General features: G+C 70.4%; 51 protein-coding genes and 1 riboswitch (2 of these 52 cut by a window edge). Of the genes, 25 read left to right on the forward strand and 26 right to left on the reverse strand.

The window, feature by feature from the left end; all coding sequences use genetic code 11:
* The 7 genes in view from GWK16_RS20075 to GWK16_RS20105 are tightly spaced (at most 53 nt apart) and all read left to right on the forward strand, a layout consistent with a single transcriptional unit that may run on beyond the window.
* Window positions 1–859, forward strand: the 3' portion of a protein-coding gene (locus GWK16_RS20075) for an MBL fold metallo-hydrolase (protein ID WP_170055740.1). It extends 14 nt beyond the left edge of the window; only the last 859 of its 873 coding nucleotides appear in the window; the start codon falls outside the window, past its left edge; the stop codon is at window positions 857–859.
* Window positions 860–901: 42 nt separating this feature from the next.
* Window positions 902–3,043 carry an acetate--CoA ligase family protein gene (locus tag GWK16_RS20080; protein ID WP_170055741.1) on the forward strand — a complete coding sequence of 714 codons (2,142 nt, stop codon included), beginning with the start codon at window positions 902–904 and terminating at the stop codon, window positions 3,041–3,043.
* Window positions 3,040–4,002, forward strand: a complete 963-nt coding sequence (locus tag GWK16_RS20085) for a Bug family tripartite tricarboxylate transporter substrate binding protein (protein WP_170055742.1) — start codon at window positions 3,040–3,042, stop codon at window positions 4,000–4,002. The genes GWK16_RS20080 and GWK16_RS20085 overlap by 4 nt, the downstream gene beginning before the upstream one ends.
* A 1-nt stretch (window position 4,003) precedes the next feature.
* Entirely contained in the window at window positions 4,004–4,744 is a 741-nt protein-coding gene (locus GWK16_RS20090; protein ID WP_170055743.1) for an enoyl-CoA hydratase-related protein, read from the forward strand.
* Between the two features lie 3 nt (window positions 4,745–4,747).
* Window positions 4,748–5,866 carry a CaiB/BaiF CoA transferase family protein gene (locus tag GWK16_RS20095; RefSeq protein ID WP_170055744.1) on the forward strand — a complete coding sequence of 373 codons (1,119 nt, stop codon included), beginning with the start codon at window positions 4,748–4,750 and terminating at the stop codon, window positions 5,864–5,866.
* Window positions 5,867–5,919: 53 nt separating this feature from the next.
* A complete protein-coding gene (locus tag GWK16_RS20100) occupies window positions 5,920–7,080 on the forward strand; it encodes an acyl-CoA dehydrogenase family protein (protein WP_170055745.1) in 1,161 nt (386 codons plus the stop codon).
* Between the two features lie 36 nt (window positions 7,081–7,116).
* Window positions 7,117–8,082 (forward strand): Bug family tripartite tricarboxylate transporter substrate binding protein, encoded by a 966-nt coding sequence (locus GWK16_RS20105; RefSeq protein WP_170055746.1) that lies wholly within the window; start codon window positions 7,117–7,119, stop codon window positions 8,080–8,082.
* Here GWK16_RS20105 and GWK16_RS20110 read toward each other — a convergent pair.
* On the reverse strand, window positions 8,069–9,619 hold the full coding sequence (locus tag GWK16_RS20110) for an AMP-binding protein (protein WP_211187592.1): 1,551 nt from the start codon (window positions 9,617–9,619) through the stop codon (window positions 8,069–8,071). The two genes, GWK16_RS20105 and GWK16_RS20110, sit on opposite strands and share 14 nt — an antisense overlap.
* Window positions 9,620–9,701: 82 nt before the next feature.
* Here GWK16_RS20110 and GWK16_RS20115 point away from each other — a divergent pair, with 82 nt between their 5' ends.
* On the forward strand, window positions 9,702–10,409 hold the full coding sequence (locus GWK16_RS20115) for an NUDIX hydrolase (RefSeq protein ID WP_170055747.1): 708 nt from the start codon (window positions 9,702–9,704) through the stop codon (window positions 10,407–10,409).
* A 44-nt stretch (window positions 10,410–10,453) separates the two neighbouring features.
* The gene (locus tag GWK16_RS20120) at window positions 10,454–11,662 is read left to right on the forward strand and encodes an LLM class flavin-dependent oxidoreductase (protein ID WP_211187594.1); all 1,209 of its coding nucleotides are present in this window, start codon (window positions 10,454–10,456) and stop codon (window positions 11,660–11,662) included.
* A gap of 26 nt (window positions 11,663–11,688) precedes the next feature.
* On the opposite strand, the gene GWK16_RS20125 is transcribed toward GWK16_RS20120, so the two are convergent.
* From GWK16_RS20125 to GWK16_RS20135, 3 genes are all read right to left on the reverse strand, one after another.
* Window positions 11,689–12,660, reverse strand: coding sequence for a tripartite tricarboxylate transporter substrate binding protein (locus GWK16_RS20125; protein WP_170055748.1), 972 nt, complete (start codon window positions 12,658–12,660; stop codon window positions 11,689–11,691).
* A 70-nt stretch (window positions 12,661–12,730) separates the two neighbouring features.
* Complete coding sequence (locus tag GWK16_RS20130; RefSeq protein ID WP_209442246.1) at window positions 12,731–13,882, reverse strand: thiolase C-terminal domain-containing protein; 1,152 nt, start codon at window positions 13,880–13,882, stop codon at window positions 12,731–12,733.
* 4 nt (window positions 13,883–13,886) lie between these two features.
* Window positions 13,887–14,303: a Zn-ribbon domain-containing OB-fold protein gene (locus GWK16_RS20135; RefSeq protein ID WP_170055749.1), complete on the reverse strand. Its 417-nt coding sequence runs from the start codon at window positions 14,301–14,303 to the stop codon at window positions 13,887–13,889.
* Window positions 14,304–14,412: 109 nt separating this feature from the next.
* Window positions 14,413–14,522: riboswitch (TPP riboswitch) on the forward strand.
* A 68-nt stretch (window positions 14,523–14,590) separates the two neighbouring features.
* Here GWK16_RS20135 and thiC point away from each other — a divergent pair.
* Complete coding sequence (gene thiC, locus GWK16_RS20140; RefSeq protein WP_170055750.1) at window positions 14,591–16,405, forward strand: phosphomethylpyrimidine synthase ThiC; 1,815 nt, start codon at window positions 14,591–14,593, stop codon at window positions 16,403–16,405.
* Window positions 16,406–16,534: 129 nt separating this feature from the next.
* On the opposite strand, the gene GWK16_RS20145 is transcribed toward thiC, so the two are convergent.
* Genes GWK16_RS20145 through GWK16_RS20170 form a run of 6 tightly spaced genes read right to left on the reverse strand, consistent with a single transcriptional unit; the run spans window position 16,535 to window position 22,597 of the window.
* A complete protein-coding gene (locus tag GWK16_RS20145; RefSeq protein ID WP_170055751.1) occupies window positions 16,535–17,404 on the reverse strand; it encodes a glycosyltransferase family 2 protein in 870 nt (289 codons plus the stop codon).
* Window positions 17,404–18,279 carry a glycosyltransferase family 2 protein gene (locus GWK16_RS20150; RefSeq protein ID WP_170055752.1) on the reverse strand — a complete coding sequence of 292 codons (876 nt, stop codon included), beginning with the start codon at window positions 18,277–18,279 and terminating at the stop codon, window positions 17,404–17,406. The genes GWK16_RS20145 and GWK16_RS20150 overlap by 1 nt, the downstream gene beginning before the upstream one ends.
* Complete coding sequence (locus GWK16_RS20155; protein WP_170055753.1) at window positions 18,276–19,400, reverse strand: glycosyltransferase; 1,125 nt, start codon at window positions 19,398–19,400, stop codon at window positions 18,276–18,278. Before GWK16_RS20155 ends, GWK16_RS20150 begins: the two co-directional genes overlap by 4 nt.
* Window positions 19,397–20,473, reverse strand: a complete 1,077-nt coding sequence (locus GWK16_RS20160; RefSeq protein WP_170055754.1) for a glycosyltransferase family 4 protein — start codon at window positions 20,471–20,473, stop codon at window positions 19,397–19,399. Before GWK16_RS20160 ends, GWK16_RS20155 begins: the two co-directional genes overlap by 4 nt.
* A complete protein-coding gene (locus tag GWK16_RS20165; protein WP_170055755.1) occupies window positions 20,470–21,981 on the reverse strand; it encodes a flippase in 1,512 nt (503 codons plus the stop codon). The genes GWK16_RS20160 and GWK16_RS20165 overlap by 4 nt, the downstream gene beginning before the upstream one ends.
* Before the next feature lie 28 nt (window positions 21,982–22,009).
* Complete coding sequence (locus GWK16_RS20170; RefSeq protein WP_248291511.1) at window positions 22,010–22,597, reverse strand: sugar transferase; 588 nt, start codon at window positions 22,595–22,597, stop codon at window positions 22,010–22,012.
* A gap of 386 nt (window positions 22,598–22,983) precedes the next feature.
* On the opposite strand from GWK16_RS20170, the gene GWK16_RS20175 reads away from it, so the two are divergent.
* The gene (locus tag GWK16_RS20175; protein WP_170055757.1) at window positions 22,984–24,600 is read left to right on the forward strand and encodes a DUF6311 domain-containing protein; all 1,617 of its coding nucleotides are present in this window, start codon (window positions 22,984–22,986) and stop codon (window positions 24,598–24,600) included.
* Between the two features lie 66 nt (window positions 24,601–24,666).
* Here the strand turns inward: GWK16_RS20175 and GWK16_RS20180 are convergent, their stop codons facing one another.
* Together GWK16_RS20180 and GWK16_RS20185 are read right to left on the reverse strand one after the other, a co-directional pair.
* Entirely contained in the window at window positions 24,667–25,629 is a 963-nt protein-coding gene (locus tag GWK16_RS20180) for a glycosyltransferase family 2 protein (protein WP_170055758.1), read from the reverse strand.
* 65 nt (window positions 25,630–25,694) lie between these two features.
* Window positions 25,695–26,660 carry a Bug family tripartite tricarboxylate transporter substrate binding protein gene (locus tag GWK16_RS20185; protein WP_170055759.1) on the reverse strand — a complete coding sequence of 322 codons (966 nt, stop codon included), beginning with the start codon at window positions 26,658–26,660 and terminating at the stop codon, window positions 25,695–25,697.
* A 144-nt stretch (window positions 26,661–26,804) separates the two neighbouring features.
* Here GWK16_RS20185 and GWK16_RS20190 point away from each other — a divergent pair, with 144 nt between their 5' ends.
* The 4 genes from GWK16_RS20190 to GWK16_RS20205 are packed head-to-tail and all read left to right on the forward strand — an operon-like array spanning window position 26,805 to window position 30,241.
* Window positions 26,805–27,002 carry a DUF4089 domain-containing protein gene (locus tag GWK16_RS20190; protein ID WP_170055760.1) on the forward strand — a complete coding sequence of 66 codons (198 nt, stop codon included), beginning with the start codon at window positions 26,805–26,807 and terminating at the stop codon, window positions 27,000–27,002.
* Window positions 26,999–28,408: an AtzE family amidohydrolase gene (locus tag GWK16_RS20195; RefSeq protein WP_170055761.1), complete on the forward strand. Its 1,410-nt coding sequence runs from the start codon at window positions 26,999–27,001 to the stop codon at window positions 28,406–28,408. The genes GWK16_RS20190 and GWK16_RS20195 overlap by 4 nt, the downstream gene beginning before the upstream one ends.
* Window positions 28,409–28,411: 3 nt before the next feature.
* Entirely contained in the window at window positions 28,412–28,792 is a 381-nt protein-coding gene (gene hpxZ / locus GWK16_RS20200; protein WP_170055762.1) for an oxalurate catabolism protein HpxZ, read from the forward strand.
* A gap of 18 nt (window positions 28,793–28,810) precedes the next feature.
* The gene (locus tag GWK16_RS20205; RefSeq protein ID WP_170055763.1) at window positions 28,811–30,241 is read left to right on the forward strand and encodes an NAD(P)-binding domain-containing protein; all 1,431 of its coding nucleotides are present in this window, start codon (window positions 28,811–28,813) and stop codon (window positions 30,239–30,241) included.
* Window positions 30,242–30,391: 150 nt separating this feature from the next.
* On the opposite strand, the gene GWK16_RS20210 is transcribed toward GWK16_RS20205, so the two are convergent.
* From GWK16_RS20210 to GWK16_RS20245, 8 genes are all read right to left on the reverse strand, one after another.
* On the reverse strand, window positions 30,392–31,135 hold the full coding sequence (locus tag GWK16_RS20210) for a TorF family putative porin (RefSeq protein ID WP_170055764.1): 744 nt from the start codon (window positions 31,133–31,135) through the stop codon (window positions 30,392–30,394).
* Between the two features lie 232 nt (window positions 31,136–31,367).
* Window positions 31,368–33,044: a thiamine pyrophosphate-binding protein gene (locus GWK16_RS20215; RefSeq protein WP_170055765.1), complete on the reverse strand. Its 1,677-nt coding sequence runs from the start codon at window positions 33,042–33,044 to the stop codon at window positions 31,368–31,370.
* A gap of 28 nt (window positions 33,045–33,072) precedes the next feature.
* Window positions 33,073–34,041: a Bug family tripartite tricarboxylate transporter substrate binding protein gene (locus GWK16_RS20220; RefSeq protein ID WP_170055766.1), complete on the reverse strand. Its 969-nt coding sequence runs from the start codon at window positions 34,039–34,041 to the stop codon at window positions 33,073–33,075.
* A 66-nt stretch (window positions 34,042–34,107) separates the two neighbouring features.
* A complete protein-coding gene (locus tag GWK16_RS20225; protein WP_170055767.1) occupies window positions 34,108–35,085 on the reverse strand; it encodes a Bug family tripartite tricarboxylate transporter substrate binding protein in 978 nt (325 codons plus the stop codon).
* Window positions 35,086–35,179: 94 nt separating this feature from the next.
* Window positions 35,180–36,496, reverse strand: a complete 1,317-nt coding sequence (locus GWK16_RS20230; RefSeq protein ID WP_170055768.1) for an NTP/NDP exchange transporter — start codon at window positions 36,494–36,496, stop codon at window positions 35,180–35,182.
* Complete coding sequence (locus GWK16_RS20235; RefSeq protein WP_170055769.1) at window positions 36,486–37,391, reverse strand: aldo/keto reductase; 906 nt, start codon at window positions 37,389–37,391, stop codon at window positions 36,486–36,488. The genes GWK16_RS20230 and GWK16_RS20235 overlap by 11 nt, the downstream gene beginning before the upstream one ends.
* Before the next feature lie 125 nt (window positions 37,392–37,516).
* Window positions 37,517–38,149 (reverse strand): flavin reductase family protein, encoded by a 633-nt coding sequence (locus GWK16_RS20240; protein WP_170055770.1) that lies wholly within the window; start codon window positions 38,147–38,149, stop codon window positions 37,517–37,519.
* A gap of 23 nt (window positions 38,150–38,172) precedes the next feature.
* Window positions 38,173–39,150, reverse strand: a complete 978-nt coding sequence (locus GWK16_RS20245; RefSeq protein ID WP_170055771.1) for a 2-hydroxyacid dehydrogenase — start codon at window positions 39,148–39,150, stop codon at window positions 38,173–38,175.
* 126 nt (window positions 39,151–39,276) lie between these two features.
* On the opposite strand from GWK16_RS20245, the gene GWK16_RS20250 reads away from it, so the two are divergent.
* The 8 genes from GWK16_RS20250 (at window position 39,277) to GWK16_RS25625 (ending at window position 48,072) form a co-directional block, all read left to right on the forward strand.
* A complete protein-coding gene (locus GWK16_RS20250) occupies window positions 39,277–40,068 on the forward strand; it encodes an SDR family oxidoreductase (RefSeq protein WP_170055772.1) in 792 nt (263 codons plus the stop codon).
* 7 nt (window positions 40,069–40,075) lie between these two features.
* Complete coding sequence (locus GWK16_RS20255; protein ID WP_248291512.1) at window positions 40,076–41,347, forward strand: Zn-dependent hydrolase; 1,272 nt, start codon at window positions 40,076–40,078, stop codon at window positions 41,345–41,347.
* Window positions 41,348–41,354: 7 nt separating this feature from the next.
* Complete coding sequence (locus GWK16_RS20260; RefSeq protein ID WP_170055773.1) at window positions 41,355–42,242, forward strand: LysR family transcriptional regulator; 888 nt, start codon at window positions 41,355–41,357, stop codon at window positions 42,240–42,242.
* An 85-nt stretch (window positions 42,243–42,327) separates the two neighbouring features.
* The gene (locus tag GWK16_RS20265) at window positions 42,328–43,125 is read left to right on the forward strand and encodes a putative hydro-lyase (protein WP_170055774.1); all 798 of its coding nucleotides are present in this window, start codon (window positions 42,328–42,330) and stop codon (window positions 43,123–43,125) included.
* Window positions 43,126–43,189: 64 nt separating this feature from the next.
* Window positions 43,190–45,265: a hydantoinase/oxoprolinase family protein gene (locus GWK16_RS20270; RefSeq protein ID WP_211187596.1), complete on the forward strand. Its 2,076-nt coding sequence runs from the start codon at window positions 43,190–43,192 to the stop codon at window positions 45,263–45,265.
* Window positions 45,265–46,938: a hydantoinase B/oxoprolinase family protein gene (locus GWK16_RS20275; RefSeq protein WP_170055776.1), complete on the forward strand. Its 1,674-nt coding sequence runs from the start codon at window positions 45,265–45,267 to the stop codon at window positions 46,936–46,938. The genes GWK16_RS20270 and GWK16_RS20275 overlap by 1 nt, the downstream gene beginning before the upstream one ends.
* 102 nt (window positions 46,939–47,040) lie before the next feature.
* Window positions 47,041–47,790, forward strand: a complete 750-nt coding sequence (locus tag GWK16_RS20280) for a bestrophin-like domain (protein ID WP_170055777.1) — start codon at window positions 47,041–47,043, stop codon at window positions 47,788–47,790.
* 159 nt (window positions 47,791–47,949) lie between these two features.
* The gene (locus tag GWK16_RS25625) at window positions 47,950–48,072 is read left to right on the forward strand and encodes a hypothetical protein (RefSeq protein WP_277613658.1); all 123 of its coding nucleotides are present in this window, start codon (window positions 47,950–47,952) and stop codon (window positions 48,070–48,072) included.
* A 19-nt stretch (window positions 48,073–48,091) separates the two neighbouring features.
* On the opposite strand, the gene motA is transcribed toward GWK16_RS25625, so the two are convergent.
* Window positions 48,092–48,958: a flagellar motor stator protein MotA gene (motA, locus tag GWK16_RS20285; protein WP_170055778.1), complete on the reverse strand. Its 867-nt coding sequence runs from the start codon at window positions 48,956–48,958 to the stop codon at window positions 48,092–48,094.
* Window positions 48,955–49,998 (reverse strand): flagellar motor protein MotB, encoded by a 1,044-nt coding sequence (locus GWK16_RS20290; protein ID WP_170055779.1) that lies wholly within the window; start codon window positions 49,996–49,998, stop codon window positions 48,955–48,957. The genes motA and GWK16_RS20290 overlap by 4 nt, the downstream gene beginning before the upstream one ends.
* A gap of 88 nt (window positions 49,999–50,086) precedes the next feature.
* On the opposite strand from GWK16_RS20290, the gene GWK16_RS20295 reads away from it, so the two are divergent.
* Both GWK16_RS20295 and GWK16_RS20300 read left to right on the forward strand, forming a co-directional pair.
* Window positions 50,087–50,965 carry an N-formylglutamate amidohydrolase gene (locus GWK16_RS20295; protein ID WP_170055780.1) on the forward strand — a complete coding sequence of 293 codons (879 nt, stop codon included), beginning with the start codon at window positions 50,087–50,089 and terminating at the stop codon, window positions 50,963–50,965.
* A gap of 259 nt (window positions 50,966–51,224) precedes the next feature.
* Window positions 51,225–52,010 carry a lytic transglycosylase domain-containing protein gene (locus tag GWK16_RS20300; protein ID WP_170055781.1) on the forward strand — a complete coding sequence of 262 codons (786 nt, stop codon included), beginning with the start codon at window positions 51,225–51,227 and terminating at the stop codon, window positions 52,008–52,010.
* A 6-nt stretch (window positions 52,011–52,016) separates the two neighbouring features.
* Here the strand turns inward: GWK16_RS20300 and GWK16_RS20305 are convergent, their stop codons facing one another.
* The 4 genes in view from GWK16_RS20305 to GWK16_RS20320 are tightly spaced (at most 56 nt apart) and all read right to left on the reverse strand, a layout consistent with a single transcriptional unit that may run on beyond the window.
* Complete coding sequence (locus GWK16_RS20305) at window positions 52,017–53,147, reverse strand: CaiB/BaiF CoA transferase family protein (protein WP_170055782.1); 1,131 nt, start codon at window positions 53,145–53,147, stop codon at window positions 52,017–52,019.
* Window positions 53,144–53,992 carry an HAD family hydrolase gene (locus GWK16_RS20310; protein ID WP_170055783.1) on the reverse strand — a complete coding sequence of 283 codons (849 nt, stop codon included), beginning with the start codon at window positions 53,990–53,992 and terminating at the stop codon, window positions 53,144–53,146. The genes GWK16_RS20305 and GWK16_RS20310 overlap by 4 nt, the downstream gene beginning before the upstream one ends.
* A 2-nt stretch (window positions 53,993–53,994) precedes the next feature.
* Window positions 53,995–55,161, reverse strand: coding sequence for an acyl-CoA dehydrogenase family protein (locus GWK16_RS20315; protein ID WP_170055784.1), 1,167 nt, complete (start codon window positions 55,159–55,161; stop codon window positions 53,995–53,997).
* Between the two features lie 56 nt (window positions 55,162–55,217).
* Window positions 55,218–55,282, reverse strand: partial view of a thiamine pyrophosphate-dependent enzyme gene (locus GWK16_RS20320; protein WP_248291513.1) — the 3' portion only. It continues 508 nt past the right edge of the window; only the last 65 of its 573 coding nucleotides appear in the window; its start codon lies off the right edge, out of view; it ends in the stop codon at window positions 55,218–55,220.

The following is a 55,282-nucleotide window of genomic DNA, read 5'->3' on the forward strand; positions in this document are numbered from 1 at the left end:
CGCGCTCGGCGACGTGACCATCCAGCGCATCGTCGAGGGGGAAAGCCCTCTCTTCGATCCACTCACCTTCTTCCCGACCCTGACGAAGGACCTGCTGGACGAGAACCGCGCCTGGCTCGAGCCCTTCGCGCTCGACCCCGCCACCGGCAAGCTGATCCTCTGCATCCAGTCCTGGGTGGTGCGCACCAGGCATCACACGATCCTGGTCGACACCTGTGTCGGCAACGACAAGGACCGCCCGAACCATCCCTTCTGGAACCGGATGCGCAGCGACGCCTACATGCGCGGCCTCGCGGCGCTGGGCCTGACGGTGGACGACATCGACATCGTCATGTGCACGCACATGCATGTGGATCATGTCGGCTGGAACACCCGGCTGGAGAACGGGCGCTGGGTGCCGACCTTCCCCAGGGCGCGCTACGTCTTCTCGGCGCAGGAATTCGCGTACTGGAGCGGCGAGAACGCCAAGACGCCCGTGCTGCCCTTCGCCGATTCCGTCCTGCCCATCGTCGAGGCCGGGCGCGCTGAGATGGTGACGGACGATCACGTGCTGGCCGACGACATCCGGCTCGAGCCCACGCCCGGGCATACGCCGCACCATGTCGCGCTCCGCGTCGGCAAGGGCGACACCGAGGCGCTGTTCACCGGCGACCTGATCCATTCCCCGCTGCAGGCACGCTATCCCCAGATCTCGATGCGCGCGGACTGGGATCCGGTGCTGGCCGCCAAGACCCGTCGCCGCGTGCTGGAAGCCTGCTGCGAGGCACGCACGCTGATGTGCTTCGCGCATTTCCCCTCGCCGTCACGGGCGCATGTCGTGCGCTGGGGCGAAGGCTTCCGCGCCGAACCGGTGGGCTGACGCGCCCGCCATCCTGTCCTAGCCTTCCCCCGGACCCCGCATATGGAGACGGGCGTGGAGGAAGCGGAAGCCAGCCGGCCCTTGCCGATCGCGCGCATCGTCGCGCCGCGGTCGGTTGCGGTCGTCGGCGCCTCGGACGATGTCGGCAAGTTCGGCGGCCGCGTCATCCACTATCTGCTCAAGCACGGTTTCCCGGGCCTGATCCTGCCGATCAACCCGAACCGCGCGACGATCCGCGGGCTGCCGGCCTATCCGCGTGTCTCCGCCGCCCCGGCGCCGCCGGATGTCGCCATCCTCGCCGTGCCGGCCGCCTCGCTCGAGGCGCAGATCGCCGATTGCGCCGCGGCCGGCGTCGGCGCCTGCATCGTCATCACGGGCAAGTTGGCCGAGGCCGGGCCCGCGGGCGCCGCGCTGCAGGACCGCGTGCTTGCCATCGCGCGCGATGCGGGCATGCGCCTGGTCGGCCCGAACTGCCTCGGCATCTTCAACCCGGTCGACCGCGCCATGCTCTCCTCCAGTCTCGCGCTGGAGGAAGAAGGTTACGCGCCCGGCGGCATCGGCATGGTGAGCCAGTCCGGGGCGCTGATGGGCACGCTGCTGTCCTTCGGGCGGCATCACGGGGCGCGCTTCTCGCGCTGCGTCTCGGTGGGCAACCAGGCCGATCTGACGCTGGAGGATTTCCTCGCCTTCCTCGTCGACGACCCCGCGACGCGCGCGATCGGCCTCTACATCGAGGGGCTGAAGGACCCGCAGCGCTTCCGTGCGCTGCTGCAGGCCGCCCGCGCCGCTGGCAAGCCTGTCTTCATCGTCAAGGCCGGGCGCAGCGAGGCCGGCGCCCAGGCCGCGCGGTCGCACACCGCGAGCCTCGCCGGCGCCTTCCCCGCCTTCGCGGCGGTATGCCGCGACGCCGGCGCGGTGGTGATGGAGGATCCGCAGGCGATGGTGCTCGCCTGCGACGCCGCGATCCGCCTGCCGCCTTGGCCCGCGCCAGGGCTTGGCCTCGCGCCCATCGCGTCCTCCGGCGGCAGCACGGTGACATTCGCGGACATGATGCCGGGCGCGGGGCTGCGGCTCGCGCAGATGTCTGACGCCACGCGCGCCGTCCTGGCGCGCTGGATGCCAGAAACGCACGTCGCGCTGCCGGTCGATACGGGTTCTTTCCACGAAGGCACCAGCGGCGACGGCCTGTCCGATTGCATCCGCGCCTTCATGGCCGATCCGGATGTCGGGGCCGTGGTGGTGCCGATGACGACGCAGCCCGACATGGCCGGGCGCACGACGCTGTTCCCACCGCTGGCGCGGGAGGGTGGCAAGCCGCTGCTCTACCTGATGACGGCGGGGGCGGTGGGCGATGCGTCGCGCGATGTCATGCGCGCGGCGGATTTCCCCTTCTTCGACCGCATGTCGGATGCGCTCGCCGTGGCGCGGGCGCTCGACGTCGCCGCGGCGGGTCGCGCGGCGGGGGATGTCGCGGCTCGCCCTGAGGGTGCCGGCCCCCCACCGGCGCTGCCGCGTGGTTCGCTCACCGAAGGCGAGGCGAAGCGCCTGCTCGCCGCCTACGGCATGCCCGTCACGCGCGAAGCATCCGCCGCCACTGCCGACGAGGCCGTCGCCGCCGCGCGCCGCATCGGCTTCCCGGTGGTGCTGAAGGGCGTCAGCCGCGCGGTGGTGCACAAGAGCGACCTCGGCCTGGTGCGGCTGAACCTGCGCGACGAGGCCGCACTCCGCACCGCCTTTGCAGAGGTCACCGCCGCACTGGAACGCGCCGCGCCAGGTGCCTCGGAAGGCTGCGTGGTGCAGGAGATGGCACGCGGCGAAGCGGAGCTCTTCCTCGGCGCGACGCAGGATCCGCAGTTCGGCCCCATGGTGCTCGCCGGTGCGGGCGGCGTTCTGGTCGAATTCCTGCAGGACGTCACAATGGCGCCCGCGCCGCTCACGCTGTCCGAAGCGCGCGCGATGATCGAGGGCCTGCGCGTCGCCCCGCTGCTGCGCGGCCTGCGTGGCCGTCCGCCCGCCGACATCGACGCGGCGGCCGATGCGCTCATGCGCCTGTCCTGGCTCGCGGCCGATCTCGGGCCGCGGCTTGCCGAACTCGACGTCAATCCGCTGATCCTGCGCGCGGCAGGGCAGGGGACGATCGCGGTCGATGCCCGCGCGACGCTGACGGAGGAGGTGACGACATGACGGCAAGCCTCTCGCGCCGGGCACTCGGCGCTGCGGTGCTCGCGCCGGCAATCGCCCGCGCCCAAGGCGCCTGGCCGCAGCGGACCGTGACGCTTGTGGTCCCGTATCCGCCAGGCGGTAGCACCGACACGGTGGCGCGACCGCTGGCGCAGGAATGGGGGCGCGTGCTCGGCCAGCCGGTGGTGATCGAGAATCGCGGCGGCGCCGGCGGGTCGATCGGCGCGGACGGCGTCGCGCGTGCCCGGCCGGACGGCTACACGTTGCTGCTGTTCCCCACAGCGATCTTCACCATCAGCCCGCACATGATGCGGCTGCCCTACGACGTCGACCGCGACTTCGTGCCCATCGCGCGCGTCGCGGCCTCCGACGCGATGGTCGCGATGCATCCGTCCGTCCCGGTGCGCACGATGCGGGACTTCGTCGCCTATGCGAAGGCGCGGCCCGGCGAGATCCGCTTCGGATCCGCCGGCAACGGCACCATCACCCAGATGCAGTGCGAGGTCTTCGGCGAGGCTGCCGGCCTGCGGCTGGAGCACGTGCCCTATCGCGGCTCCGGCCCATCCTTCACCGACCTCCTCGCCGGGCGCGTGCAGATCATCTGCGATCCCGTCGCGCTGCCGGCACTCCGCGACGGGCGCCTGATCCCGCTCGCCACCTTCGGCGAGAACCGCCATCCGGAATTCCCCGACGTACCGACGCTGATGGAACTCGGCCTCGCGGAGCGCGGCGCCATGTCATGGTTCGGCATCGCCGCGCCGGCCGGCACGCCGCCCGAGATCGTGCGCCGCGTCGCGGCGACGCTCGAGGAGGCGCTGAAGCCCGAGCCCGTCGCGCGGGCCATGGCCGTGGGCGGGCTCTGGCCCGCCTTCGAGACCGGCGAGCCATTCGCCGACCGTATCCGGCGGGACCGGGAGATCTTCGGCGCGATCGTGCGCCGCACTGGAGCAGGGGTGAACTGACGTGGAACTGGTGACTGTCACGGATGAGGGTCCGATCCGCATCGTCGCGCTGAACAATCCGGCGAAGGGCAACGCCATCAGCAAGCCGATGGCCGAGCAGCTGCAGCGCGTGATGCAGGACTTCGAGCAGCGCGCCGACCTGCGCTGCGCCATCATCACCGCGACCGGCACGCGCGCCTTCACCTTCGGCGCCGATGTCGCGGATCCGCCCGAGCTTTGGCGCTGCATCCCGACCGTGGGCTATCGGCCGCTCAAGCCGGTGATCTGCGCCGTCGAGGGTTGGTGCGTCGGCGGCGGCATCGTGCTCGCCATGATGTGCGACCTGATGGTCTGCGGCGCCGGCGCCAAGTTCTATTACCCCGAAGCGAAGCTCGGCCTGACGGGGGGCATGATCGCGGGCCTCGTCAGCCGCATCCCGCACAAGATCGCGATGGAGATCGCGCTGCTCTGCCGCACGATCGACGCGCAGCGTGCGGAGCGCGTCGGCCTGGTGAACGAGGTCGTGCCGGAGGGCGAGGCGCTCGCGAAGGCGAAGGAATGGGCGGTGGAACTGTGCGGCATGGCGCCCATGGTGCTTGGCGAGATCAAGCGCATGGTCACCGAGGAGATCATCCCCCGCGGCCCGTCCGAGCAGATGGCGATCCATGGCCAGCGCATGGCCGCGATCCGCAACTCCGCGGACTTCGTGGAAGGCAAGGCCGCCTTCCGCGAGAAGCGCGCGCCGAAGTTCGAAGGCCGCTGAACCATGCCGGGCCCGCTCGCCGGACTGCGCGTCATCGAGATGGCCGGCATCGGGCCCGGCCCCTTCTGCTGCACGCTCCTCGCCGATCTCGGCGCGGAGGTGCTGCGCATCGACCGGCCGGAGGGTCCGCCGGGCCATCGCGGCGACGTCTTCTCCCGCAGCCGGCGCAGCCTCGCACTCGACCTGAAATCGCCCGCTTCGGTCGAGGCCGTGCTGCGCCTGGTCGAGCGCGCCGATGTGCTGGTGGAGGGCTTCCGCCCCGGCGTGATGGAACGCCTCGGTCTCGGCCCGGAGGCTTGCCATGCGCGCAATCCGCGCCTGGTCTACGGCCGCATGACGGGCTGGGGGCAGGACGGGCCGCTGGCGCAGGCCGCCGGCCACGACATCGACTACATCGCGCTGACCGGCGCGCTGTGGTCCATCGGCCGGGCGGGGCAGCGGCCGGTCCCGCCGCTCAACCTGATCGGCGATTTCGGCGGCGGCGGCATGCTGCTCGCCTTCGGCATCATGGCCGCGGTGTTCGAGGCGACGCGCAGCGGCCGGGGCCAGGTGGTCGATGCCGCCATGACCGACGGCTCAGCGACGCTGATGGGCTTCATCTACGGGCTGATGGCGCAGGGGCGCTGGCGCAATGCGCGGGAGGGCAATTTCCTCGACGGCGCCTGCCCCTACTACGACACCTACGAATGCGCGGACGGGAAGTTCGTCGCGGTCGGCGCGCTGGAGCCGCAGTTCTTCGCCCTGCTGCTCAAGGGCCTCGGCCTCGATCCCGCGCGCTACGCCGACCGCACGGATACGTCGCGCTGGCCCGCCATCCGCGCCGACTTCGCCGCGGTCTTCGCGCGCCATCCCCGTGACCATTGGGCGCAGGTCTTCGAAGGCACGGATGCCTGCGTCGCCCCGGTGCTTGACCTCGATGAAGCGCCGCGCCATCCGCACAATGTCGCGCGCGGCACCTTCGTCGAAGGTCCTGCCGGCATGCAGCCGGCGCCGAGCCCGCGCTTCTCCCGCACGCCGGCTCCGCCGCCGGGCCCCTCCGCGCTGCGCGGCGCGGATGGCGCGGCTGCACTGCGCGACTGGGGTTTCACGGCCGAGGAGATCGCGACCCTTCTGCCGGGCTGACATGGCCGCGCCGCGCGGGGTAGGCTCGCCGCAACACCAATGAGGAACCGTCCATGGACACGACCGCCCCGCCCGGTGGCGCGCCGCGCAGCGTCCTGACCGCCGACCACGAGATGTTCCGCACCCAGGTGCGGCGCTTCTTCGAACGCGAGATCGTGCCCTATCACCGCGACTGGGAACGCGCCGAGATCGTCCCGCGCGAGGTCTGGCGAAAGGCCGGCGCGGAAGGCCTGCTCTGCCCCATGCTCGCCGAGGAATACGGCGGCGCCGGTGCCGATTTCGGCTACTCCGCCGTGATCATCGAGGAGATCGGCCGCACCAACGCATCGGGCATCGGCTTCCCGCTGCATTCCGACATCGTGGTGCCCTATATCGAGGCGCTCGCGCAGCCGGAGAAGAAGCGCGAATGGCTGCCGCGCATGGCGAAGGGCGAGATGATCACCGCCATCGCCATGACCGAGCCCGGCATGGGGTCCGACCTCAAGGCGGTGCGCACCACGGCACGGCGCGACGGGTCCGACTGGGTCATCAACGGATCCAAGACCTTCATCAGCAACGGGCAGAACTGCGGCCTGGTGATCGTCGTCTGCAAGACCGATCCGGGCGCGGGCCGCAAGGGCATCAGCCTGATCTGCGTCGAGGAAGGAACCCCCGGCTTCACCAAGGGCCGCAACCTCGAGAAGATCGGCCTGCACGCCGCCGACACCTCCGAATTGTTCTTCGACGAGGTGCGCGTGCCGGCGGAGAACCTGCTCGGCGAGGAGAATGCGGGCTTCTCCTACCTCATCCGGAACCTGCCGCAGGAACGCCTGGTGATCGCCATCCGCGCCGCGGCGTCCATGGAAGCGATGCTGCAGAAGACCATCGACTACGCGAAGGACCGCAAGGTCTTCAACCAGACGGTCTTCGACTTCCAGCACAACCGCTTCAAGCTGGCGGAGCTCAAGGCCAACGCCACCATGTTCCGCGTCTTCGCCGACCATTGCCTGGCGCTGCACATGAATGGTGGCCTGTCGGTGGAGATGGCGGCGACGGCGAAGCTGCTCGGCACCGAGATGCAGAACCGTCTGTTGGACGATTGCCTGCAGATGCATGGCGGTTATGGCTACATGGCCGAATACGAGATCGGGCGCGCCTGGGCCGATGCGCGCGTCGGCCGCATCTATGGCGGCAGTTCGGAGATCATGAAGGAAATCATCGCGCGCACGCTGTAACGCGCGGGCGGGAACGACCGGGAGGAGAAGACAGGAATGACCATCACCCGCCGCGCCACGCTTGGCGCTGCGCTGGCCACGCCGTTCGTGCGCGGCGTCGGCGCCCAGGAACGCTTCCCGAACAAGCCGATCACCATCCAGATCGGCTTCCCGCCGGGCGGCGCGACCGACGTGCAGATGCGCGCCTTCGCGGATGCCGCGACGCGGCACATGGGCCAGACCGTGCTGATCGAGAACCGCCCCGGCGCGGGCAGCACCCTGCCGGCGGCCAACATCGCGCGTACCCGGCCGGATGGCTACGTCATCGGACAGATGACGCTGCCTGCGCTGCGCCTGCCGCACATGCAGCGCATGCCTTATGACGTCACGAAGGACTACACGCCGATCATCCACCTGACCGGCTATCTGTTCGCCGTCACCGTGCGTACCGAAAGCCCCTATCGGACCTGGGCCGACCTGGTCGCGGATGCCAGGCGTCGGCCGGGCGAGGTGCGCATCGGCAACACGGGCGCCAATGGCACGCCGCACCTGACCATGGTCGACCTCGCCGAGCGGGAGAAGGTCGAGGTCACGCATGTCCCCTTCCGCGGGGAAGGCGATCTCACCCCCGCGCTGCTGGGGGGGCATATCGAGGCGGGGGCCACGGGCTCGGGCGTCGGGCAGCTCGTCGACGAGGGCAAGCTGCGCTTCCTCAACGTGTGGTCGCGCGAACGCTCGCCACGCTGGCCGAACGTGCCGACGCTGCTGGAACTCGGCTACCAGGGGATGGTCGTCACCTCGCCCTACGGGCTGGTCGGCCCCGCGGGCATGCCGCCTGACATTGTCCGTACGCTGCACGACGGCTTCAAGGCGGCGCTGGACGACCCGACGCACATCGCCGCGCTCCGCCGGCTCGACATGCCGATGGAGTACCTCAACAGCGCCGACTACGGCCGCTTCATCGTCCAGACCTATGAGGAGGAACGCCAGCGCGTCGAGCGCCTCGGCCTCAGGTCGGGCTGAGGTAGCGTTCCTTGAGGATCCTGCGCAGCAGCTTGCCGGCTTCGCTGCGCGGGAGTTCCTCGGCGAATTCGTAGCTCCGCGGGCGCTTCGGGCCGGCGAGCTGCTCGCGGCACAGCGCCTCGAGTTCCGCCTGCAGCCCTATCGCGCGGCCGCGCGGCACGACCACGGCGTGGACCTGTTCCCCGAAATCGGGGTTGGGGATGCCGACGACGGCGACTTCCGCCACGCTTGGGTGCTTCGCGAGCGCGGCCTCGATCTCGGCCGGGTAGATGTTCACGCCCCCCGACAGGATCAGGTCTGCCCGCCGGTCCGACAGGAACAGCCACCCGTCCTCGTCGACCCGCCCGAGGTCGCCAAGAGAGGCCCAGCCCTTCGCGTTGTAGGCGGCTTCCGTCTTGTCCGGCGCGTTGTGGTAGGCGAAACGCGGCGCGCCTTCGAAGCAGATGCGCCCGACCTCGCCGGGTGGCAGTTCGTTACCGTCATCGTCGCAGATGTGCAGCTTCACGCCATTCACCGGCCGCCCCACCGTGCCCGGCCGCGCGAGCCAATCGTGAGGCGACACCACGGTCGTCCCGACGCTCTCGGAGCCCGCGTAGTATTCCCAGATGATCGGCCCCCACCACTCCATCATCCGCTGCTTCACGCCCACGGGGCAGGGTGCGGCGGCATGGATGGCGCAGCGATGGGAGGACAGGTCGAAGCGCCGGCGATCCTCCTCGGGCAGCGCGAGCAGGCGCACGAACATGGTCGGCACCCATTGGCTGTGGGTGACGCGATAGCGTTCGATCAGTTCCAGCGCGCCCAGCGGGTCGAACTTCGCCATCACCACGACGGTGCCGCCCTCGGCGATGGTGCGGCGGATGGAGAAGGTGTGCGGCGCGGCGTGATACAGCGGCGCCGGCGAGAGATAGACCGTGTCCGGACCGAAGCCGTAGAACGCCTTCCAGGTCATGTCCCATTCCGGCGCGGTGCGGTTCTCCCAAGCGACCATCGGGCGCTTGATGCCCTTGGGCAGGCCGGTGGTGCCGGAGGAATAGAGGAACTCCCGCCCGATCGGCCGTTCGGGCAGCCGGGCCGGTGCGGGGAAGACGGCCAGCGCCTCCTCATAGGACCGGTAACCCTCGACCCCGTCGCCGACGGCGAAACGCGGGACGTCCCCGGTCGCACCTTCCCGCACCAGCGACGTCGCGAGGTCGGCCAGCGCCGGCGAGACGAGGATCGCCTTCGCCTGCGCGTCGGTCAGCATGTAGGCCACTTCCTGCGGCCGCAGATGCACCGACAGCGGCGTGTAGTAGAGCCCCGCCCGCCGGCAGGCGAAGGCGAGCTCGAGGAATTCCGGCCGGTTGTCCATCAGCATGGCGATGCCGTCGCCGGGCTGCAGCCCCAGCGAGATCAGCCACTGCGCGGCGCGGTTGGACCGGGCGTCGAGGGCATCGAAGGTGATGCTCGTCCCGAGGTCCGGGAAATGCGCCGCGACCTTGTCCGGCGTCTCGCGGGCCCAACGCGCCAGCAGCACCATGCCGTTCCGTCCCCTCATTTTCCTGCAAGGCTGATGTGGCGCTGCCGTGGCGTCAACGTGCCTTGCGGAGGGGACCGGGGCGCGCTGCAATACGGGGGAAATGTCCAGCCCTGTCCCCGCCCGCCCTGCCTCAACCGTCCTGTTGCTGCGCGACGGCCGGCAGGGGCTCGAGGTCTTCATGGTGGTCCGCCACCACCAGATCGATTTCGCCTCCGGTGCGCTCGTCTTCCCCGGGGGGCGGGTCGAAGCCTCCGACCTGGTGCTCGCCGGCGGCGATGCCCACGGCGCCTTCCGCATCGCCGCCATCCGAGAGACCTGGGAGGAATGCGGGGTGCTGCTCGCCGCCCCCGGTGCCGCGCCGGCGGCGGAAGGGGCGTTCGCCGCCATGCTTGCGGCGCGCAGCCTGCGGCCCGACCTCGATGCGCTGGCGCATTTCGCCCACTGGATCACGCCGGTCGCGGTGCCCAAGCGCTTCGACACGCATTTCTTCCTCGCCGCCGCGCCCGCCGACCAGGACGCGGTGCATGATGGCGGGGAGGCAGTGGACAGCGTCTGGATCCGCCCGCGCGACGCCCTGGCCGAAGCCGAGGCCGGCACGAAGAAGATCGTCTTCCCCACGCGCATGAACCTCAACAAGCTGGCGCGCAGCAACTCGGTCGCCGAGGCCTTTGCCGCCGCGCGTGCGAGGCCGGTTGTGACCGTGCAGCCGATCCAGCGCGATGCGCCGGAGGGGCGCTACCTCCGCATCCCGATCGAGGCCGATTACGACGGGGCGGAATTCCTCGCCGGCGACCCGCCCTCCATGTGAGCGCGCGGCGGGCCTGAATGCAGACACGACACAGGGGAACATCCATGGCTCCGCGACGCATGCGCTTCGGCATCTTCCTCGCCCCCTTCCATCGCGTGGGCGACAATCCGACGCTCGCGATGGATCGCGACGGCGCGCTGATCCAGTGGCTTGATTCGCTGGGGTATGACGAGGCCTGGATCGGCGAGCACCATTCCGCCGGCTGGGAGCTCATCGCGAGCCCCGAGATCATGATCGCCTCGCTGGCCGAGAAGACGAAGCACATCACGCTGGCTTCGGGCGTGACGAGCCTGCCCTACCATCACCCGCTGCTGGTCGCGCAGCGCTTCGTGCAGCTCGACCACATGACGAAGGGCCGCGTCATCTTGGGCTGCGGCCCGGGCGCGCTGGTCTCCGATGCCTACATGATGGGCATCGACCCGGCGCACCAGCGGCGGCGGATGGATGAATCGCTGACCGCGATCATGAAGCTCCTCGCCTGCGAGGAGCCGGTCACCATGGCGACCGACTGGTTCACGCTGCGCGATGCGCGGCTGCACATGGCGCCCTGGTCCGAACCGCGATTTCCGGTGACCGTCGCCTCCTCGACGACGCCCTCTGGCGCGCTGGCCGCGGGCAAGCACGGCGTCGGCCTGCTCTCGCTCGGTGCGGGGCTGCATGGCGGGCCGAAGATGCTCGCCGAGCAGTGGCGCATGGCAGAGGCCGAGGCCGCGAAGCACGGCAAGACCATGGACCGCAAGAACTGGCGCCTGGTCGTCAACATGCACTGCGCCGAGGATGACGAGCGCGCCCTGCGCGAGGTGCGCCATGGCGAGGCGCTGGAGACGCTGACCTATTTCAGCGAAACCCTCGGCCGGCCGCCGATGCGATCGGAGGATCCGCTGCGCGATGGTCTCGCGCAGGGCTCGACGCTGGTGGGCTCGCCCGAGACCATCGCCAAGGGAATCGAGCGGCTGCTGTCCTTCACCGATGGCGGCACCGGCGGCATCCTGTTCCGCGCGCATGAATGGGCGGACCGCGAGGCGACCTGGCGGTCCTTCGAGCTGTTCGCGCGCTGGGTGATGCCGCGCTTCCAGGGTTCGCTGACGATGCCGCAGCAGTCGCGCGACTGGGTCAGCGCCAACCGCGAGACCATCCTCGCGCCGAACATCGCGGCGCTGAAGCAGGCCTTCAAGGATGCCGGGCAGGAAGCGCCGGAGTTCTCGCGCCTGCAACTCCACACCGGCAAGGTGGACATGCCGGCCGGCGAGTGAGGGGGAGGGCGTCACGCCCTCCCGACTCAGTTCATCCGCAGGTTCAGCCGGCGGATCATGGTGCCTTCCTCTTCCATGACCTGCCCGACATAGGATGTGTAGTCCGCGCTGTTCTTGTAGATCAGCGGCATGTCGTAGCGCGCCAGCACCTCGGCATGCGCGGGGTCGTACAGCGCGGCCTTGAAGGCATCGTGCAGCGCGCGGACCACGCCCGGATCCATCCCCTTCGGACCCGCGAGGCCGTAGGGCGAGGCCGAGACGATGTTGATGCCGACCTCGCGCAGCGTCGGCACGTTCGGGAACCGCGCGGCGCGGTTCTCACCCCAGGTCACCAGCAGGCGCAGCTGCCCGGCTTCGACCAACGGCGCCCAGCCGGTCGAATCAGCGTTCGCCTGCGTCTGGCCCGACAGCACCGCCTGGATGTTGTCCGCCCCGCCGCGGAAGGGCACGTGCAGCCATTCGATGCCGTTCTCGGCCGCGATGCGCTCCATGGTGATGTGCAGCGTGCTGCCCACGCCGGGCGAGCCATAGGCGATCTTGCCCGGATTGGCCTTCGCGTAGGCCATGAACTCCTGCCACGTCTGCCAGGGGCTGTCCGCCTTCACCACCACGCCGAACAGGTAGCCGGTCAGGTGGATGACGTAGGTGAAGTCCTTCATCGGGTCCCAGCCGGGCCGCGAGGTCATCATCGGCACGCGGAAGGCGGTGATCGGCATCTGGCCGACCAGGTAGCCGTCGCCGCGCTGCTCGGCCGCCATGATCTGCGCGGCCATGGTGCCGGACACACCACTGCGGTTCTCGATGATGACGGGCTGGCCGAGATGCCGCGTCGCGAGGTCCGCGAGCGATCGCAGCTGACCATCCGTCGAACCGCCCGGCGGCCAGGGCACGATCAGGCGGATCGGGCGATTGGGAAAGCCGGACTGCGCCAAAGCCGGCGCCGCGAGCAGCGTGCCCCCGGCCGCGAGCAAGGCACGACGCGACGTCGTGATGGTCATACGATGAATCCTCCCGCTGGATCATGTCGTGCCGGCCCCGCGGTCGTTGCCGCGGGGCCGGGGGCGCGGCTCAGGGCCGCTGGTTCGACATCACGATGGTGCCGGACGCGGAGAACATGCCGCCCACGCCGTGGCAGACGCTGATCTCGACATCCGGCACCTGCGCCGGCGCGATGCCGCGCACCTGGCGCACGCTCTCCTGCAGGGCGAACATGCCGTACATGCCGGTGTGCGTGTAGGACAGGCCGCCGCCATTGGTGTTGAGCGGCAGCTTGCCGCCAGGCCGGGTATTGCCTTCCCAGATGAAGTCCTTCGCCTCGCCGCGCTTGACGAAGCCGAGGTCCTCCAGCCCGTAGAGCGGCAGATGCGCGAAGGCGTCGTAGATCATCAGGTGATCCACGTCGGAATGCTTGATGCCGGCCATCTCCATCGCCGTCGGCCCCGCGACGCGGAACGCCCGGGACGACGTGAAGTCCTGCATCTGGCTGACCATCGTCGTCTCGACGGATTCACCGCTGCCGAGGATGTAGACCGGCTTCTGCGGGAAATCCTTCGCCCGGTCGGCCGAGGTGAGGATCAGCGCGCCGCCGCCATCGGTCACCAGGCAGCACTGCAGCAGCCGGAACGGATAGGCGATCATCTTGCTGTTCAACACGTCGGCGATCGTGATCGGATCGCGGAAGGCCGCGCGCGGGTTCTTCCCCGCCCATTCGCGCTGCACGACGGCGACCTGCGCCAGATGCTCATGCGTGGTGCCCGTCGCCTTCATGTAGCGCAGCACCGGGATGGGGAAGAGCGTCGGCGGGCCCATCGGGCCGAAGGGCGCCTCGAACTGCCCGTTCAGGCTCTGCGGCTCCGGCGGGCGCGGCGTCGCGTTGATGCGCGACTTGCCGCTCTCGCCATGGGTGATGAGGATCGTCTTGGCATAGCCCGCATGGATGGCCGCCGCGGCGTGCCGGACGTGCAGCATGAAGGAACAGCCGCCGACGCCGGTTCCGTCGACCCATTTCGGCGTGATGCCGAGGTAGTGGGCGATCTGCTGCGGCATCATCGGGCCGACACAGGCCACGCCGTCGATGTCGGACGGCTTCAGCCCCGCATCGGCCATCGCGTTCAGCGCCGCATCGGCGTGCAGCATGATCTGCGCCATCTCGGGCACGGCGCCGATGCGCGTGGATTCGGCCGCGCCGACGATGGCGATCTCGCCTGGCTTGATCGTCATGGCGTCAGGCTCCCTTCGCGGGACGGAAGAGGGCGAGGGTGATGTCGTCGTCCATCGGCGTGAAGGCGACCTCGAGCGGCATGTCGAGCACCAGCGCCTCGGGCGTCTGCGGGCAGTCGATGATGTTGGTCATCATGCGCGGCCCTTCCTCGAGCTCCACGACCGCGATCGCGTAGGGCGGCTTGAAGCCCGGCACGGGACGGTGGTGGATGACGTAGGAATGCAGTGTCGCGCGGCCCGAGGCCTCGAATACTTCCACGTTGCGCGTGCCGGTGTAGGGGCTGAAGGGACGGGGCGGGAAATAGGCCTTGCCCGTGTCGCCGCAGCGCTGCAGCAGCAGCTTTCCGTTCTTGGTCCCTTCCCAGAAATGCTTCGTTTCGGGCGTGGGCTCCGGCCGCGGGCGGCCTGGTTCGAGAGCCATTTCGGCGCTTCCTCCTTACATGCGTGAAGCCATGTTCACCCGAGCCCGCCCGCGGGGAAAGGGGGGGATGGCAGGACGTTGACCGATCCCGGCACCAGGCACAGATTGGATGTGTTCCAAGGGGGGCCCCAGGCAGGGGCTGAGAGTCCGCTTACGTGCGGTGACCCTTTGAACCTGATCCGGGTCATGCCGGCGTAGGGACAGGAACATACGGAACCGGGTGCCCCGGTTCCGTCCCGCGCTTCGTAGGAGCCCGGATCTCCGTCGCGTTTCGATTGGAGATCCAGATGCCAGATTCACTTCCGCCCACCATCCCCGAGGTCACCACCGGGCCGCTGCCGGCGTCCCGCAAGCTGCATGTCCCGGGGACGCTTCATCCGCAGATCCGCGTCGCGATGCGCGAGATCGACCTCGCGCCGAGCGCGAAGGAGCCGCCGGTGCGGGTCTACGACACCTCCGGCCCCTACACCGATCCGGCGCAGGCGACCGACATCCGCCGCGGTCTGCCGGAATTACGCCGCGCCTGGATCGAGGCGCGCGGCGATGTGCAGACCCATGACGGCCGCGCGATCCGCCCGGAAGACAATGGGCTGAAGCCCGGCGAGACGGCGCAGGTGCCGGTGTTCGACCGCGGCACGCGGCGCCTGCTGCGCGCGCGCGGCGGCGCCGCGGTGACGCAGCTCGCCTATGCCCGCCGCGGCATCGTGACGCCCGAGATGGAATATGTCGCGATCCGCGAGAACCTCGGCCGAGAACGCGCGCGCGAGGCTGCCGCGCGCGACGGCGAATCCTTCGGCGCCGCCATCCCCGACCACGTCACGCCCGAATTCGTCCGCGACGAAGTGGCGCGCGGTCGCGCCATCATCCCCGCCAACATCAACCACCCGGAATCCGAGCCGATGGCGATCGGCCGAAACTTCCTGGTGAAGATCAACGCCAATATCGGCAATTCCGCCGTCTGGTCCTCGGTCGGCGAGGAGGTCGACAAGCTCGTCTGGGCCATCCGCTGGGGCGCGGATACGGTGATGGACCTCTCGACGGGACGGAACATCCACACCACGCGCGAATGGATCATCCGCAACTCGCCCGTGCCGATCGGAACGGTGCCGATCTACCAGGCGCTCGAGAAGGTCGGCGGCAAGGCCGAGGACCTCACCTGGGAGATCTTCCGCGACACGCTGATCGAGCAGGCCGAGCAGGGCGTGGACTACTTCACCATCCATGCCGGCGTGCGGCTTGCCTACATCCCGCTGACCGCGAAGCGCGTCACCGGCATCGTCTCGCGCGGCGGGTCGATCATGGCGAAGTGGTGCCTCGCGCATCACCGGGAGAACTTCCTCCACACCCACTTCGCCGAGATCTGCGAGATCATGCGCGCCTACGACGTGTCCTTCTCGCTCGGCGACGGGCTGCGTCCCGGCTCCATCGCGGATGCCAACGACGCGGCGCAGTTCGCGGAGCTCGAAACGCTCGGCGAGCTGACGAAGATCGCCTGGGACCAGGACGTGCAGGTGATGATCGAAGGCCCTGGCCACGTGCCGATGCACAAGATCCAGGTGAACATGACGAAGCAGTTGGAAGCCTGCGGGGAGGCGCCCTTCTACACGCTCGGGCCGCTCACCACGGACATCGCGCCGGGCTACGACCACATCACCTCGGGCATCGGCGCGGCGATGATCGGATGGTTCGGCTGCGCGATGCTCTGCTACGTCACGCCGAAGGAACATCTCGGCCTGCCGGACCGCGACGACGTGAAGACCGGCGTCATCACCTACAAGATCGCGGCGCATGCGGCGGACCTCGCCAAGGGCCATCCGGCAGCACGCGAACGGGACGACGCGCTGTCCCGCGCGCGCTTCGAATTCCGCTGGCGCGACCAGTTCAACCTTGCGCTCGACCCCGAGACGGCCGAGCGCTTCCACGACGAGACGCTGCCCGCCGAGGGCGCGAAGCTCGCGCATTTCTGTTCGATGTGCGGGCCGAAGTTCTGCTCGATGAAGATCTCGCAGGAGATCCGCGCGGCGGCGGAAGAAGGGATGGCCGGGAAGGCGGAGGAATTCCGCGCAGGCGGCGGGGCGATCTACGTGGCACCTGCCGGGTGAACGTGATGCGAGAGGGGCGCCGCCCCTCTCGCGCTCTCCCCGCCAAAGGCCGAAAGGCCTTTGGGAACCGTCACCTGGCATTGATTTCCAAGGGCCCTTCGGCCTTGGCGGGCCCCGGGCGGAGCCCCGTCAGAGCTCCAGGATCCGCTCCGGCGCAGCCTTGCCGCGCATCAGGTCCCACAGCCCGATCATGTTGCCCTGGAATCGCCCCCAGCGATCCGCCCAGGGTTCCGGCTTCAGCGAACGCACCAGGTTCGCCAGGCAGTGCCGTGCCGCGCTGGGAATGGCGTGGTTCCAGGGGAAGGTCCCCTTCCGCGCCAGGTAGACCGGATTCACCACCTGCGAGTAGCCGAGCCGCAACTGCTTCACCCGCCCGGACTTCGACCCCAGATGCACGCCGCGCGCACCGGCGAGGCGCATGATCGTCCCGTGTTCCCCGAGGCGGCGCGTGACGTCGATGTCCTCGTACCAGGCATAGAGCGGCAGGCGCTCGTCGACGCGGATGCCGTGCGCGCGCACCACCGACATGCGGAAGGCCATGTTGCAGCCATAGCCATTGAAGTGCGGCGCCATGGCCGAGGGATCGGCCGGCGGCACGTCGGCGGCGAGCAGCGCCGCGCCTTCCTCGAGCGTGTAGCCGGGCGCGTTGGCACCGTCCGCGACCACCGTCCCGGTCGCGACCACCATGTCCGGATGCGCGGCGAAGGCGGCCTCGGTCACCGCCAGGTAGTCCGGCGCGCAGAGGAAGTCGTCGTCGAGGAACAGCACCACGTCGCAGTCGCCCACCGCCTCGAGGATGGCGTTGCGCTGCCGTGGTAGGCCGGCCGGGGCGGTGATGAACTCGACGCCGGGAATGACCTCGCAGCCGGCCACATCCTCGGGCGTGACATGGCAGACGATCGTCCGGTCGGCCCGGCGCGTCTGGCGATCCAGGTCGCGCAGGACCCCCGCGAGGATCGCAGGGCGCCCTCGCGTCGCAATGCCGATGGCGATACGCATCAGGCGAATTCGGTGAGCGGCGCCAGGCTCGGGGGACGACGGGCTTCGGCGGCGAGAGCGCCGGCGACCCGGCCGCGCCAGGTCATGAAGTAGTAGGCCGCATCATGCAGCCGCAGCCGCAGCAGGCTGAGCGCCACGCCGCCGAGCGGCCGCACCAGGAAGGCGACCCAGGTCGAGGCCGGCGCGCTGTGCCGGCGCAGGGCGAAACCCAGGCCCCGGCCATACCGCTCGGCGCGGGTCACCGCGACGTCGGTCAGGCGCTTGTCGGGGTGGATGATGCGCAGTTCCGCGTCGTAGCGCGCCTCGAGCCCCCGGGCGATGGCCCGGCAGACGAGGTCGTTGCCCTCGGCCGAGCCAAAGACGGTACCCGGGCCCATCCGCTCGTCGAAGCCGCCGAGGTCGAGCGCGACGCTGCGCGGCAGGAACAGGTTGAACTCGATGACGCTGGTCCAGACGTTGCCGAGGTCGATCGCCCCGCCTTCCTCGCGCCAACGGCCGGAACCCAGGCCGCCCGCCGGGGAGGCCGCGGGGCCCGTCAGCACGCCGAGGGCAGGGTTCGCCCGGAAGGCGGCGTCGACACGGTCGAGCACGCCGGCGGGGTAGACGCAGTCGTCATCGGGGAAGGCCACGATCTCGCCGCGCGCGTGGCGAAGGCCGAGATTGCGCGCGTGGTTCGCATTGCGCACCGAGGAGCGGAAGCGACGGAGGTCGACGCGATGGCCGTAGGCGGCCTCGACGGCCGCCAGGCGGTCATCCTCGTTCTGATCGACGATGATCACCTCGTAGTCGAACCGCCCCTGTGCCAGCAGGCTGTCGAGCAGTTCGGCAATTTCCCTGTCGCGGCCCAGCGTCGCAACGACGAGCGAGAACTTCATCGGGACTGTCCCTCGAGCGCTTCCTGCACGACGCGGCGCATCGCACTCCGGAATGCTTCAGGACCGAACCTTTCCGCATGGCTGCGGCAATCTTGTGGCAGGAAGGCGACGGTCTCGAAGCGTTCCACCGCGACAATGATGGCCTCGGCGGTCTGCTCGGCGAAGAACAGGCCCGTGGGGCGCTCGGCCGGCGGCGGGACCACGATGTCGCGCGCGCCCCCCTTGCCGAAGGCGATGACCGGGGTGCCGCAGGCCTGCGCCTCGACGGTCGCGATGCCGAAATCCTCCTCGGCGGCGAAGACGCAGGCGCGCGCGCCCTGGGTCAGGCGGACCAGCTCCTCGGTCCCGACCCGCCCGCGGAGCTCCACATTCGGCGCGCCGGCGGCGGCCTCCCGCACCTTCGGCGCGTTCGGCCCGTCGCCCACCACCACCAGGCGGCGGCCGGGCATGCGGCGGAACGCCTCGGCGATCAGCTCGATCCGCTTGTAGGGAACCATGCGGGAGGCGACGAGGAAGTAGTCCTCCTTCTCGGCCCGCAGGGCGAAGCGCTGCACGTCGACCGGCGGGTGCACGACGATGCTCTCGCGCCGCCAGGCCTTGCGGATCCGTTCCCCGATATAGGTGGAATTTGCCACCACCACGTCCGGGTTGAGCGCGCTGGCGCGGTCCCACAGCCGCATCTTGTGCAGCAGGTTGCGCGTGTAGAGGCCCTTCAGCCCGCGTTCCATGCCGGCTTCGCGCAGGTACTGGTGTTGCAGGTCCCAGGCATAGCGCATCGGGCTGTGCACGTAGGAGACATGCAGCTGCCCCGGCCCGGTCAGCACCCCCTTCGCCACGGCGTGGGAGGAGGAGAGCACCAGGTCGTAGCCCGACAGGTCCAGCTGCTCGATCGCCACCGGCATCAGGCCGAGGAATTTGCGGAAATGCTTCCGCGCCAGCGGCAGGCGCTGGATGAAGGTGGTCGTCACCGGCTTGCCGCGCAGGAAGCCGCGTTCCGCCTCGGGCAGGAAGTCGCACACAGCGAAGAGGTCGGCCTCCGGCCACTCGGCGATCAGCTGCTCGAGGACACGCTCGGACCCCGCATAGGTGTCGAGCCATTCGTGGACGATGGCGACCTTCATCGGAAGCGTTCCTGCACCAGCGCGAGCAGCCGCCGTGCCGCCGCGTCCCAGGTGAAGCCCGCGCCGCGGGCGATCCCCGCCGCGCGCAGATGCGCCTGCAGCCCCTCGTCGGCCACCAGGCGCCCGACCGCGTCCTGCAGCGACGCCGGCTGCGCCGCGTCGAACCACAGGGCCGCATCGGCGCAGACCTCCGGCACCGCACCGGCCCGCGCGGCGATGACGGGGCAGCCGCAGATCATGGCCTCGAGCGGCGGCAGGCCGAAGCCCTCGTAGCGGGAGGGGAAGATCAGGCAGAGGGCGTTCTCGTACAGCGTGCGCAACTCGGCATCCGAGACGCGGCCGAGCACGCGTGCCGCCTCCGCCGCGACGCCGCCGCCGGTGCGGAACACCGTCGGATCCGCCGCCCCGGCCACCGCGAGGGTGAGCCCGTGAGCGCCGAGGGTCGCGGCCGCGGCCGTCAGCGCCGCGAGGTTCTTGTGCGCGGCCGGATTCCCGACGACCAGGGCGAAGCGCCCAGTCGCGAGTCCATGCTTCGCCAGCACCGCGCCATCGGCCGGGACGCGCAGGATATGCTCGCCGCCTTCCGGCAGGACCCCGATCGAGGCGGCCTCGATGCCGAGCGCCGCAGCGATGCGCCCGCGGGAGAACTCCGAGACGGTCAGGATCTGGGCGCCACGCCGCGCCAGCCGCGTCTGCAGCAGCCGGTACCAGGTGCGGAAGGCGAAGGAATAGGACTCCGGCGTGTCGAAGGCGCCGGCATCGTGGATCACCACCGCCTGCCGTCCGCCCGCCATCAGCGGCGCGGTGTTGCCGAGGTTGACCAGGACCTCGCCTTTCAAGGCCCGCGGCAGGTCGAGCTGTTCCCAGGCCTGCCCGCCGCGGGAGCCGACCGCCTCGGCGCGCAGGTGCCGCAGCCCGGCATCGCGCGCGCCGGCGGGATGCAGGACGCGCACCGCCGGCCATTCCCCGGTCGCCGCCAGCGCATCCGCCGCGGCGACGATCTCGGTCGCGAAGCGCTGCACCCCGGTCATGCCCTGGGTCAGGAACCGGCCATTCAGGGCGATGCCGGTCATACGGTTCCCCGTCGGATCAGTCGCATGAGGCGGGCCTTATCCTCGGCGGGCGCAACACGCCAGCCGAGCCAGCCGGCGACGCCAAGCGTCACCGCGCCCACCGCGGCCGAGGCGACGAAGCCCGGCATCGGGATCATCAGCGCGAAGCCCAGCGCGGCCGCCGCGAGGGGCGGCCGCAGGGCCCGGCCCGTCTCGCTGCCCGCGGGGTAGTAGCGCGCCACGAGGACGAAGCGTCCGAAGCAGTCCGCCGCCGCCCGCAACGCCCAGGCGATGGCGGCACCCTCGATCCCGATCAGCAGCAGCAGCCCCGCGCCGAGCGGCAGGAACACCGCAGCCTGCGCCAGGGAGAAGGTCGCGGTGACGTTCGGCCGGCCGATCGCCTCCAGCAAGGTGCCCGGCACGAAGGCCACGCAGGAAAAGAAGATCCCCGCCCCGAGGATGCGCAGGACCATGCCGCTGCCATCGGCAAAGGTCGTGCCAAGCCAGAGCCACAGCAGCGTCCACGCCAGCGCGACGATCCCGAGGCAGGCGGGCAGCGCCAGGCCCGCCACCATCAGCGCCCCGCGCCGCAGCAGCAGCGCGGTCCGCTCAGGTGCGGTGCGGTAGGCCGAGGCGATCGCCGGCAGCAATGTCTGCGCCACCGCGACCGGCAGGATCCACATCCGCATCACGAGGTCGAGCGGCGTCGCATAGAAGGCCACGGCGGTCAGGCCGATCAGCGATCCGATGAGGAACCGGTCGGCATAGAGCAGCACCTGGGTCAACGCGCCCGAAAGGCTCATCCACCCGCCCTGGCGCAGCAGCGGCCGGAGCAGGCCGAAGCCTGGCCGGTTCAGCCCGAGCCCCGGCACGTCCTTCCAGGCCAGCGCCGCATAGGCGAGGCCGCTCGCCAGCCGCACCAGCACCAGGGACAGGATCGCCGCCGACAGGCTGTCCCACACCAGCAGCGCGATCACCGGTCCCAGCGCATAGAAGATGCTGACCGGCATGTTCACGAGGTTCGCGACGCGGAAGCGCTGCCAGGCGGCGAGCACCCCCCACAGCGCCGCGTTCAGCACCACCAGCGGCGCGGCGAGGGCGAGCACGCGGAAGGCGGAGATCGCCTCGGCCTGCAGCGATTCCGGCACCAGCAGCACGCGCCCGACCAGCATCGGCATCAGCGTCCAGGCGATCGCGGCCATCACCGCCGAGAGGCCGAGCAGCCCATAGATGGTCGCGCCGATGAGGGAAGGGGTGTCGCTGAGGCGCCCTTCGCCGATGCGTTCGGAGACCGCCCGGGTCAGCGCCATGCCGAGGCCGAGGTCGAACACCCCGAAGATGCCGACCATCGCGAGCGCGAGGGTGAAGAGGCCCCACCGCTCGGTTCCGAGCAGATGGACCAGCATCGGCGTCAGGACCAGCGCGACCATCAGGGGGACCGCGCGGCCCAGCGCGTTCCACAGGACCCCTGAAACGAGCCGGCGTCCGCCGGCCCGGTCTTCCGGGCCCTCGGACGCCGTGCCTGTCATGGTATGAATGCCTTGGGGATCCCGCGGTTCAGTGCGCGCCGCGGCGGGACAGCACCGCCGCCGGGGTCTTCAGCAGGATCCGGATGTCCGCCAGCAGCGAGGCCTGCGAGACATAGGCGACATCGAGCGCGACGCGCTGGTCGTAGGAGGTCTCGGACCGGCCGCTGACCTGCCACAGGCCGGTGATGCCCGGGCGGACCATCAGGTAATGCGCGGCAGCGGCGCCGTAGTAGCTGTCGAGCTCGGACTGCGTCACCGGGCGCGGGCCGACGATGCTCATCTCGCCCTTGAGGACGTTGATCAGCTGCGGCAGCTCGTCGAGCGAGGTGGCGCGGAGGAAGCGGCCGACGCGGGTGATGCGCGGGTCGTTCTTCAGCTTGCGGGTCGCGTCCCATTCCGCGCGGGCGGCGGGATCGCTGGCGAGCAGCGCCTCGAGCCGCGCCTGGCTGTCGATCACCATGGAGCGGAACTTGAGGCAGCCGAAGATCTTCCCGCCGCGGCCGACGCGCGGATGCGCATAGAAGGCCGGGCCGCCATCGGCACGCACCAGCGCGCCCACGATCAGGAAGAAGGGCAGGGCCGCCAGCAGGGCCGCGCCGGCGATGGCGATGTCCATCGCACGCTTCGCCACCGGCAGCAGCCAGGCGGCGCGATCGCGGACGGAAGCGCCATGGACGGCGCCCGCAGGGGCACCATGGGGGGGAAGAGGGCCAACCGGAACGCTGGACATGAGCGACAACGGCCTTCTGGACTGGACCACCGCCAGCGGGGGCTGGCGACGGCCAAAGGGGGTTTCCGGTCCGGCTGCTACCGCCGCAATGGCGGGGGGAGGCACACCGAACCTTGCTTGACCCGGAAGATGACCCTTGGCGCTGACCGATTTGGGACGTGCTTGCGGCATGATTGTGGCGGCGCAGCAGACCCCAGCAGAATCTTCATTCGTGCCGGATCGCTTGCGGCGGCCCGTCCCGGGCCCTAGAGCCGCGGTGGCCCCGGAGCGGAGTGCGCGACCTGTCCCAACGGCTTTCCACCACCCTGTCCTACGCCTTCGCCCTGTTGCTCGGCGCGGCGCTGGCGGCCTGGATCCTGCCGCCCGAGATGCTCGTGCCGCGCGCCGGGGCGGGCTTCGCACCGCAGGGCGATGCCGCGCAGCACGCCATCGCGCAGCGCTATTTCATCGGTGACGCCTGGCGATGGCCGCCGCTGCTGGCGGCAAACATCCTGCCGCCCGATGGGCTCAACATCGCGTTCTCGGATGGCATCCCGCTGCTGGCGCTGCCCATCAAGGCGCTGCGGACGGTGCTGCCGGACGGCTTCCATGGAATCGGCCTGTGGTACGCCATCGCCTGGGCCCTGCAGCCGGTCGCGGCGGTCTGGTGCCTGCGCGGGACCGGGGAGCGGCGGCTGCTGCCGGCGGTTGCGATCGCGCTCGCGGCCTCGGCCATGCCGGCCTTCATCAACCGCTACGGCCATGCGGCGCTGACGGGGCATTTCACGCTGCTGGTCGCGCTCGGCCTCTATCTTCGGTTGGTACGGGCATCATCGGTCGCGATGTGGGCCATGTCGGTCGTGACGGCGGTCGCGACGCTGCTGATCCATCCCTACCTCGCGGCGATGGTGCTGGCGCTGCTCGGCGCCGTGCCGGCCACCTTGCTGCTGCGTGGCGACCGCCGCTGGATCGGCGCCGCGGCCGCCCTTGCCGCCTGCGCCGGCGCGGTCGGCGGGACCATGGCGGCCTTCGGCTATCTCGGTGCCCAGGGCGACGGCGGTTTCGGCGATTTCGCGTTGAACCTGCTCTCGCCGGTCTGGCCGTACCGGTCCTGGCTGCTCGGCGCCTTCGCCGCCCAGGAGATCGACGCGACCGGCCATGGCGGATGGGAGGGCTACAACTGGCTCGGGCTCGGGCTGGCAGCGGGAATTGTCGCGGTGGCGGTGCTGGTCCCGCGGCAGGTGCTCGGCGTGCTGCGGCGTCACGCCGGGCTCGCGCTGGTGCTCGCCGGGCTGACGGCCATCGCCGTCTCCTTCCGCGTCGGGCTGGGCGATGCGGTGGTTCTCGACCTGGGCAAGCCGCCCGGCTTCCTTGAGCAGTTCCGCGCCTCCGGCCGGTTCTTCTGGCCGGTGGGCCTCGCGATGCTGGTGGGGACCGTTGCGCTGCTCGCGCGAATCCCGCGGATCGGCGTGCCGCTGGTGCTCGCTCTCGGCATTGTGCAGTTCGCCGATGCGCAGCCGAACCGGCAGGCGATGCGCGACTGGGCGCAGGTCCGGGAGCCCTGGACCGTGGATGCACCGGCGCTGCGGCGGCTGCTGGCGGAGGCAGGGTCGGTGTCGGTCTTCCCGACCTGGCCCTGCGTGCCCAAGCCCGACACCTTCGGCGATCACGCGCGGCAGCTGCAGGTGCTGAGCCTCGCGGCCGAACGACCCGTGCCGGCCAACACCATGTATGTGGCGCGCTGGCGCGGCGAGCGGCCGCGCTGCGACGATGCGGCGGCCCTCGCACGGCCCGTCGCGCCGGGCGAAGTGCGGATCATCCTGCCCGGGGCGCGCCAGGCGGCGATGGCCGCGATGCCGCCGGCGAACTGCACGGAGGTCGGCGACCTCCTGGCCTGCCGCGGGCGTTGAGAAGCGGCTCAGAGGCCTTTCGGCCTTGGACGGGTCGCGTCCGAGAGGTCAGCGCCCCGCCTGGCATCACGCCTCGGGGCTGCGGCTCGGCAGGTAGCGCTCCGTGAAGTACAGCGGCCGCTGCTTCGTCTCGTTGAAGATGCGCCCGAGGTATTCCCCAATGATGCCGAGCATCATCATCTGCACGCCGCCCAGGAACAGCACGACGGCGAGCAGGCTCGGGTAGCCGGCGACGGGATTGCCCTGCAGCAGCGTCCGGCCGACGATGAAGGCGAGGTAGATCGTCGCCAGGACCGCGATCGCGAAGCCGACATAGGTCGCGACCTTCAGCGGTGCGACGGTGAAGGAGGTGATCCCCTCCAGCGAGAAGTTCCACAGCTTCCAGTAGTTCCACTTCGTCTCGCCCGCCGCGCGCGGCGCTCGGTCGTAGCGGACCGCCTTGGACGGGAAGCCGATCCAGGCGAACAGGCCCTTCATGAAGCGGTGCTGCTCGCGCAGCTGCAGCAGGGCGTCGATGGCGCGGCGGGACATCAGGCGGAAGTCGCCGGTATCCGGCGGCAGCTGCACCTTGCCGCCGATCCGCTGCATCACGCGGTAGAAGCCGGCCGCCGTCGCCTTCTTCAGCCAGGTCTCGCCCTCGCGCGTGTTGCGCTGGGCGTAGACGACGTCGAAGCCCTCCCGCCAGGTCGCGACCAGGGCGGGGATGACCTCCGGCGGGTCCTGCAGGTCGGCGTCGATCACGACCACCGCCTCGGTCGCCCGCGCGTGGTCCAGGCCCGCCGTCAGCGCGATCTCCTTGCCGAAATTCCGGGACAGGTTCACCACCGCGGCGCGCGGGTCCTGCGCCTGGATGCCGAGCATCACCGACAGCGTCGCATCCCGGGAACCGTCGTTCACATAGACGACCTCCCAGGGGATGCCGATGTCCGCCAGCGCCGCGGCCAGGCGGCGATGGAGCTCGGGCAGGACCTCCTGCTCGTTATAGGCAGGGACGACGACGGATAGGGCGGGCGCGTCAGGGGTGGTCATGGGACATTCCGGGCGATCGAACCCAGGAACAGCACCGCTCTGGCCAAATCAAGGCGCCACTGTGCCTAACCCTGGACGAAAAGGTTCAGCTCCGTCGCGATCACCTCCCATTCGCGCAGGCAGCGGGCGATGTCCTCGCGGAAGGCGGCGGGGCCCAGCCAGTCGGGGATGGTGTCGATCTCGAGCAGCCGGCGCTGGGTCGCCGGATTGTCCACGACGCGGCGGAACAGGTCGGCCGTGCGGTCGACGATCGGCTGCGGCGTGCGCGCCGGCGCCAGCAGGCCGATGAAGCCCGAGAAGGCGAAGCGCTTCGAGAAGCCGGCCTCCTCCATCAGCGGCACTTCGGGCAGCGAGGGCAGTCGCCGCGTGCCCGACAGCGCCAGCGGACGGATCCGCCGCGACCGGATCGCCCCGCCGCTCGCCGCCATGGAATGGAAGGCGCAGGCGACGTTGCCCGCGAGCATGTCCTGCAGCATCGGCCCTTCGCCGCGATAGGCGACATGGGTCATGTTCAGCCGCGCCTCGTCCGAGAACATCTGCCCATAGGCATGCCCCGACGATCCCGGCGCATAGGAGCCGTAGGACAGGTCCTTCCCCCGCGCCCAGGCGACGAACTCCTGCACCGTGTTCCCCTGGGTGGAAGGCGAGGCGCAGAGCACCAGCGGCGTCACGCCGAGCTTCCCGACCGGGGCGAAGTCGTTGACGGGGTCATAGGGAAACCGTCGCAGCACGACCGGCGAGGTGACATGCGTCGTGATGGTGAACAGCATCGTGTGGCCGTCCGGCGTGGACCGCGCCGCGGCCTCGGTCCCGATCAGCCCGCCGGCGCCGCCGCGGTTGTCGATGACGATGGGCTGGCCGAGCTCCGCCGCCATGGGTTCCGCCATCAGCCGGGCCCAGAGGTCGGTCGACCCGCCTGGCGGGAAGGGCACGATCCAGCGGATCGGCCGGTCCGGCCAGCTCCCCTGCGCCAGCGCCGGCCGCGCCAGGGCGAGTGCTGCCATCCCCGCCAGGATGCCGCGACGGTCCATCTCGTATCCTCCCGCAGTCTTCGTTGCGGTCAGCCTAGGTGGCGGGCGCGCGCCTTCGCAACCGGCGCGGGATGGCCTCAGGCGCGGGGATTGCCTCAGGCGCGGGGATTGCATGATGTGCCGGCCTCAACGGAGCCTGCCGTCATGTCCGTGCCCACGCCCCCCGACCCCGAGGCCCTGATCGCCGCGCTGCTGCCTGCGACCGGCATTCCCCTCGATCCGGCCTGGCGTGCCGCGGTTGCGGCCAATCTGCGCGTGGCCGGTGCGATCGCAACCGTTCTCCAGGCCTTTTCGCTGCCCGATTCGACCGAGCCCGCCCCGGTCTACGAGCCCGGCCGATGAGCCTCGCGGACCTGCTCGATCGCGACGCGGTCGGGATCGCCGCGGTCTTCGCCGCCGGTGAGGCCAGCGCCGGCGAGATCGCCGAGGCTGCCATCGCCCGCATCGCGGCGCGCAACCCGGTGCTCAATGCCTTCACCGATGTGACGGCGGACCGCGCCCGCGCCCGCGCCGCCGTGCTCGATGCCGCGCGCGCGGCGGGGCAGGACCTGCCGCCGCTCGCGGCCGCGCCCTTCGCGGCGAAGAACCTGTTCGACATCGCGGGGCTGCCGACCCGTGCCGGGTCGCGCATCAACCGGGATCTGCCGCCCGCCGCCCGCGACGCGACGCTGGTCGAACGGCTCGAAGCCGCCGGCGGCCTGCTGCTCGGCGGGCTCAACATGGGCGAATACGCCTACGACTTCACCGGCGAGAACGCCCATGACGGCCCGTCGCGGAACCCGCACGACCCGACGCGGATGACCGGCGGGTCCTCTGGCGGATCGGGCGGCGCGGTCGCGGGCGGCATGGCGGCGATCGCGTTGGGGTCGGACACCAACGGGTCGATCCGCGTGCCGTCCTCCTTCTGCGGCACCTTCGGGCTGAAGCCGACCTACGGGCGGCTGTCGCGCGGGCATTCCTTCCCCTTCGTCGGCGCGCTCGACCATGTCGGCCCGCTCGCGCGCTCGGTGCGCGACCTCGCGGCATCCTACGACGTCATGCAGGGGCCTGATGCGGCCGATCCCGGCTGCTCGGCGCGCGCGCCCGAACCGATCGGGCAGGGCTTCGAGGGCGGCATCACGGGGCTGCGCATCGCGCGCCTCGGCGGCTGGTTCGCGCGGCACCAGCTGCCGGAGAGCGACGCGGCGCTCGCGTCCGCCTGCGCCGCCCTCGGCGTCACCGCCGAAGCGGAACTGCCCGAGGCCGAGCGTGCCCGCGGCGCCGCCTTCCTCATCACCATGGCCGAGGCCGCGGAATTCCACCTGCCGCGCCTGCGCGAACGCCCGGGCGACTTCGACCCCGCCGTGCGCGACCGCCTGATCGCCGGTGCCCTGCTGCCGGCGACCTGGGTGCAGACGGCGCAGCGATTCCGGCGCTGGTTCGCGGACCAGGTCGCCGAGTTGTTCCGCCACCACGACGTGCTGCTCGCGCCGGCCACGCCGATGTCCGCGCCGCCCCTCGGCACCGCGACGGTGACGCTCGACGGCGTCGAGATGCCGTTGCGGCCCAATATCGGCGTCTATACCCAGCCGATCTCCTTCATCGGCCTGCCGGTGGTCGCCGCGCCGATCTGGCCGCCCGGCGCGCGTCTGCCGCTCGCGGTGCAGGTCATCGCGCCCGCCTGGCGGGAGGACCTCGCGCTGCGGGTCGCCCGCGTGCTGGAACGCGAGGGCATCGCCCGCGCCCCCGTCGCCGCCTTCGGAGCCTGACGCATGGACATCGACATCCCCGCGGTGAAGGCCGAGGTCGAGGCCGTCTTCGCCCGCTACGAGACGGCGCTCGTCACCAACGACGTGCCGGTTCTCGACGAATTGTTCTGGGTGAGCCCCGCGACCGTTCGCTTCGGCGCCACCGAGAACCTGTTCGGCGCCGAGGAGATCGCCGCCTTCCGCGCCGGCCGCTCGCCGGTCGGCCTCTCGCGCGAGGTCCTGCGCACCTCGATCACCACCTTCGGGCGGGACTTCGCGACCGCCTCCATCACCTTCCGGCGCCATGGCAGCGCCCGCATCGGGCGGCAGCAGCAATCCTGGGTCCGCTTCCCCGAGGGCTGGCGCGTCGTCGCGGCCCACGTCAGCCTGCTGGACGCGCCCTGAGGACCACCGACCGCCACCATGCCGTCTCCCCGTACGCTTCTGGAACTCGAGGCCGATGTCGTCCGCGACCTCGCCCTCACCGCCCATCCCCGCGCGCCCTGGCTCGTGCCCAAGACCGTTGGCGGAAAGCCTGTCCTCGACTGCCTTGTTATCGGCGGCGGGCAATGCGGCCTTGCCGTCGCCTTCGCGCTGAAGCGCGACCGGGTCGACAACCTGCTGGTGATCGACCGCGCGCCCTATGCCCAGGAAGGGCCGTGGTCGACTTTTGCGCGGATGCGCACGCTGCGTTCGCTGAAGGACCAGACCGGGCCGGACCTGCGCACGCCCTCCCTGACCTACCAGGCCTGGCACGAGGCGCAGTTCGGCGCCGCCGACTTCGCGCGGTTGCACCTGATCCCCACCAGGCTCTGGGCCGACTACCTGCTGTGGTTCCGCCGCGTCACCGGCATCCCGGTGCGCAACGGCGTCAGCGCGGGCCGCATCGGGCCGGCGCGGACGGATGACGGGCTGCCCTGCCTGTCGGTCGAGACCTCCGAGGGCGTGATGCTCGCGCGCAAGGTCGTCATGGCGACCGGGCAGGAAGGCGTCGGCGAATGGTGGATGCCCGACTTCGTGCGCGCCCTGCCGCGATCGCTGCGGGCGCATGCCGCAGACGGGATCGACTTCGCGGCGCTGCGCGGGAAGGTGGTGGCGGTGCTGGGCGCCGGGGCCTCGGCCTTCGACAACGCGGCCGTCGCGCTCGAGGCCGGCGCGAAGGAGGTGCACCTGTTCTGCCGCCGCGCCGTGCCGATGGACATCCAGCCCTATCGCTGGCTGACCTTCGCGGGCTTCCTGCGCCACCTGGGCGACATGCCGGACGAATGGCGCTGGCGCTTCATGTCCCACATCCTCGGCCTGCGGGAGGGCTTCTCGCAGGAGACCTACGACCGCGTCCGCTCCTACCCGAACTTCACCATGCATCTCGGCCGGCCCTGGACGGGGGCGCGGGCGGAGGGCGGGCGCGCGGTGCTCGAGACGGCGCGCGGGGATTTCGCCGCCGATTTCGCGATCTGCGGCACGGGCGTGCGGATGGATGCGCGGCTGGTGCCCGAACTGGCCGGCTGCGCGGCCAACATCGCGAACTGGGGCGACCGCTACACGCCGCCGCCCGAGGAGGCGAATGAGCGCCTGGCGATGTTCCCCTATCTCGGCGCCGACTACGCCTTCCTGGAGAAGCGGCCGGGCGAGACGCCCTGGATCCGCGACATCCACCTGTTCGGCATCGGGGCGAGCATGTCCTTCGGTCCGTCGGGGTCGTCGATCAACGCGATGTCGATCTCGGCGCCGCGGCTCGCCGCCGGCGTGACGCGCGGATTGTTCGAGGGTGACCTGCCGCGGCTCTACGCGGATCTGCGCGCCTACGACATCAAGCAGGTGACGCTCGACCCGGCACGCACCGCAGCCGAATAGACGAGGTGGAAGACGGGCGGCCCGAGGCAGAGCCTCGGGCCGGGAGCGCAAGGCGCGACCGCGCCCAGACCTTCATCCATCGCCGGTGCGCCAGCACGTGGCGCGAAAGCCAAGGCGGCCGGATGGTCGCCGCCGGCGCCTGAGGACCAACTAAAACGTCCAGCTCACCGAGGCGATGAAGCGGTTGTCGCAGACCTTCAGGCCGCCGCACTCGGACTGGCTGATGTTGGTGCCGTAGAAGCCTGCGGCGACCGAGACGCCGTAGGCGATCGGCACCGTCACGTAGATGCTGTAGGCGAGGTAGTCGGGCGCGCCGAAGCGGGCGTTGTTGTCGATCCACTGGTAGCCGATGCGGCCCGAGATCACGATGTCATGCAGCGGCGTCTTCCAGTCCGCTCCGCCCTCGAGCCACAGGCTGTTGCCGGAGGACCCGAAGAAGTCCGGCGACCAGGCCGCGGTGCCGACGAAGGTGACGGGCTCCAGTTCGTACTTCAGCTTGAGGATCGCCTCGGCATAGGACAGCTGGTACTGGCCCGGCTGCTCGCTGTAGCCCGGGTAGGTGTACCAGGTGCCGCCGATGTCGAAGGTGAAGTTGTCGATCGTGCGCCGGTAGCCGCCGATCAGGTCAACTTCCTGTCGCGCATTGGTGTTCGGGAAGGCGACGTTGCTCGCGAAGGTGCCGATGTAGAGCCCGACCTCATGGGACAGTTCGGCCGAGCCCTGGATCGCCGGGCGGCTGCGCGTCTGGCTGATGTTGCGGAACACGTAGTCGGTGGCCCCCGTCACGGTGCCCGTGGCGGAGAAGCCGTTTCCGAGGTCCACCTGGGCGGAGGCGGGCGCGGCACCCGCCGCGACAAGGAGGCCGAGAGCGCAGACAGCGAGTTTCTTGAGCATGTGAAGCGGTCCGATCCTTTCCTGCATCGTCGATGCAACGGTTCCGAAGGCGGGCCCGTTCCCGGACTGCCTATGAAACCCCATCAAGCAAGGTGCGTGCCGCGAAGCTGGATGCGGCGCTGCGCCGTCCTGATCGGTCGGAACGGCGTAAAGGCGCAATGCGACATTGGCCGCAGGGCCGCAAAGATCCCGCAAAGGTCGGGGGCGGGCGCAGGCCCGCCCCCCGGCGCGATCAGGCAGGCAGGGGCATGGTCCGCTTCTTCCAGGCCGAAGCCTGCAGGGCCGAGGACTTCACATGCACCAAGACCGGCCGGTCGGTCACGGCGAAGGCCTCGGCCAGGACGGGTTCGACCTGGTCCTCGGTGGTGATGGAAAAAGCCGCGGCGCCGAAGGACCTGGCCCAGGCGACGAAATCCGGGTTCACCAGCCGCGTCGCCTGGTCATAGGGCCGGCCCGGATACCGCCCCTCATGGTGCATCCCGATGGTGCCGTAGCCGGAATTGTCGGACAGGATGACCACGGGTGCGACGCCCTCGCGCATGGCCGTTGCGATCTCATTCCCTGTCATGAGAATTCCGCCGTCACCGACGAAGGCAACTGCCCGCTTTCCGGGCCGACGGAGGGCGGCTGCCACTGCCATAGGCACCGCTGCGCCCATCGCGCCCACATTCGATGACAGGAACATATGCGTCTGCCGGAACGGGAAGTACCGGTGCAGGAAGGAGGAGAAGTTCCCCGCATCCGAGGTGACCGCCGCATCGGCCGGGATGTGGCGCGACATCGCCGCGCAGACGGCCCCGAAATTCACTCCATCCGGCATGCTGTCCCATTCCGGGGCGAGCAGGCTGCGGTGGATCGTATTCAGCCCCTTCACCCAGCGCTTCCGTCCTTCGCTGGCTTCGGGCGCGTTTCGGGCGAGCAGGCCGCGGATCACCGCATGCGGGTCGGCGGCGATCGGCAGGTCCACGCGCCAGACGCGGCCGATCTCGTTGGCGTCGGGCCAGACCTGGACCAGCGGCAACTGCGGGTCCGGCGCGGCGGGGAAGGTGTAGGACTGGCTGATGCTGTCCGACAGCCGCTCGCCCAGGCAGACCATCAGGTCGGCCTTCTTCATCTCCTCGATCAGCGGCTTGGGCACGCGGATGCCCATGTAGCCGCCGTAGTTCGGGTGGTTGGCGTCGAACAGGTGGGGCCGCCGGTGAGTCGGGCTGATCGGCAGCGACCACGCCTCGGCGAGGCGATTGAGGTCGGCCAGCGCCGCTTCCCCGCCCGCGGCCATCGCGCCGCCGACCAGCACCAGCGGGCGCTCCGCGTTCGCCAGCATCTCCGCCAGGCGATCGAGGTCCTCCGCCCGCGGCCCGGGCTTCGGCAGGGTGCGGGGCTGCACGACCGGGCCCTCGGCCGGTTCGTCGAAGATGTCCTCGGGCAGGATGACCGCGACGGGGCCGGGCGTGCCGGACTGGGCGAGGTGGAAGGCGCGCGCGATCACCTCGCTCGCCTGGATCGGCTGGATGACCTCGAACACGCCCTTGGTCACGTCCGACAGCAGGCGGGAATAGTTCTGCTCCTGCAGCGCCAGGCGCCCGACATCCTTTCGTTCCACATGCCCGACCAGCATCACGAGCGGCGTCGCGTCGTGATAGGCGGTGTGCAGCCCGATCATCGCATTGGTGATGCCGGGCCCACGCGAGACGAGCGCGACCCCCGCCCGCCCGTCGCGCATCCGCCCGTCGGCCGCGGCCATGAAGCCGGCGCCGCCCTCGTGGCGGCAGACCACCAGGCGGATCTGCGGGAACTCGGTCAGCGCGTCGGTCAGGCCGAGATAGGATTCGCCCGGCACGCAATAGATCAGGTCGACGTCATGCGCGGCGAGGCTTTCGGCCAGGATGCGGCCGACGGTGCGGGTCATGGGACAGTCCTCGGGTGGTGTGTCTGGGTCACTCGGGCCGGATGCCGAGCTGGCGGATGACGGCGCCGAAGGCCTCGCGCTGCTCGGCGAGCAGGGTTCGGAATTCGTCCGGGCCGCGCGGGATCGCCTCGGTGCCGATCGAGGCGAGGCGCTGCCGCGTCTCCGGCAGCCTCGACGCTTCGGCGAGTTCGGCGGAGAGCCGGTCGAGGATGGGCCGCGGCGTCGCCGCCGGCGCCATCAGTCCGATCCAGCCGATGTAGTCGTAGCCGGGCAGGTTCAGGGCCTCCTGCAGCGGGGGCACCTCGGGCATCAGGTCGGTGCGCCGGCCGACCGTGCTGCCGAGGGCGCGCAGCTTGCCCTCGCGGATCAGGCCGCCGCTCGCGGCCAGCGTCTCGATCGCGAAATCCACCTGACCGCCGAGCAGCGCCGCCATGGCCGGCCCACTGCCCTGGAAGGGGACGTGCAGCACGTCGACCTCGGTGCGCGCGACCATCAGCGCGGTGAGCAGGTGCTGCGCGCCGCCGACGCCCGAGGAGGCGTAGCTGTGCTTGCCGGGGTCGCGCTTCAGCATCTCGATCAGGCCGCGCGCGTCGCGCGCGGGGCTATCGGCCCGCACCACGAGGAAGTAGGGCGAGCCCGAGAAGGTCGCGATCGGCGCGAGGTCGCGTTCCACGTCATAGGGCAGGCGATGCAGCAGAGGCCCGAAGGAGATCGGCCCGATCGAGGCGGCGAGCAGCGTGTAGCCGTCCGGCGCCGCCTTCGCGACGAAGTCGGTGCCGATCGATCCGCCCGCGCCGGCCTTGTTCTCCGGCACCACCTGCTGGCCGAGCTTCTCGGACAGCCGCTGCGCCATGATGCGCCCGACCAGGTCGGTCGCCTGGCCGGGCGGCCATGGCACGATCAGCCGGATGGTCCGGTTCGGCCAGGGCGCCTGCGCCAGGGCGGGGCGCGCGAGCAGCGGCAGGGCCGCGAGCGCCAGGTGACGGCGAGCGATCATGGACGTTGTTTCCCTTCCCGCCATCCATCCTGCCGCAACGGGACGAGGCCGCAAGGGCGCGCGGCGCTACTCCACGCTGACGCCCGCGCGGCGGACCACGGGCTCCCAACGCGCCGCGTCCTCGGCGACGAAGCGGCCGAAGGCGGCGGGGCTCGCGCTCGGCTCGACGTCGAGGCCGCCATCCTCGAGCTTCCGGCGGATCTCGGGGTCGGCGAGCGTCGCGGACAGCGCGGCGAACAGCCGCTCCACCCGGTCCGGCGGCGTGCCGCCGGTCGTGAACAGCGCGTACCAGGTTGCTGCCTGGATGTCGGGGAAGCCGGCCTCGCCGGTGGTCGGCACGTCGGGCAGCGCGGCATTGCGCCGCGACCCGGCGATGGCGAGCGCGCGCACCGTGCCCGCCTGGATCTGCGGCTGCATCGGCGCGAGCGCATTGGTGAAGACCTGGATGCGCCCCGCGACCACGTCGTTCATCGCCGGCCCGGTGCCGCGATAGGGCACGTGCTCCATCTCGACGCCGAGCACCTGGGTGATGAGCGCGCCCGCCGCATGCCCCGTGCTGCCGACCCCGGGGGAGGCATAGTTCAGCGGCGGATTGGCGGCGCGTGCGGCGGCCTGCAACTCGCGCAGGTTGGTCGCGCGCACCGAGGGATGCACCACGATGACGTTCGCGCCGCTGCCGATCATGCCGACCGGCGCGAAGGCCGTCGCCGGATCATAGGGCAGGCGCTTCCGCACGAGCTGGTTGATCGTGAGACTGCCCGACCCGCCGAGCAGCAGCGTGTAGCCGTCCGGCGTGGATTTCGCCACGACCTCGGCGCCGAGCGCGCCGCCGGCGCCGCCGCGATTCTCGATCACCACCGGCTGGCCGAGCCGATGCGACAACCCGTCGGAGACCAGCCGCCCGACGATGTCGTTGGTCCCGCCCGGCGGCCAGGGGATCACGAAACGCAGCGGGCGGTCCGGATAGGCCTGGGCGAGGGCCGGGGCGGGCAGCGCGGCGGCGAGCAGCAGCAGGCTGCGCCGGCTGGGCGCGAACTGGGTCATGGACAATCCTCTCCGGCGCGCGGCCTTGCCGGGCCGCGAATTTGCGACGCAGGCTGGCCCCGGCACGCCGGACTGTCCAGTGCGGCGGCCCGCGTCAGGCCGCGTCGCGTTCCATCCGCTGCTGCCGCCAGCCGAGCCACAGGCTCAGCGCCGCCCAGGCGATGCAGATCGGCACGGTCGCCGCCGCGATGCCGCTCAGGCTCAGCCCGAGGGCGATCAACCCGGCATAGGACCAGGCCGCGACCTGGTCGCCGCCGCGATAGACCACCGTGTCGATGAAGTTCTTGGCCTTGTAGCGGTCCTCGCGCGGGACCGCGGTGAACAGCACCTCCCGTGTTGGCCGGGCGAGGGCGAAATTGCTGACGCGACGGGCCACCTGCACCACCACGAAGACCGCGACGGTCGGCCAGGTCGACAACGCGGCGAAGCCGAAGACGGACAGCGCCGGCAGGATCGCGAGCATCACCGCGACCCCGAGCCAGGCTGTCAGCCGTCCGGTCAGGAACAACTGCAGGCCGAGCGTCAGCGTGTTCACCCAGAAGTCGATATTGGCGAAGAAGGCGGTGCGCGCCGCGCGGGTGGGGAAGTTCGCTTCCGCGATCGAGGCCTGCTGGAAGTAGAGCACCGTCGAGGTGATGGAATAGAGCAGGATGAAGGCCGCGATGCCGAGCAGGTAGGGCGAGCGCAGCGTATGCGTCAGCCCCGCGAAGATGCCGCCGCCGAGCGGCCGGCGCGGATCGTCGCCCTGCACCGAATGGCTGAAGGCGTCGGAGATGCGGGACAGGCGGCGCACCGCGAAGACCGCGACCTCGAGCAACAGGATCGAGGCGAGCAGCAGCCAGTTCTGCCCGACATGCTCGACGAGGCCCGAGGTCACGGCCGAGCCCGCGATGCCGCCGAGCGTCGCGCCGGCAGCGAGGAATCCGAACAGCCGCTTGCCCTGTTCCGCGTCGAACACGTCGACGATGAAGGACCAGAAGACCGAGACGACGAACAGGTTGAAGACCGAGGTCCAGATGAAGAAGGCCCGGCCGATCCAGACATGCTGCTCGGGCGTCGCCACCATCAGCAGCAGCATGAAGATCAGCAGGTTCAGCATGAAGAAGCGGTAGGCAATCGCGATGAAGGTCTCGCGCGGCCAGCGGCGGACGGCGTAGGCGAACAGCGGATTGACCGCGAGCATCGCGAGCAGCGTGCCGGTGAAGAGCCAGGGCAGGTTCCGCACCCCTCCCGCGACGCCGAGCTCGTCGCGGATCGGGCGCAGCACGTAGTAGGCGAGGAAGAGCGCGAAGACGTAGAGCCATGACCAGGCGAGGGCGCGCGCCTCCCCCGGACGGAGGTCGATCACCCGCCGCAGGAAGCCCTGGATCGCCCCGCCCGCCGGTATGGCGGCCGTGGCGTCAGAGGCCATCGATGAACTGCTCCATCCGCCGGCGCATCGCCGCATCCGGCATGCGGCCCCGCGCGGCGTTGAGGTTGTCGTCGACGTAGCGCGCCTGCGCCATGCCCGGCACCGCGCAGGTCACCGCGGGGTGGGAGACCAGGTATTTCAGCATGAACTGCGCCCAGGTCGTGACGTCGATCTCGGCGGCCCAGGCGGGCAGCGTCTTGCCCTCGGTCGCGCGGAACACGCTGCCGCGGCCGAAGGGCAGGTTGATGAAGACCGCCATGCCGCGCTCGGCGGCGAGCGGGATGATGCGCTCCGCGGCGTTGCGGTTGTCGAGCGCATAGTCGATCTGGATCGAATCCAGCGTCTCGCGCCGCATCATGGCCTCGAAGGCCTCGTACTGGCGGTCGAAGGAGGTGGTGGCGCCGATATAGCGGATGCGCCCGGCCTGCTTCAGTTCGCGCAGATAGGCGAGCTCATTGGTGATGTCGCGCAGGTTGTGCACGGCGATCAGGTCGATCCGCTCGGTGCGCAGCTTGCGGAAGGAGTCGGCGATCTGCGCGCGGCCCTGCTCGATGGTGTCGACGCCGACCTTGGTGCAGACGAACAGATCCCGGCGGATGCCGAGATTCGCCATGATGTCGCCCATGATCCCCTCGGCATTGCCGTAGGAGGGCGCGGTGTCGACCACGGTGCCGCCGAGTTCGTGGAAGCGGCGGAAGGTGTCGCGCAGAGGGGCCATGTCGGCCTCCGTCCGCGCTTCCTCGTAGCGGCGGGCGGAACCGAGGCCGATGATCGGGATGAGCTCCCCGGTGCTCGGGATCGGCTTCTTCAGCAGCGGTGCCTGCTGGCCCAAGGCGGGCTGCAGGGCGGCGCCGGCGGCAAGGCCGGCCAGAAGGGTACGGCGGCGCAGGGTCATGTCTCGTCCTCTCGGCTGGGCGGGGCAGGGACCTCGTCCGGCAGGCAGGTGCCGGCGCATCCGTAACGATTGTCACGGCGGGCCGGGCGAATTCAAGGGATCGCCCGGCCACTCTTGCAGGCCGTCTACTTCATGCGGGCTTCCCAGTCGGCCAGCGGGATGCGGTGGATCTCGATCCGGTCGGTGGTGCGCGCGTACCAGCCGCGTCCATGCATGCGGCCCACCAGGTCCAGCTTCGGCGTGTCGAGGTAGTACTTCGCAGCGTCCAGCACGCAGTCGTCGCGCACCTCCATCGCCACGACCTTGCCGAGCACGATGGTGTGCCCAAGGGTCGGGACGAACTGGAACACCTCGCATTCCAGCGCGACGGGGCTCTCGGCGATGCGCGGCACCCGCACCTTCGAGGACGGGGCGGTGGTCAGGCCGGCCTCCTCGATCTCGTTCACGCCCGGCGGGAAGTCGATGGCGGTGATGTTCATCTGCTCGGCGGTCGGCGCCGAGACCAGATTCACCACGAACTGGCCGGTCGCCTCGATATTGGCCAGCGTGTCCTTCGGGGAACCCTGCGGCCTCCTGGAGCAGCCGATGCCGACGACGACCGGGTTGTCCGAGAAGACGTTGAAGAAGGAATAGGGCGCGGCGTTCACGCGCCCCTCGCGGTCCTGGCTGACCACCCAGGCGACCGGGCGCGGCACGATCGCGGCGACGCAGAGCTTGTAGGCCTGGTCGTGCGGGATCTTCGTGAAGTCGAACTGCATGGCGGGGTCCTTGCGGTGGGAATTCAGGCGGCGCGGTAGGGCGGTTCCTGGCCCTTGATGAGCAGCGCCTCGAGGTTCTCGATGCAGCGCGCGCCCATGGCGTCGCGCGTCTCGATGGTGGCGGAACCGAGATGCGGCAGCAGCGCCACGTTCTCGAGGTCCATGTAGCCGGGATAGACCTTCGGCTCGCCGTCATAGACGTCGAGGCCCACGGCGCGCAGGTGCCCCGAGCGCAGGGCGGCGACCAGCGCCTCGTCGTCCACCGTGGTGCCGCGGCCGGTGTTCACCACGATGGCGCCGGGCTTCAGCTTCGCGATGCGCGCGGCGTCGAGCCATTTCCGCGTCTCGGCGCCGCCCGGGATGTGCATCGACAGCACGTCGATGGCGCCGAGGAAGCTGTCGTCGTTGTCGTGGTAGACCGCGCCCTGTTCGAGCTCCGGCGCGACGCGGCTGCGGTTGCGGTAGTGGATGGTCATGCGCATGCCGCGCGCCATCTGCGCGAGCTCCCGCCCGATACGGCCGAAGCCCAGGATGCCGAGCGTCTTGCCTTCCAGCGTCACGCCCATCAGCTGCGTCGGCGCCCAGCCGGTCCAGGCGCCGGCGCGGACCATGCGCTCGCCTTCGCCCGCGCGGCGCGCGGCCATCAGCATCAGGGTGAAGGCGATCTCGGCGGTCGCGAAGGACAGGACCTCGGGCGTGTTCGCCACCGCGATGCCGCGCGCCTTCGCCGCGGCAAGGTCGATATGGTCGGTGCCGACGCTGAAGGTCGCGAGGATGCGGACGGAGGGTGGCAGCGCCGCGATGGTCGCCGCGTTCAGCGCATCGCCGGCAGCGCAGAGGATGCCCGCGGCGCAGGTCGCGGTCGCGCGGCGGGCAATCTCGGCGCCGTCGCGGTACCAGGTCTCGTCGGCCGGGTTCAGCCGCGCGTCGAACATCGCGGCGAGCCGGTCCTGCACCCCTTCCGGCAGCTTCCGGGTGACGAGGACGACGGGCTTGGCCATGGGCTCTTCCTGCGGGATTCGTGGGACGGGGCCCGCACCATGGCGCGGGGCCGCCCGTCTTGCCAGGGGGCGGGGGAGGAGGCAGGGTCCGGCCGGGTCCAGGAACAGGACGAAGGGAACACGACTATGGATCTCGGTCTGAAGGGCAAGCGCGCACTGGTCATGGGCGGCGCCAAGGGTCTCGGGCGGTCGATCGCCGATGCGCTGGCGGCCGAGGGCACGGTGCTGACGATCAGCGGCCGCGACACCGCTGCGATGGACAAGGCCGCGGCCGACCTCAAGGCGCTCGGCGCGCCGGCGGTCACCGTCGTGCAGGCGGATGTGTCGAGCGGCGAGGAGATGGACAAGCTCGCCGACGCGGCCGTGAAGGCGATGGGCGGCGTCGACATCCTGGTGCTGAACCATGGCGGCCCGCCGGTGTGCACGGCGTCCGAGATGAAGGAAGCCGACCTCACGAAGTGGTTCCAGAACATCGTCGTCTCGCCGATCCGCATCACCATGAAGCTGATGCCGGCGATGCGGGCGCAGAAGTATGGCCGCGTGATCGTGGTCGGCTCCTCGGGCATGCAGCACCCGATCCCGACGCTCGCGCTGTCGAACACGCTGCGCGCCTCGATCTGGGCCTGGCTCAAGACGCTGGCGGCCGAGGTCGCGGCGGATGGCGTGACGATGAACATCCTCGCCCCGGGTTCGATCCGCACCGATCGCATCACCCAGACCGCCGCGGTGCGCGCCGAGAAGGCCGGCACGACGGTGGACGAGGAGATCGCCAAGGCCGGCAAGGAAGTCCCCGCAGGCCGCGTCGGCGAGCCCAAGGAATACGGCCCGATGGGCGCCTTCCTCGCGGGGACGACGGGGGCCTACATCACCGGCACGATGGTCCGCGTCGACGGCGGCCGCGTGCGGTCGATGCTCTGAGGGAGCCATGCCGATGCTGCCGAACCTGACCCCCGACATGGATCTCGCGGCCGAGCTCTTCGCGGGGCTCAGGGCCGGCAGCGCGGATGGCGAGGGCGTGACGCGCGAGGCCTATGGCCCCGGCGAGCGCATGGCCCATGCCCTGGTGCGTGCGGCGGCCGACCGCCTCGGCCTTGAAAGCACGGTCGACGTCGCGGGCAACCTCTACATGACGCTGCCCGGCACCGACCGGGCGGCGAAGCGGCTCGTCATCGGCAGCCATCTCGATTCCGTCCGCCAGGGCGGGAACTACGACGGCGCGGCGGGGGTGCTCTCGGGCCTCGCCGCCGTCGCCGGGATGAAGCGTGCGGGCTTCGTGCCGGGGCGCGACATCACCGTCATGGCGATCCGGGCCGAGGAGGCGGGCGCGTGGTTCCCGGTCTCCTATCCCGGCAGCCGCATGTCGCTCGGCCTGCTGAAGCCCGACGGGCTCGAGATCAAGCGGCAGGATTCCGGGCGCACGCTTGCCGACCACATGCGGGAAGAAGGCTTCGACCCCGATGCGGTGGCGCGCGGCGACCATGCGCTCGGCGCGCACAACGTCGCCGGCTACCTCGAACTGCACATCGAGCAGGGGCCGGTGCTGGACACCGAGCAGGTGCCGATCGGCATCGTCACCGGCATCCCCGGCAGCCGCCGCCTGCGCCAGGCGCGCGTCGTGGGCGAGTACAACCATTCCGGCGCGACGCCGCGGAAGTATCGCCGCGACGCAGCGGCGGCACTCGCCGAACTGGTCCACCGCATGGACGAGGAATGGTGCCGGCTCGATGCGATGGGCCATGTGCTGGTCTGCACCTTCTGCACCATGGCGACCACCGCCGAGGCCGGCTTCACCAAGATCGCCGGCGAGGCGGAATTCTCGCTCGATGTCCGCAGCGTCAGCCCGCACGCCTGCGACCTGATGTTCGAGGCGATGCACCGCTTCATGGCCGACATCGAGGCCCGCCGCGGCGTGCGCTTCGAGCGCGGCCCCGAAACCGGCAGCCGCGCGGCCATCATGGATCCCGGCATCCGCGCCGGGCTTGCACGCGCGGCCGATGCGCTCGGCATCGCGCATCTCGACATGGCCTCGGGCGCCGGCCACGACGCGGCCGCCTTCGCCGAGGCGAAGATCCCGTCGAGCATGCTCTTCGTCCGCAACCAGAACGGCAGCCATAACCCGCATGAGGACATGCGGATGGAAGACTTCGCGGCGGCCTGCGCCGTGGTGCAGCGCTGGGCGGCGGAGGCGTCGCAGTAGGAGGCGTATGCGCGACCTCCGCTCGCTCGAGACCGTCATCTGGGTCGTCCGCCTCGGCGGCTTCCGCGCCGCCGCGGCGCGGCTGAACACCAGCCAGTCGGCGGTCTCCGCCCGCGTCGCGCAGCTCGAACAGGAACTCGGCATCCGCATCTTCCAGCGCGGCGCGCGCGTCACCCTGACCGCCGAGGGCAGCGCCCTGCTGCGCTACGCCGAGCAGATGGTCGACCTGCGCGAGGAGATGCTGCGCGCCATCGCCGATCCGGCGGCGATGCGCGGCCTGCTGCGCATCGGCATCTCGGAGACGCTCGCCCACACCCTGCTGCCGCGCCTGGTGCAGCGGATCGGCGCGGCGCATCCCGGCATCGTGCTCGACATGGTGGTCGATATCACCCCGACGCTGCGTCAGAGCCTGGCCGCGGGGCATATCGACATCGCCATGCTGGCCGGCACGGTGGACGATCCGCGGGCGGTGAACCAGCCGCTCTGCGCCTATCCGCTCGGCTGGCTGGCGAGCCCGTCCCTCGGCCTGCCGGACCGACCGCTGCGTCTTTCGGAGCTGACCCGCTGGCCGATCCTGAGCTTCTCCCACGACACGGAGGTCTCGGCGGCGCTGCGCGGCCTGTTTGCCGATGCCGGCGTGCCGGGTGTGCGGCTGTGGGGCAGCACCTCGATCGCGACCATGGCGGAGCTCGCCCGCGCCGGGGTCTGCATCAGCGTCGTCCAACTGGTCGCCGCGGAACGGGACCTGGCCGAGGGCCGACTGCGACGGCTGGAGGTCGAGGACGTCGCGCTGCCGGATGTCGGCTTCCACGTGGCCTATATCCGCAAGCCCGACAGCCATGTCGCGGCCACCATCGCCGCGCTGGCCCGGGACCTGGCCGGCGCCCCCGACTGATTATTTCGATCACCCCGATCCAGATTTCGCGTTCGACAGGCACCGCGCACGGGGCTGGAATGCCGGCCCGACCGAGGAGGCTTCCATGGATCACGCGCCATCGCAGCATGAGACCGGCTGGGACGTCCGCCAGCGCATCCGCCGCGGCGCCTGGACGCAGCCCACCCAGGGCATGGCGCCGGGCTATGTCCAGGCGAACCTCGCCATCCTGCCCCGCGACCTGGCGGCGGATTTCCAGCGCTTCTGCATGCTGAACCCCAGGCCGTGCCCGCTGCTCGCGACCTCCGAGCCCGGCGACCCCTCCCTGCCGACCTTGGGCAAGGACATCGACATCCGCACCGATATCGGCACCTACCGCGTCTGGCGCGACGGCGTGATGACCGAGGAAGTGCACGACATCGCCCATCTCTGGCGGGACGACCTGGTGGCCTTCCTGCTCGGCTGCTCCCATTCCTTCGAGGAGGCGCTGCTGGCCGATGGCCTGCGCCTGCGCCATTTCGACGAAGGCAAGGCCGTCCCGGTCTACACCACGAACGTCCCGACCACCCCGGCCGGGCCGTTCCATGGCCCGCTGGTCGTCTCCATGCGCCCCTTCCGGCCGGCCGAGGCGATCCGGGCCATCCAGATCACCTCCCGCTTCCCCTCGGTGCACGGGGCGCCGGTGCATATCGGCAAGCCCGAGATGATCGGCATCCATGACCTCGCGAAGGTCGATGCCGGCGGCGTGGTGAGCGTCGCCGAGGACGAATTGCCGCTGTTCTGGGCCTGCGGGGTCACGCCCCAGGCGGTCGTCGCCGCCAGCAAGCCGCCCTTCTGCATCACCCACGCCCCCGGCTGCATGCTGGTGACCGACCTGCTGAATTCGCGTCTCGCGGTCTTCTGAACCCCTCTGGCGCGCGCTATGCATGGCGCGCGCACTCCCTGCCTCAGGAATCATGACCTCCGACATGGCCAAAGCACGCCTCGCCGTCGACATCGGCGGCACATTCACCGACCTCGCCATCGAGAAGGGCGAGCAGCGCTGGACCACCAAGGTGCTCACCACGCCCGCCGCGCCCGAGAAAGGCGTGCTGGAGGGCGTGACCCAGGTGCTCGCGAAGGCCGGCATGGAAGCGGGCGACCTCGACCTGCTCATCCACGGCACCACGCTTGCGACCAATGCGATCATCGAGCGCAAGGGCGCGAGGACCGCGCTGCTGACGACCGAGGGTTTCCGCGACGTTCTCGCGTTGGCCAATGAGGCACGCTACGACCAGTACGACCTCAACATCGACCTCCCGCAGCCGCTGGTGCGCCGCCGCTGGCGCGTGTCCGTGCCCGAGCGCCTGGACAACACCGGCAAGGTGCTGCTCCCGCTCGATGAGGCGGCGGTCCGCCAGCAGGTCACGTTCCTCAAGGGCGAGGGCATCGAGAGCCTCGCCATCGGCTTCCTCCATGCCTTCGTGAACCCGGTGCACGAGATGCGCGCCGCCGAGATCGTCCAGGAGATGTGGCCGGGCATGAAGGTCTCGCTGTCGAGCGAGGTCTCGCCCGAGATGCGCGAATGGGAGCGCTTCTCCACCACCGTCGCGAATGCCTATGTCCAGCCGCTGATGGCGTCCTATCTCGGGCGCCTCGAAGTCGGGCTGCGCGCCGCAGGGGTGACCTGCCCGCTCTTCCTCATGCTCTCGGGCGGCGGCCTGACGACCATCGAGACGGCGTCCCGCTTCCCGATCCGCCTCGTGGAATCGGGGCCGGCGGGCGGGGCGATCTTCTCCGCCCACGTCGCGAAGCAGCGCGGCTTCGACAAGGTGCTGTCCTTCGACATGGGCGGCACCACGGCGAAGGTCTGCCTGATCGACGGGTTCCGCCCGCAGGCGTCCCGCACCTTCGAGGTCGCGCGTGTCGGCCGCTTCAAGAAGGGCTCCGGCCTGCCGCTGCGCATCCCCGTCATCGAGATGGTGGAGATCGGCGCGGGCGGCGGGTCCATCGCCCAGGTCGATAGCATGGGCCGAATCCAGGTCGGTCCTGAATCCGCCGGCGCCGATCCCGGCCCGGCCTGCTACGGCCGCGGCGGCACGCATCCGGCGGTCACCGACGCGAACCTCTCGCTCGGCCGCTACGAGCCCTCGCTGTTCGCCGGCGGCTCGCTGCCGCTGAAGCCCGAATTGTCGCTCGCCGCGCTCGCCGAGCATGTCGGCGGCAAGCTCGCGCTCTCCGCCGAGATGGCCGGCCTCGGCGTCGTCGAGATGGTCGACGAGAACATGGCGAACGCCGCCCGCGTCCACGCCATCGAAAGCGGCAAGGGCTATGAAGGCCGCTTCGTCATCGCCTTCGGCGGCGGCGGTCCGGTGCACGGCTACCGGGTCTGCGAGAAGATCGGCGTGAAGCGCATGCTGGTGCCCTCCGGCGCCGGCGTCGGTTCGGCCATCGGCTTCCTGCGCGCGCCCGTGGCCTATGAGGTGGTGAAGTCGCTCTACCAGCGCTTCGGCACCTTCGACCTCGCCGCGGTGAACGGGCTGCTGTCGTCCATGTCGGCCGAGGCGACGAAGGTCGTCTCCGAAGGCGCCTTCGGCGCGGCCGTCGAGGAAACGCGCATCGCCTACATGCGCTACGTCGGCCAGGGTCACGAGATCGCGGTGCACATCCCGCCGCGCGCGCTGACCGCGGCCGATGTCGCCGCGATCCGCGCCGACTACGACGCCGAATACACCCGCTTCTACGACCGCCCGGTGCCCGGTTCGGACGTGGAGATCCTGTCCTTCGCCGTCACCGTCCGCACCGTGGAAGCGCATGTGGAACCGGTCGCGCCCGTGCCCGACGCCCCGGCGCCGACGCCGATCCGCACTCAGATGGTGCGCGACACGGCGACCGGCGAAGTGGCCGAATGGCCCGTCTATGACCGCGAACACATGAACCCCGGTGCCGCGATCCACGGCCCCGCCATCGTGGCGGAGGCGGAGACCAGCACCCTGATCGGCCCCTCCTGGACCTGCCGGATGGATGGGCTCGGTTACCTCGACCTGACGCAGGAGGCCGCGTGATGAGCAAGGAAACGGGCGCGCTCGCGCAGATCCAGCGCCAGATCCAGTGGAATCGCCTGATCGCGGTGGTCGAGGAACAGGCGCAGACCATGATCCGCACCGCCTTCAGCACCACGGTGCGCGAGGCGGGCGACCTGTCGGCCGGCATCTTCGACCTCGAGGGCCGCATGCTGGCGCAGGCCGTGACCGGCACGCCGGGCCATGTGAACTCCATGGCGGAATCGGTCGGGCACTTCCTCAGGAAGTTCCCGGCGCACACGATGCAGCTGGGCGACCACTACATCACCAACGATCCCTGGCTCGCGACCGGGCACCTGCATGACCTCACGGTCGTCACGCCGGCCTTCCGCAACGGGAAGATCGTCGGGCTGTTCGCCAATACGGCGCACATCATCGACATCGGTGGCCTCGGCATGGGCCCCGAGGGGCGGAGCGTCTTCGAGGAAGGCCTCTACATCCCGATCGTGAAGTGCTTCGACCGCAACGTCCCGAACGAGACCTTCTTCGACTTCATCCGCGCGGGATCCCGCACGCCGGTGGAGCTGGAAGGCGACATCTACTCGCTGTGCGCCTGCAACGACGCCGGCGCGAAGCGGCTCGTCGAGATGATGGACGAGTTCGCGATGGACAGCCTCGACGAGCTCGCCGGCTACATCTTCGAGGCGAGCACCCGCGCGACGCTGGCCGAGATCGCCAAGATCCCGCGCGGCACCTATCGTTCGGAAATCAAGTCCGACGGGTATGAGGCGCCGGTCACGCTCAAGGCGGCGATGACGATCCACGACGACCGGATCGTGGTGGATTTCGCCGGCACCTCGGGCCTGTCGAACCGCGGCATCAACGTCCCGCCCGCCTATTGCCGCGCCTATTCCTGCTTCGGCATCAAGGTGGTGGTGGCGCCGGAAGTGCCCAACAACTGGGCCTCCCTGCTGCCCTTCCAGATGGACATCCCGGAAGGGTGCATCCTCAACGCCCCGCATCCCTATCCGGTCTCGGTGCGCCATGTCGTCGGGCAGCTGCTGCCCGACCTGATGATGGGCTGCCTGCACCAGGCGGTGCCGCAGCGGGTCAACGCGGAAGGCTCCTCGGCGCTGTGGAATCCGCCGCTGCGCGGTGGTTCCCAGGTCTCGGGCCAGGCTGCCGAGACCGAGGATTTCGAGATCATCACCTTCAATTCCGGCGGCACCGGCGCGCGGCCGGGCAAGGACGGGCTTGACGGTACGGCCTTCCCCTCGGGCGTGCGGACCATGCCGGTCGAGGCGACCGAGAACGTCGCCCCGGTCATCTTCTGGCAGAAGCAGTTGCGTCCGGATTCCGCGGGTCCCGGCCGCACCCGCGGCGGCTTCGGCCAGGTGATGGAGATCGGCGCCAAGGGCGATGCCGAATTCGCCGTGAACGCCATCTTCGACCGCGTCGCCAACCCGCCAAAGGGGCGCGAGGGCGGCGGCGAGGGCGCGGCAGGCTGGGTGGGCCTGAACGACCCAAACGGCACCGTGCTCCGCACCAAGGGCTTCCAGGTCATCCCCAAGGGCCGGCGCCTCCTGCTGAAGCTGCCGGGCGGCGGCGGCATGGGCGATCCGAAGGACCGCGACCCCGCCCTGGTGCAGCGCGACGTCGAGGACGGGCTCGTCAGCCCCGAGGCGGCGCGCCGGGTCTACGGCCGCAAGAACTGACCCCGCGGGCGGCCCGCCCGCCCTGGCAACGACGCGCGCCCCTGGTCATGATCGGCCAGGGGCGCGTTTCGATTCGTGCCCGGCAGAATGGGGCTGCTTCGCATGACCGTGCTGGTCGGTTTGGCTGTCTTTGCCCTCACGCTGCTGTCGGGCCTCATCGGGCTTCGGCTCCACGGCCGGCTTCTCGACGACCATCGCAGCGATCAGTCGAAGGACGTCGTCCGCCTCGTGCAGGCCTTGGTCGCGTCGATGGCGACGCTGGTGCTCGGCCTGCTGATCGCCTCCGCGAGTTCGCATTACCGGGCGCAGGCCGACGGGGTGACGACGCTCGCGGCCGATATCCTGGTTCTCGACGGCGCATTGGCGCATGTCGGGCCGGATGCGCGGGAAGCACGGACCGCCCTGCGCGCCATGCTCGCGTCGGCGATCGCCAGCCATGTGCTGGAGGCCGGCGCCGAGGCTTCCGTGGTCGATCCGGCACGGATGGACGCCTTCTACAACGCGATCGCCGGATTGCGGACGGCGACGCCGGCGCAGCAATCCGCCCAGCAGCAGGCCCTCGCCATCGCTGCCCGGCTGGTGCAGGCGCGGGCGCTGCTGCTGGTGCGGGACGTGACGGACCAGGTGCAGTGGCCGTTCCTGGCAGTGCTCGTCTCCTGGCTCGCGATGCTGTTCCTCGCCATGGGGCTCTTCGTGCGCGCCAATTCGGTGATCCACGCCGCGCTGGTCGCCGGCGCACTCGCCGTCGGCGGCGCAATCTTCCTGATCCTGGAACTCGAGCAGTCCCGATCGGGCCTGCTTCACATCTCGGATGAGCCGCTGCGCTTCGTGTTGCAGCGGCTCGGCGGCTGACGGGGCGGTCGTCGACCCTGGTTCCTGCCACCGGTACTGCAGCCTCGCCGTCATCCGGAACGTCTTGCGGTCGCCAGTGGCAGGACCGCTTGCCGGTCGGCTGATGTGTCCGAGCGGCATCCGGGCTGCCGCTGAAACAGATGCGTTGGTTCCGGCCTCATGACCCTGCGCCTGGCGTCCATTCTCGCCATCCTCCTGCTCGCGGCGGGCTGCTGCGGTGCCGGGACGAACTGCAGCATTCCCTCGCGCGGGGCGTACAACAACGCGAATGGCGGCGCGTGACGGTGCGGCTGGGACGGCGCTACCCGATCTGCAGGTCCTGCAGCGCCTGCTCCAGGTCCTGGAAGGATGGCATCAGCCCGGAGGGGACCATCTTCCGGCCCGTCTCGACCGCCACCTGAGGCGCATTGCCGTGCAGATGCGCCACCAGGACGGCGCGGATCACCTCGAAGAACTTGCTCTCCTCCTCGACCACGCCCTTGAGGCGCGAGGCGAACGGACCCATCAGCCCGTAGGCGAGCAGCACGCCGAGGAAGGTGCCGACCAGCGCGCCGCCGATCAGCCGCCCGAGCACGGCGGGCGGCTGGTCGATCGAGCCCATCGTCTTGATCACGCCCATCACCGCCGCGACGATACCGAGCGCGGGGAGCGCGTCGGCCATGGATTGCATGGCGTGGGAGGGGTGCATTTCCTCCTCCTTCACCTTCTTGAGCTCGCGGGCCATCACGTCCTCGATCTGGTGCGGATCGTCGGCGTTCATGCCGACCATGCGCAGGTAGTCGCAGATCAGATGCACCACGTGGTGGTCCTGGGCGATGCGCGGGAACTTGTTGAAGGCGGCGCTGTCCTCCGGCTTCTCGATATGCGGCTCGAGCGCCATCGGCCCCTTGGTCTGCGCCAGACGCACCAGGTAGTAGAGCAGGCTCAGCAGATCCATGTAGTCCTGGCGCGTATACTTCGCGCCCTTGAGGATCTTCCCGAAGCCGCCGCCGACATGCTTCAGGTCGGCGATGCTGTTCGACATGACCAGGGTGCCGATCGCCGACCCGCCGATGATGGCGAATTCGAAGGGCAGGGCGTGCAGGATGATGTCGAGGTGCCCGCCGGCCGCGACATAGCCGCCGAAGACGCAGATCAGCAGGAAGGCGAGGCCGGCGAGCGAGATCATGGGGGGGCCTCGGGCACCTGGCGCAGCAGGGTGATGGACACGCGCCGGTTCGCCGCGGCCGTGGGCTGATCCGCCAGCAGCGGGTCGCGATCGGCCCGGCCGCTCACGCTGCGGATCCGCGCTTCGGGCAGGCCGGCCTCGGCCAGAAGCCGGCGCGTGGCGTTGGCGCGCTCGGCCGAAAGGTCCCAGTTGCTGCGGTCGCCGCCGCCGCGGAAGGGCGTGGCGTCGGTGTGCCCGGCGATGTCGACCTGGTTCGGCAGCCGCGCGGTTGCCTGTGCCACGCGGGCGAGCAGCGCGCGCGCCCGGTCGTTCGGCGCCGCGCCGCCGAGGGCGAACATCGGCTGGCGCTCGGTGTCGAGCAGTTGGATGCGCAGCCCCTCGGGCGTCTGCTCGACGCGGAGCTGGCGCGCGAGGTCGGCGAGCGCCGAATCGGCTGCCACAGCCTCGCGGATCTGCTCGGCGGCGCGGTCGAAAGCCTCGCGTTCCCGGCGGGCCAGCTCGCGGCGCAACTCCGCCTCGCCCAAGGCCTCGGGGGTCGGGTCCGGCGTCTCGGCAGGCCCCCCTCGTGGCGGTTCGGCGCCGTCGCGGGCGCCGGGCGGGGCGGCGGCGACGGTGCGGGCGCGCTCGGTGTCCTCGACACCCTCCGGACCGTCGCGCCTCGGCACGGGACGGGCGGGGGTGTCGCTCTCGTCCTCCTCGATATCCATCACGATCGGCAGCCGCCCCTGCTGCAACGTGATCGCGCCGGTGGTCGAGGTCTGGTTGCCGGTGTCGTTCGGCGTCTGGCCGCCGAAGGGCTGGCCCGACCCGGAGACGGAGCGCGCCAGCAGGTTGGTCGGCGCGAAATAGTCCGCGAGGCCGCGGCGCTGTTCCTCCGTGGTCGCGTTCAGCAGCCACATCAGCAGGAAGAAGGCCATCATGGCGGTGACGAAGTCGGCATAGGCGACCTTCCAGGCGCCGCCATGGTGCCCGTGCTCGCCGCCTTCCTCGCGCCGGATCACGATGGTCGCGCGACCGTCGCCTTTTGCCTTGCCCGCCATCGGGGTCCTGCTTGCCGCAGGCCTGCTGACTATTTCGCTAACCGCGCCGCGTGACACGGCGCGGGCCGTGTGGTTAGCGTCGGTCGCAATGGATCTTTCCGCCCCGAGCCTCCCCGGACAGGATGCCACGGCGCCGCTGGTCATCCGCCGGCCGTCGCGGCAGACCGTGCCGCTGGTCTTCGCCTCGCCCCATTCCGGACAGGACTACCCCGCCGAACTGGTGGCCGAGGCGCGGCTCGCGCCGCTCGCCCTGCGGCGGAGTGAGGATTCCTTCGTCGACGAGCTCTTCGCCGCCGCCCCGGCTCATGGCGCGCCGCTGATCGCGGCGACCTTCCCCCGCGTCTGGTGCGACGTGAACCGGGAGCCCTGGGAACTCGATCCCGCGATGTTCGAGGGGCCGCTGCCGCCCTGGGTGAACACCACCAGCCCACGTGTCGGCGCCGGCCTCGGGACCATCGCGCGCATCGTCGCCACCGGGGAGGCGGTGTATCGCCGCCGCCTGACCTTCGCCGAGGCCGAGGCCCGCATCCGCGGCTGCTGGGAGCCCTACCACGCCTCGCTCGCCGAACTGATCGCCCAGACGCGCGCCCGCTTCGGATTCTGCCTGCTGATCGATTGCCATTCGATGCCGGCCCACCCGGCCCAGGCGGCGAACCCGCCGGACATGGTGCTGGGCGACGCCCATGGCACGGCCTGCGCGCCGCGCGCCACGCGCCTGGTCGAGGATTTGCTCGTCGCGCGCGGCCATCGCGTCCGGCGGAACGATCCCTATGCGGGTGGCTACGTCACCCGCCATTACGGACGGCCGCGCGACGGCGTCCACGCGTTGCAGATCGAGATCGCCCGCGGCCTCTACATGAACGAAACGCGGATCGAGCGCGGGCCTGGTTTCGCGGGCTTCGTCGACGAGATGACCGACTTCGTCGCGCGCCTCTGCGCCGCGGACTGGACCTTCCTCCGCACCTGATCCGCGCCGCGTTGCGGGGCGCCGGACAAAAAGAAAGGCGGTGCCCGAAGGCACCGCCAAGTTTAGGGAGGAAACGTCCAAGAAAGACAGCGGGAGGCAATGCCTTGCCGCTGCGGGGGTTTAGATAGGCCGGCTTCGATGGGGCCGCAAGGGATTTTTTGCAGCGCAGCAAAGTGGACGCGGCGCAATATGCGGATGCATGTTTGTTGCGTACGGCGCCGCGCCGGCGTTCGGCACGCTGCTTGCGCGGCAACTCCGCATGCCGCGACGTGCCGCCATCCTGATTCGCCTCCTCGTCCCGCTGCTCTGGACGACGATGGCGCGCGCCGATCCCGCGCATCTCTGCCGGGCCGCGATCGCCGTCGCCGAACGCGAAGCCGGCATTCCGGCCGGATTGCTGCAGGCGATCGGCCGCGTGGAATCCGGTCGCCGCGACCCTGACAGCGGCCGCTTCGCACCCTGGCCCTGGACCATCAACGCCGAAGGCCGCGGCATGTTCTTCCCGACGCGCGAGGCAGCGATTGCCGAGGTCCGGCAACTCCAGGCCGGCGGCATGCGGTCGATCGACATCGGCTGCATGCAGGTGAACCTGCGCCACCACCCCGACGCCTTCGCAACGCTCGACCAGGCCTTCGATCCGCTGGCCAATGCCCGATATGCCGCGCGGTTCCTGACGGAACTGCAGGCGGCGCGGCAGGATTGGGGCCGCGCCGCGGCGGCCTATCATTCCCAGACGCCCGACCGCGCGGAGGCCTATCGCGCCCGCGTCGCCGCCGCCTGGGCCGAGGAACTGCGGCAGCCAGGCGGCGATCCGGCCGCCGAAGCCGCGGCACTCGCGGCCTTCGCGGGGCGGGCGCCGGCCGTTGCCTCGCTGGCGAACGGTGCCGACCGGGCGCGGGTGATCCCCTCGGCCGGGGGCGGGCAGGGGCGGGGGCTCGATGCCTACCGCTCGGCGCCGATCATGATGGTCGGGCGCGCGCCGGTCGCGGTGGCGCCGCGCACGACACCGCACATGCCGCTCGCCTTCTTCCGGCGCCCGCCGTGATCCGACTCAGGCCGAGAATTCGGCCCGGATCGCCGCACTGTGCTGGCCGAGCGAGGGCACCGGGCCGAAGGGGCGCTCGCCATCCGACAGTCGCGCGGCGGGCAGGGCGATCTGCACCGGGCCCTTTTCCGTCTGGACCGGCTTGCGCTTCAGCACGGGATGCTTCTGCAGGCCGCCGCAATCGTTGACGAAGCCGTAAGCCGTATTGGCCTTGCGCAGCTTCGCGGCGCAGTCCTCGCGCGTCAGCGTCGCGAACATCGCCTGGATATGCGCGTCCACCATCGGGCGGTGCGCCACGCGGTCGTTGTTCACGGTGAAGCCCGGCTTCTGCGGCAGGTCGGGCTCGTCGAGGAAATGGGCGCTGAAGGACGCCCATTCGCGCTCGTTCTGGATCGCGATCAGAACGTCGTGCCCGTCCTTGGTCTGGAAGGCGCCGTAGGGGCAGATGGACGGATGCGCGAGGCCGATGCGCGGCGGGTTCTTCCCCGTGCCTTCGTATTGCAGCAGCGGCACCGACATCCAGTCCGCCATGCCGTCGAACAGGCTCACCGCGATCCCGCGCCCCTGGCCGGTGATGCCGCGCGACAGCAGCGCCTCGAGCACCGCGGTGTAGGCATGCATGCCACAGGCGATGTCGCAGGCCGAGACGCCGACGCGCCCAGGCCCTTCCGCGCGCCCGGTCACGTAGGCGAGGCCGGTTTCCGCCTGCACCAGCAGGTCGTAGGCCTTCATGGTGGCGTAGTCGCCTTCCTCGCCATAGCCCGAGATGTCGACGGTGATCAGGCGCGGATGCTTCGCGCGCAGTTCGGCGCTGCCGAAGCCCGCGCGCTTCATCGCGCCGGGGGCGAGGTTCTGGATGAAGACATCCGCCTTGGCGATCATGCGTTCGAGCAGGGCCTTGTCGTCAGGCTTCTTGATGTCCAGGCAGATGCTCTCCTTCCCCCGGTTCAGCCAGACGAAGTAGGAGGACAGGCCGTTCGCCACCGAGTCATAGCCGCGCGCGAAATCGCCCTCGGGCCGCTCGACCTTGATCACGCGGGCGCCGGCGTCGGCGAGGCGCGAGGCGCAATAGGGCGCGGCCACCGCCTGGTCCATCGCGACGACGAGAAGCCCTTCGAGGGGGCGCAGTCCGCTCATGCTTCGCTCTCCGGCGTGGGTGCTGTGACCGCCTCGCGCGCGGCGAGCAGGTCGAGGATGGCGAGGACGCGGCGTTCGAGTTCGGCGCCCTCCCGGTAGTCGGCGGGCACGGCGCAATGCACGCGGCCCTCGGCGATTAGCTTGCGCGTCCGCTCGGCGCGCTTCGCGTCGCCGGCGGGATGGACGGCGATGGAATGCCCGCCCTGTTCCTTCACCATGCGGAAGCAGGGGATGTCCGTCTCCCCGTCGCCCACGAAGATGATGTTGGTGAAAGGGACGCGGCGATCCTCCGGCGGGCGGTAGGCGTTGACCGCGGTGTTGTCCGCGAGGTCCAGCGCATCCTTGTTGATACGAAACAGGTACTGCGTCTTGGTCGTGTAGTTCACCGCGATCGCCGGCGCGATGGCGGCCCCCGATGCGTTGTAGAGGAAGCCGGAGGCGAAGACGGCGCGGAAATGCTTGCGGATCGACGTCCCCTCGATCAGTTCCCGCAGGCCCGAGGAGATGACGTAGTGCTCGACCGCAAGGCCCCGCACAGACGCGGCGGCATCGATGCGGTCGAACCAGGTCTCGACGCCGGGGAACAGCGTGATGCCCGCGCCATGCGCTGCCCAATCCTCGCGCCGCATCGGAATGTCGGCGGCGGCGGCCTCGACCAGCATGCGATGCATGTAGGTCAGGATCGGATCGCCCTGCTGCTCCTCGGCCAGCACGTTCGACCGCGCCCAGAAGGACGCGGCGTCGAGGCCCAGCTTCGGCAGGAAGACATGTTCCTGCATGTTGCCCGGCGCCAGCGTGCCATCGAAGTCGTAGGCGATGGCCACCGGCACCGGTTCGCGCGCCATGGTCAGTAGCTCCGCGGCATCCCCAGCACGTGCTCGCCGATATAGGACAGCACCAGGTTCGTGCTGATCGGCGCCACCTGGTACAGGCGGCATTCGCGGTACTTGCGCTCGACGTCGTATTCCTCGGCGAAGCCGAAGCCGCCATGGGTCTGGATGCAGGCCTCGGCCGCCATCCAGGCGGCGTCCGCGCAGAGCATCTTGCCCATGTTCGCTTCCTCGCCGCAGGGCAGGCCGGCCTCGAACTTCTTCAGCCCCTGCTGCAGCAGTGCTTCGGCCGCGCGCATCGCGGCATAGGCCTTGGCGATCGGGAACTGCACGCCCTGGTTCTTGCCGATCGGGTGGCCGAACAGCACGCGCTGCTTGGAATACTCCACCGCCTTGTTGATGAACCACTTGGCGTCGCCGATGCACTCGGCCGAGATCAGCATCCGCTCGGCGTTCATGCCGTCGAGGATGTAGCGGAAGCCGCGGCCTTCCTGGCCGACCATGTTCTCCGCCGGCACTTCCATGTTGTCGAAGAAGACCTCGCACGAATTGTGGTTCATCATCGTGCGGATCGGGCGGATGGTCAGGCCCTTGCCGAGCGCCGCCTTCATGTCGACCAGGAAGGTCGACAGCCCCTCGGTCTTCTTCTTCACCTGGTCGCGCGGCGTGGTGCGCGCCAGCAGCAGCATCAGGTCGGAGTGCTCGGCGCGGGACGTCCAGATCTTCTGGCCGTTGACGATGAACCTGTCGCCTTCGCGCTTGGCGAAGGTGCGCAGCGCCGTGGTGTCGGTGCCCGAGGTCGGCTCCGTCACGCCGAAGGCCTGCAGGCGCAGCTCGCCGGTCGCGATCTTGGGCAGGTACTTGCGCTTCTGCTCCTCGCTGCCGTGCTTCAGCACCGTGCCCATGGTGTACATCTGGGCGTGGCAGGCGGCGGCGTTGCAGCCCGAGGCGTGGATCTCCTCGAGGATCGCGGCGGCCGCCGACAGCGGCAGGCCCGACCCGCCGTATTCCTCGGGGATCAGGGCGGCGAGCCAGCCGGCCTCGGTCAGCGCGGTGACGAATTCGGTCGGGTAGCCGCGGCGCTGGTCCAGCTCGCGCCAGTATTCGCCGGGGAAACGGGCGCAGAGCTTGCGCACTTCCTCGCGGATCTCGGCGTGGCTGTCGGTCGACGTCTGCATGTCCATCGGTTTTCTCCCGTAGCCGGTGGGATTAGGCCCCGTCGGCGGGGCTGACAAGGCGGTCAGGCGGCGAGGCCGAGGGCGGCCTGGAACCGCCCGCGGACATAGGCCCCGTCGCGGGACGGCA

It is taken from the genome of Neoroseomonas marina (assembly GCF_012927745.1).
In the GTDB taxonomy this organism is placed as follows: domain Bacteria; phylum Pseudomonadota; class Alphaproteobacteria; order Acetobacterales; family Acetobacteraceae; genus Neoroseomonas; species Neoroseomonas marina.

Excerpts from the sequence above, each read along its gene's own strand:
- GWK16_RS20085 (WP_170055742.1), top strand. The coding sequence starts at position 3,040 with ATGACGGCAAGCCTCTCGCGCCGGGCACTCGGCGCTGCGGTGCTCGCG.
- GWK16_RS20105 (WP_170055746.1), top strand. The coding sequence starts at position 7,117 with ATGACCATCACCCGCCGCGCCACGCTTGGCGCTGCGCTGGCCACGCCG.
- GWK16_RS20235 (WP_170055769.1), bottom strand. The coding sequence starts at position 37,391 with ATGACCCTGCGCCGCCGTACCCTTCTGGCCGGCCTTGCCGCCGGCGCC.
- GWK16_RS20260 (WP_170055773.1), top strand. The coding sequence starts at position 41,355 with ATGCGCGACCTCCGCTCGCTCGAGACCGTCATCTGGGTCGTCCGCCTC.
- GWK16_RS20130 (WP_209442246.1), bottom strand. The coding sequence starts at position 13,882 with ATGACGATCAAGCCAGGCGAGATCGCCATCGTCGGCGCGGCCGAATCC.
- GWK16_RS20160 (WP_170055754.1), bottom strand. The coding sequence starts at position 20,473 with ATGACCGGCATCGCCCTGAATGGCCGGTTCCTGACCCAGGGCATGACC.
- GWK16_RS20170 (WP_248291511.1), bottom strand. The coding sequence starts at position 22,597 with ATGGACATCGCCATCGCCGGCGCGGCCCTGCTGGCGGCCCTGCCCTTC.
- GWK16_RS20230 (WP_170055768.1), bottom strand. The coding sequence starts at position 36,496 with ATGGCCTCTGACGCCACGGCCGCCATACCGGCGGGCGGGGCGATCCAG.
- GWK16_RS20270 (WP_211187596.1), top strand. The coding sequence starts at position 43,190 with ATGGCCAAAGCACGCCTCGCCGTCGACATCGGCGGCACATTCACCGAC.
- GWK16_RS20125 (WP_170055748.1), bottom strand. The coding sequence starts at position 12,660 with ATGACCATCACGACGTCGCGTCGTGCCTTGCTCGCGGCCGGGGGCACG.
- GWK16_RS25625 (WP_277613658.1), top strand. The coding sequence starts at position 47,950 with ATGACCCTGCGCCTGGCGTCCATTCTCGCCATCCTCCTGCTCGCGGCG.
- GWK16_RS20080 (WP_170055741.1), top strand. The coding sequence starts at position 902 with ATGGAGACGGGCGTGGAGGAAGCGGAAGCCAGCCGGCCCTTGCCGATC.
- GWK16_RS20220 (WP_170055766.1), bottom strand. The coding sequence starts at position 34,041 with ATGATCGCTCGCCGTCACCTGGCGCTCGCGGCCCTGCCGCTGCTCGCG.
- GWK16_RS20155 (WP_170055753.1), bottom strand. The coding sequence starts at position 19,400 with ATGAAGGTCGCCATCGTCCACGAATGGCTCGACACCTATGCGGGGTCC.
- GWK16_RS20300 (WP_170055781.1), top strand. The coding sequence starts at position 51,225 with ATGCCGCGACGTGCCGCCATCCTGATTCGCCTCCTCGTCCCGCTGCTC.
- GWK16_RS20100 (WP_170055745.1), top strand. The coding sequence starts at position 5,920 with ATGGACACGACCGCCCCGCCCGGTGGCGCGCCGCGCAGCGTCCTGACC.
- GWK16_RS20135 (WP_170055749.1), bottom strand. The coding sequence starts at position 14,303 with ATGGCTCTCGAACCAGGCCGCCCGCGGCCGGAGCCCACGCCCGAAACG.
- GWK16_RS20255 (WP_248291512.1), top strand. The coding sequence starts at position 40,076 with ATGCCGATGCTGCCGAACCTGACCCCCGACATGGATCTCGCGGCCGAG.
- GWK16_RS20310 (WP_170055783.1), bottom strand. The coding sequence starts at position 53,992 with ATGGCGCGCGAACCGGTGCCGGTGGCCATCGCCTACGACTTCGATGGC.
- GWK16_RS20250 (WP_170055772.1), top strand. The coding sequence starts at position 39,277 with ATGGATCTCGGTCTGAAGGGCAAGCGCGCACTGGTCATGGGCGGCGCC.
- GWK16_RS20195 (WP_170055761.1), top strand. The coding sequence starts at position 26,999 with ATGAGCCTCGCGGACCTGCTCGATCGCGACGCGGTCGGGATCGCCGCG.
- GWK16_RS20225 (WP_170055767.1), bottom strand. The coding sequence starts at position 35,085 with ATGACCCAGTTCGCGCCCAGCCGGCGCAGCCTGCTGCTGCTCGCCGCC.
- GWK16_RS20120 (WP_211187594.1), top strand. The coding sequence starts at position 10,454 with ATGGCTCCGCGACGCATGCGCTTCGGCATCTTCCTCGCCCCCTTCCAT.
- hpxZ (WP_170055762.1), top strand. The coding sequence starts at position 28,412 with ATGGACATCGACATCCCCGCGGTGAAGGCCGAGGTCGAGGCCGTCTTC.
- thiC (WP_170055750.1), top strand. The coding sequence starts at position 14,591 with ATGCCAGATTCACTTCCGCCCACCATCCCCGAGGTCACCACCGGGCCG.
- GWK16_RS20205 (WP_170055763.1), top strand. The coding sequence starts at position 28,811 with ATGCCGTCTCCCCGTACGCTTCTGGAACTCGAGGCCGATGTCGTCCGC.
- GWK16_RS20210 (WP_170055764.1), bottom strand. The coding sequence starts at position 31,135 with ATGCTCAAGAAACTCGCTGTCTGCGCTCTCGGCCTCCTTGTCGCGGCG.
- GWK16_RS20240 (WP_170055770.1), bottom strand. The coding sequence starts at position 38,149 with ATGCAGTTCGACTTCACGAAGATCCCGCACGACCAGGCCTACAAGCTC.
- GWK16_RS20305 (WP_170055782.1), bottom strand. The coding sequence starts at position 53,147 with ATGAGCGGACTGCGCCCCCTCGAAGGGCTTCTCGTCGTCGCGATGGAC.
- GWK16_RS20110 (WP_211187592.1), bottom strand. The coding sequence starts at position 9,619 with ATGAGGGGACGGAACGGCATGGTGCTGCTGGCGCGTTGGGCCCGCGAG.
- GWK16_RS20145 (WP_170055751.1), bottom strand. The coding sequence starts at position 17,404 with ATGCGTATCGCCATCGGCATTGCGACGCGAGGGCGCCCTGCGATCCTC.
- GWK16_RS20315 (WP_170055784.1), bottom strand. The coding sequence starts at position 55,161 with ATGGACATGCAGACGTCGACCGACAGCCACGCCGAGATCCGCGAGGAA.
- GWK16_RS20265 (WP_170055774.1), top strand. The coding sequence starts at position 42,328 with ATGGATCACGCGCCATCGCAGCATGAGACCGGCTGGGACGTCCGCCAG.
- GWK16_RS20095 (WP_170055744.1), top strand. The coding sequence starts at position 4,748 with ATGCCGGGCCCGCTCGCCGGACTGCGCGTCATCGAGATGGCCGGCATC.
- GWK16_RS20180 (WP_170055758.1), bottom strand. The coding sequence starts at position 25,629 with ATGACCACCCCTGACGCGCCCGCCCTATCCGTCGTCGTCCCTGCCTAT.
- GWK16_RS20215 (WP_170055765.1), bottom strand. The coding sequence starts at position 33,044 with ATGACCCGCACCGTCGGCCGCATCCTGGCCGAAAGCCTCGCCGCGCAT.
- GWK16_RS20115 (WP_170055747.1), top strand. The coding sequence starts at position 9,702 with ATGTCCAGCCCTGTCCCCGCCCGCCCTGCCTCAACCGTCCTGTTGCTG.
- GWK16_RS20165 (WP_170055755.1), bottom strand. The coding sequence starts at position 21,981 with ATGACAGGCACGGCGTCCGAGGGCCCGGAAGACCGGGCCGGCGGACGC.
- GWK16_RS20190 (WP_170055760.1), top strand. The coding sequence starts at position 26,805 with ATGTCCGTGCCCACGCCCCCCGACCCCGAGGCCCTGATCGCCGCGCTG.
- GWK16_RS20150 (WP_170055752.1), bottom strand. The coding sequence starts at position 18,279 with ATGAAGTTCTCGCTCGTCGTTGCGACGCTGGGCCGCGACAGGGAAATT.
- GWK16_RS20280 (WP_170055777.1), top strand. The coding sequence starts at position 47,041 with ATGACCGTGCTGGTCGGTTTGGCTGTCTTTGCCCTCACGCTGCTGTCG.
- GWK16_RS20275 (WP_170055776.1), top strand. The coding sequence starts at position 45,265 with ATGAGCAAGGAAACGGGCGCGCTCGCGCAGATCCAGCGCCAGATCCAG.
- GWK16_RS20295 (WP_170055780.1), top strand. The coding sequence starts at position 50,087 with ATGGATCTTTCCGCCCCGAGCCTCCCCGGACAGGATGCCACGGCGCCG.
- motA (WP_170055778.1), bottom strand. The coding sequence starts at position 48,958 with ATGATCTCGCTCGCCGGCCTCGCCTTCCTGCTGATCTGCGTCTTCGGC.
- GWK16_RS20290 (WP_170055779.1), bottom strand. The coding sequence starts at position 49,998 with ATGGCGGGCAAGGCAAAAGGCGACGGTCGCGCGACCATCGTGATCCGG.
- GWK16_RS20185 (WP_170055759.1), bottom strand. The coding sequence starts at position 26,660 with ATGGACCGTCGCGGCATCCTGGCGGGGATGGCAGCACTCGCCCTGGCG.
- GWK16_RS20245 (WP_170055771.1), bottom strand. The coding sequence starts at position 39,150 with ATGGCCAAGCCCGTCGTCCTCGTCACCCGGAAGCTGCCGGAAGGGGTG.